The sequence below is a fragment of the Bradyrhizobium sp. UFLA05-89 genome (assembly GCF_059803475.1).
In genome coordinates this window covers 1-46,455 of sequence record NZ_JBANBA010000076.1, presented here as the reverse complement: position 1 = coordinate 46,455, position 46,455 = coordinate 1, and the positions used below count along the sequence as shown (strand labels likewise).

Here is a 46,455-nt window from a genome sequence, read left to right as displayed (position 1 = left end):
AGACCGTCGACGTACGCCGCAAATCGTGTCTCGCTGGTTCCCTTTCCTCGGCGACCCATCTCAGATCCTCGATCTCGAGTTGAACCTCCTTCAATATGCGATTCTCACCCAGCTTGGTCCGTGGATTTCTGACTCAGTAAGATTAAGCCCGCGTCGTTCCGCCTGCGCTGATCGGCCAGACCCAATCCCGTATCTCCGGCATGTCCTCGCCGTGCTCGCGCACGTAACGCGAATGCTTGAGCAGGGCATCGCGGAACTGCTGTTTCACATGCGCCGCTTTCGTCGCGAGCCCGGGCACACGCTCGATCGCCTCGATCGCCAGGTGATAGCGGTCGAGCTCGTTGAGCACGACCATGTCGAACGGCGTGGTCGTGGTGCCTTCCTCTTCAAAGCCGCGCACATGCATGCCGGCATGGTTGGTGCGGCTGTAGGTCAGGCGATGAATGAGATAGGGGTAGCCGTGGTAGGCGAAGATCACCGGCTTGTTGCGCGTGAACAGCGAGTCGAAATCGCGGTCGGAAAGGCCGTGCGGATGCTGTTCCTTCGGTTGCAATGTCATGAGGTCGACGACGTTGACGACGCGGATCTTTAGGTCGGGCAGCGCCTTGCGCAAGTGATCGACGGCAGCGAGCGTTTCCAATGTCGGCACGTCGCCGGCGCAGGCCATCACGACGTCGGGCTCGCGCTCGGCGCTTTCCGTGCCGGCCCAGGTCCAGATGCCGATGCCGGCATCGCAATGTGTGGCCGCATCCTGCATGCTGAGCCATTGCGGCGCGGGTTGCTTGCCTGCGACGATGACGTTGATGCGGTTGTAGGTGCGGAGGCAGTGATCGGCCACCCACAGCAGCGTGTTGGCGTCCGGCGGGAAATAAACGCGGACGATGTCCGCTTTCTTGTTGGTGACGAGATCGACGAAGCCGGGATCCTGATGGCTGAAGCCATTGTGGTCCTGGCGCCAGACATGTGAGGTCAGGAGATAATTGAGGGAGGCGATCGGCCGCCGCCATGTCAGCTCGCGCGACACCTTCAGCCATTTGGCGTGCTGGTTGAACATGGAGTCAACGATGTGGATGAAGGCCTCGTAGCAGGAGAAGAAGCCGTGGCGTCCAGTGAGCAGATAGCCTTCAAGCCAGCCCTGGCAGAGATGCTCGCTCAAAACCTCCATGACGCGGCCATCCTGGGCGAGGTGCACGTCGTAAGGTTCGGTCGGTTCCATCCATACGCGTTCGGTTGCTTCGAACACGGCGTCGAGCCGGTTCGACGCGGTCTCATCCGGACCCATGATACGGAAATTGCGCGCAACCCCGTTCAGTCTGACCACGTCGCGCAGGAACTTGCCGAGCTCGCGCGTCGCCTCCGCGACCGCCTTGCCCGGCTGCTTCACCTCGACGGCGAAGCTGCGAAAATCGGGTAGCTTCAGCTCGTGCTTCAACAGCCCGCCATTGCCGTGCGGATTGGCGCCCATGCGGCGGTCGCCGGTCGGAGCGAGCGCCTGCAACTCGGGAACAAGCGTGCCGTTGTGGTCGAACAGCTCCTCCGGCGCATAGCTCTTCATCCAGCCTTCGAGCACTTTCAGATGCGCGGGATTTTCGCGGCAATTGGCGACTGGCACCTGATGGGCGCGCCAGAAACCCTCGACTTTCAGCCCGTCGACCTCCTTGGGACCGGTCCAGCCCTTCGGTGAGCGCAGCACGATCATCGGCCAGCGCGGCCGCTCGATCGTCGTCTGTGCCTCGCGCGCGTGCTGCTGGATGGAGCGGATGCTGGCGAGAGCCACGTCAAGCGCATCGGCCATGATCCGGTGCATCGTTTTGGGATCGTCGCCCTCGACGAACAGCGGCTCGTGGCCCAGCCCACGGAAGAGATGGCGGATCTCCTCGTCGCGCATCCGTCCGAGCACGGTGGGGTTGGCGATCTTGTAGCCGTTGAGATGCAGGATCGGCAGCACCGCGCCGTCATGCGCGGGATTGACGAACTTGTTGGAATGCCAGGACGCGGCGAGCGGTCCTGTCTCGGCTTCGCCGTCGCCGACGACGCAGGCGACGATCAGGTCGGGATTGTCGAACGCGGCGCCATAGGCATGCACCAGCGCGTAGCCGAGCTCGCCGCCTTCGTGAATCGAACCCGGCGTCTCCGGCGCCGCGTGACTTGGAATGCCACCGGGGAAGGAGAACTGCCTGAACAGCTTGCGCAATCCGTCCGCATCGCGCCCGATGTCCGGATAGATTTCGCTATAGCTGCCTTCGAGATAAGTGTTGGCGACCATGCCCGGGCCGCCATGGCCGGGGCCGCAGATATAGAGCACGCTGAGATCAAGCGTGCGGATCGCTCGGTTGAGATGGGCATAAATGAAGTTCAGCCCGGGCGTCGTACCCCAATGGCCGAGCAGGCGCGGCTTGATGTGCTCGGGGCGGAGCGGCTCACGCAGCAGCGGATTGTCTAAAAGGTAGATTTGCCCGACGGATAAGTAGTTCGCGGCGCGCCAGTAGCGATCGAGCAGGTCGAGATCGCCTGTGCTGGCGCGCGCTTGTTGTTGGCTCGTCATGATGAGCTGACCTTGTTGCGGCGACCGTCACCAACCCGGTTCCAGTGCGATCGATCCCGTTTGTACTGGCGGCATCAAACGGCAATGCGGCCGGCAACCCTTGCGCGAGGTCAAAATTCGGTGCGGGAAGTTTGGGCGGTTACTTTGCATGGGGTTGTTTTACGGTTTTTACGTTTGTGTTCTTGATTTGTTCCGTTTGGATGCTATCTTGCCTGCATGAGTCGAGCATCCTCTCATGCCCTCAGGCACCCGCCGGTCACGGCGCCCTCCGAGCCGGCGGGTGCGCCTTCCGCGTTTCCTGAACTTGCGGTCGCGATCGACCGGGAGCGCAGGCGCGGACGGGGCGCCCAGTCCAACGCCAGCGGCCGCTATGAGGCCGAGGCGCGCGTCGCCTTCGATGACGGTTGGCAGAGCCTGGAGGAGCTGCCGCCGTTCAAGACCACGGTGGCGGTCGACACCTCACGCAAGGTGATCACACGCAACGACTCGCCCGACATCGGCTTTGACCGTTCCATCAATCCCTACCGCGGCTGCGAGCACGGCTGCGTCTACTGCTTCGCGCGGCCGACCCACGCCTATCTCGGCCTCTCGCCAGGGCTCGACTTCGAGTCGAAGCTGTTCGCCAAGCCCGAGGCGCCGGCGCTCCTGGAGAAGGAACTCGCCGCGACCGGCTACGAGCCGCGGATGATCGCGATCGGCACCAACACCGATCCGTATCAGCCGATCGAGCGCGAGCGAAACATCATGCGCGGCATTCTCGAGGTGCTTGAGCGTGCGGGCCATCCCGTCGGCATCGTGACGAAATCGGCGCTGGTGACGCGCGACATCGACATCCTGTCGCGCATGGCCAAGCGGAACCTCGCCAAGGTCGCGATCTCGGTCACCACACTCGATCCGAAGCTGGCGCGCACCATGGAACCGCGCGCCTCGACGCCGCCCAAGCGCCTGGAGGCGCTCAAGCAGCTTGGCGAGGCCGGTATCCCGACCACCGTGATGGTCGCGCCTGTGATCCCCGCGCTGAACGACTCCGAGATCGAGCGCATCCTCGATGCGGCCGCGCATGCCGGCGTCAAGGAGGCTTCCTACGTGCTGCTGCGGCTGCCGCTCGAGGTGCGCGACCTGTTCCGCGAATGGCTGATGGCGAACTATCCCGACCGCTATCGCCACGTCTTCACCCTGATCCGCGACATGCGCGGCGGCCGCGACTACGACTCGAAATGGGGCGAGCGGATGAAGGGCACGGGTCCCATGGCCTGGACCATCGGCCGCCGCTTCGAAATCGCCTGCGAACGCCTCGGCTTGAACAAGCGCCGCTCCAAGCTCAGCACGGATCACTTCGCCAAGCCCAAGCGCGGCGGCGAGCAGCTCAGCTTGTTCTGAGGTAAGGCGGGCCTGAATAGCGGGAATATCCGAGGTTCCCGGTTGCGCTGGCTGGACCTGCGTGCGCACGATCCCGACCATGATTCGGGACAAATCAGCCAGCAAGCCGGCAAAGGACGCCGCGAAGAAAGAGCCCAAAGCGGCCGCGAAGGAGCCCAAGGGAGCGGCCAAGGCCGCGAAGGGCGTCATCGCGATCGCGCCGCCGAGCTTTCGCCGCGAGCGCGCGCTGATCAAGCGCGGCATTTGGCCGGTCGCCGGCTGCGACGAGGCGGGGCGGGGGCCGCTGGCTGGCCCAGTGGTTGCGGCCGCCGTCATTCTCGACCCGAACCGGATCCCGCGCGGCATCGACGATTCCAAGCGCCTGACGGCCGAGGAGCGCGAAAGGCTGTTCGACAAGATCTGCGCAACCGCGCAGGTCTCGGTCGCCGTCGCCTCGCCCGCGCGCATCGACCGCGATAATATATTGCGCGCCTCGCTCTGGGCGCTGAAGCGCGCGGTGGTGGCGCTGCCCGAGGCGGCTCGTCATGTCTTCGTCGACGGCCGCGACAAGCTTGATACGGCCTGCGAATGCGAGGCGGTGATCGGCGGGGACGGCCTGGTGCTCTCGATCGCGGCCGCCTCGATTGTCGCCAAAGTCACGCGCGACCGGCTGATGTGCGCGCTGGCGGGTGATTGTCCGGGCTACGGTTTCGAGCAGCACAAGGGCTACGCGGTGCCAGAGCACCTGGATGCGTTGGATCGCCTCGGTCCATCCATCCACCACCGCAGCTTCTTCGCGCCCGTGGTCGCCGCGCGCGAGAAGCACATGCCCTGGACGGTCGAACCGAAACGCGACCTGTTCACGGCCGTGGATGATGCGGTTGTGCAGGTCGAGGCAGAGGTGCAGGTCGACGTTTCGGCCAATCTCTAGCAGCGGGTTTTCACCTCTATCCGTAAGAACAGGGAGAGGGAGAGGAGTTGGTTGCCACGGCGCGCAGCGCGCTTTATCAAACATGGACGCGCCGGCTTGGACGGGTTGGCTGCATCATTTCGGACCTTGCATGCGGTTTACCTCCCTGGTCATCGAGCTGATCCGCGCACGGCCGCGGCTGGTGGTGTGGATCGTGGTGCTGCTCCAGGCCGCGATGTGGCTGTTCGTGGCGCTGGTCTTATACCGCAGCCCGCCCGGCAATCTCGCCACGCTCCTCGCCTTCGGCCGCGAATATCAGGTCGGCACCGGGCTCGGGCCGCCGCTCGCGTTCTGGCTCGGCGACATCGCCTACCGCGCCGCCGGCAACCACATGATCGGCGTCTATGTGCTGGCCGAGCTCTGCGAGATCGCGACCTTCATTGCGCTCTATCATCTGGCGCGCGCCGTGGTCGGCACCCAGCAGGCGGTGCTCGCCGTGCTCTTAACCATGACCGTGCTGGCGTTCTCCTCGTCCGCGCTCGACTTCGGTCCGATGGTGCTGGCGCGACCGCTCTGGGCGCTGCTCCTCTTGCACTCCTGGCAAGTCGTCGGCCAGCGCCGCGGCAATGCCTGGTTCGCCTGGTCGATCGCTTCCGGGCTGCTGCTGCTGACGACGCCGGCTGCCATCGGCCTGTTGTTGCTGCTCGTCATCTTCGCGGTCGCGACCGAAGGCGGTCGCAAAACGCTGCGCGCACTCGATCCGGTCTATGCGCTCGTCGTCGTTGCCGTGCTGGTGCTGCCTTATGCGATCTGGCTGCTGCGTGCCGAGACGCTGTCCATGCCGGCCTTGCCGCAGGTTGAGGATTTGAAGGCAAGCGCGATCAACACGGCCTGGCTGTTCGGCGGCCTCGTGCTCGGCGCGGTGGCAATCCCGGTGTTGACCTTTCTCAACACGACTTGGTTCGCCGGCAAGAGTGAGGACGCCCCGATCATCTACCGGCCGTCGGTCGAGCCGCTGGGGCGTCACTTCGTCTACTTCTTTGCGCTGGCTCCCGGGCTTGGCACCGTGTTGATCTCCGGTCTGTTCGGGCTCGATAGCGTGGCGGGCGGGGCAGGCCTCGTACTGCTGATGTCGGGCCTTGCCGTAATCGTCGCCGCCGGCGATCTGATCGCGATGCGCCGTGCCCGCGTGCTGCGCACGGTGTGGGCGGCTGCCGTCGCCGCGCCCGCCGCGGGCATCGTGCTGGCGGTTCTCCTGATGCCGTGGATCGGGACCAGCGAGATCACGACCTCGATGCCGGCGCGTGCGATCTCGGACTTCTTCGACGACAGCTTTGCCCGCCGCACCAACCAGCGTCTGCGCGCCGTCGCCGGCGAGACGCAGCTTGCCAGCCTGATCGCGCTGCATTCCGGCCGGCCGCATCTCCTCATCGACGCTGAGCCGCAGCGTACGCCCTGGTTCACGCCGGCCAGGTTCAGCGAGACCGGCGGCGTCGTGGTCTGGCGCGCCTCCGACACCGCCGGCACCCCGCCGCCGGAGATTGCAAAACGCTTCCCCGGCATCGTGCCCGAAGTGCCGCGCGCCTTCGAATGGCTGGTGAACGGCCGCCAGCCGCTGCTGCGCATCGGCTGGGCCATCGTGCGCCCCAAGGGGACTTAGTTCGGACATCGTAGGGTGGGCAAAGCGAAGCGTGTCCACCGCTTTTGTTCATGTGCGGAGAGATGGTGGGCACGGCGCAAGAGCGCCTTTGTCCACCCTACAAGAGCTATCCCGCCAGCACCTTCGCGATCGCGCGCAGATCCTGCCAGGCCAGCCGCTTGTAGGACGGAGAGCGCAGCAGATAGGCCGGATGGAATGTCGGCAGCGCGCGGATGACGCGCGCGCCTGTGTCGTAGTCGAACCAGCGGCCGCGCGTGCGCATGATGCCCTCACGCGTTGAAAGCAGCGTCTGCGTCGAGGGATTGCCGAGCGTCACCAGCACGTCGGGATTCACGAGCTCGATCTGGCGCTGGATGAAGGGCAGGCAGGTCTGCGTCTCCTGCGGCGTCGGCGTGCGGTTGCCCGGCGGCCGCCACGGGATGACGTTGGCGATATAGGCCTTGCTGCGATCGAGTCCGATCGCGCCGATCATACGGTCGAGCAGCTTTCCCGAGCGCCCGACGAAGGGCAGTCCTTCGATGTCCTCATCACGACCCGGCGCCTCGCCGACGAACATGATGCGCGCTTCCGGGTTGCCGTCGGCGAACACCAGCCGCGTCGCAGTGTTCTTCAAAGCGCAGCCGTCGAAATTCTGCATCAGCTCGCGCAGTGCCTCCAGCGTTGGTGCGGTCCGCGCCGCCTCGCGCGCTGAGGCGATCGCAACGTCAGGTGCGGGCGCGGCCTCGCCGCGCGTCACCGCAGGCGCTGCAACGGGGCGTGGCGCCTCGACCGGCTGAACCGCGCGCGCGACCGGGGGCGGCGCTTCCGGTTCGGCGAGCCGATCGATCGGTTCCTCGGCAAGCGCGCAGTCGACGCCCGCCTCCAGATAGAAGGCCAGCAGTTCGCGGACGGTGGGGGCGGGTTCGCTGATCATGGCAACTTATGACATTTAGGTCAGTTTAGGGGGCCTTGCATCCCAGCGAAACGCATTTCCGAGGTTGTCCTGCCCGGAAAAATCGGAAACAAGGGGGCGCAAACGACCAGGGACCGTCTCAAGGGCTGAGATCAGATGAGCACCGAAGAACTTCCTCCGCGCGAATCCATGGAATTCGACGTCGTCATCGTCGGCGCCGGTCCCTCGGGTCTTTCGGCCGCGATCCGGCTGAAGCAGCTCAACGCCGACCTCAACATCGTCGTGGTGGAGAAGGGCTCGGAAGTCGGCGCGCATATTCTCTCGGGTGCGGTGATCGATCCCGCCGGCCTCGACAAGCTTATTCCCGACTGGCGGAATGATCCCGACTGCTCGCTGAAGACAGAGGTCAAGGACGACCGCTTCTACTGGATGACGGCGGGCGGCGCGATCAAGCTGCCGAACTTCCTGATGCCGCCGCTGATGAACAATCATCATTGCTATATTGGCTCACTCGGCAATGTCTGTCGCTGGCTGGCGCGGAAAGCCGAAGCGCTCGGCGTCGAAATCTATCCGGGCTTTGCAGCCGCCGAAGTGCTCTACGACGAGAACAGTACGGTGAAGGGTATCGCCACCGGAGACATGGGCATCGGCAGGGACGGCAAGCCGAAGGATTCCTTTACCCGCGGCATGGAATTGCTCGGCAAGTACACGCTGTTCGCCGAGGGCGCCCGCGGCTCTCTCTCCAAGCAGCTCATTGCCAAGTTCGCGCTGGACGCGAGCAGCGAGCCGGGGAAATTCGGCATCGGCCTGAAGGAAGTCTGGCAGATCGATCCGGCCAAGCACCAGAAGGGGATGATCCAGCATTCCTTCGGCTGGCCGCTCGACATGAAGACCGGCGGCGGCTCGTTCCTCTACCATTACGACGACAATCTCGTGGCCGTCGGCTTCGTCGTGCATCTCAACTACGACGATCCGTATCTGTCGCCGTTCGACGAGTTCCAGCGCTTCAAGACCCATCCCTCGATCCGCGGCACGTTCGAAGGCGGCAAGCGGCTCGCCTATGGCGCGCGCGCCATCACGGAGGGCGGCTACCAATCGGTGCCGAAGCTCAGCTTCCCTGGCGGCGCGCTGATCGGCTGTGCGGCAGGTTTCGTCAACGTGCCGCGCATCAAGGGCGTCCACAACGCGATGGGCTCGGGCATGCTCGCCGCCGAGCATGTCGCCGCCGCGCTCGCGGCCGGCCGTGCCAATGACGAACTCGCCGAATATGAGAACGCGTGGCGCTCATCCTCGGTCGGCAAGGACCTGTTCCTGGTGCGCAACGTCAAGCCGCTATGGTCGAAGTTCGGCACCGTGCTCGGTGTCGCGCTCGGCGGCTTCGACATGTGGTGCAACACACTGTTCGGTGTCTCGCTGTTCGGCACGCAGTCACACGCCAAGCCCGACCGCGCCACGCTCGATCCTGCGAAAAGCCATGCACCGAAAAACTATCCGAAGCCGGACGGCAAGATCTCCTTCGACAAGCTGTCGTCGGTGTTCCTGTCCAACACCAACCATGAAGAGGACCAGCCGGTTCACCTGAAGGTTGCGGACATGGACCTCCAGAAGACCTCGGAGCACGACGTCTTTGCCGGCCCCTCGAACCGTTACTGCCCGGCCGGCGTCTATGAATGGGTGGAGGAGGGCGCGGCTCCGCGCTTCCAGATCAACGCCCAGAATTGCGTTCACTGCAAAACCTGCGACGTGAAGGATCCGAACGGCAACATCACCTGGGTTCCGCCGGAGGGCGGCGGTGGGCCAAACTACGAGGCCATGTAGGATTCGGGCAAACTGCCGCACGATTGCGTGAGGGCAGTGACCGGAGACACGGTCCGTGGCCACGATAAGGCCATAGTAAAAGCGTCTTGGGCAGGATCTTGGGGCGGACAGGACCGGTAGGGGCGAGCGCCGAATCGGCTTCCGAAAACCCCGCCGAATCCTTGCGATTGGACGCCAAAAGCGGCATTGTTCCCCGCCACGACGGTTCCGGGTCCCGATGCCACCGGTCGCGTTTGCAAGCGAGACGACCCCGACTTTCCAAACTTAAGGCGAGCCCTGATGTTTTCAAATCGTTTCAACCGCTGGACTGCTGCTGCCATCGCCCTTGCCGGTTCTGCGATCGTGGCGGTCCCTGGCGCGGTCTTGGCGCAGACGCCGGATCATCCGGCCGACACGGCGGTGCAGTTTCCGACCCGGAATGATTTGAAGTCGCTCACCGGCGCGGGCAGCTATCTCGCCGCGCGCCACGCCAGCGTCGAACGCGACGCCTCGTCCGCGGCCGCCTTCTACCGCTCGGCGCTGCGTACCGATCCCAAGAACAACGAGCTGCTCGACCGCGCCTTCATCTCCTCCGTCGCGGATGGCGACATCGACGAAGCCGTCAAGCTCGCCGAGCGCATCCTGACGATCGACAAGTCGAACCGCGTCGCGCGCCTCGTGGTCGGCGTGCACGATCTGAAGCTGAAGAAATATGCGACCGCGCAGAGCAACATCAACCAGTCGATCCGCGGGCCGATCACCGATCTGGTCGCGACGCTGTTGTCCGGCTGGGCTGCTTATGGCGCGGGCGACTCGAAGGCTGCCGTCGCCAGCATCGACAAGCTGACGGGCCCGGAATGGTATCCGCTGTTCAAGGACCTCCATGCTGGCCTGATCCTCGAGCTCGCCGGCAAGGAGAAGGACGCCGGAACCCGCTTCGAGCGCGCCTACAAGCTCGACGATTCCATGCTGCGCATCACCGAAGCCTATGCGCGCTGGCTGTCGCGCAACAAGGATGCGGCCGCCGCGACCACCGTCTACGAGGCCTTCGACAAGAAGCTCGCCCGTCATCCGCTGATCCAGGAAGGCCTGCGCGAGACCCGCGCCGGCAAGAAGATGCCTCCGCTGATCGATTCCGCGCAAGGCGGTGCGGCCGAAGCGCTTTACGGCATCGGCGCCACGCTGACCCGCCGCGGCGGCGAGGATCTTGCGCTGGTCTATCTCCAGCTTGCGCTCTATCTCCAGCCGAGCCATCCGCTCGCGCTGCTGTCGCTCGCCGATCTCTATGAATCGGTGAAGCGGCCGCAGATGGCGATCAAGGTCTATGAGCGCGTGCCGGCGAACTCGCCGTTGAAGCGCAACGCGCAGATCCAGCTCGCGGTCGATCTCGACTCCGCCGACAAGACCGACGAGGCGATCAAGATCCTCAAATCCGTGGTCCTGGAAGATCCGAAGGATCTCGAAGCCATCATGGCGCTCGGCAATATCGAGCGCGGCCGCAAGAAGTTCGGTGATTGCGGCGCGACCTATTCGCAAGGCGTCGAGGTGCTGCCGGCCGGCGCCGACAAATCCAACAGCGTCTGGTACTACTACCGCGGCATCTGCGAGGAGCGCTCAAAGCAGTGGGGCAAGGCGGAAGCCGACATGAAGAAGGCGCTCGAGCTCCAGCCCGACCAGCCGCATGTCCTCAACTATCTCGGCTATTCCTGGATCGATCAGGGCGTCAATCTCGATGACGGCATGAAGATGATCAAGCGCGCCGTCGAGCAGCGGCCTGACGACGGCTACATCGTCGACTCGCTCGGCTGGGCCTATTACCGCATCGGCAATTACGAGGAGGCGGTGAAGAACCTCGAGCGTGCGATCGACCTGAAGCCCGAGGATCCCACCATCAACGACCATCTCGGCGACGCCTACTGGCGCATCGGCCGCACGCTGGAAGCCAAATTCCAGTGGTCGCATGCGCGGGATCTGAAGCCCGAGCCGGACGACCTGCCGAAGATCGAGGCCAAGATTGCCAATGGTCTGACCGACGACAATTCGAATTCTTCGGCCGCGCAGGCCGAGAAGAAGAAGGACGACGGCAAGGGCGGTTGATCCAAAAAGGGGCAGGGGTTGGTCGCCGATGTCGGCGTTGATTGAAGAAGGACGGGCGAAGGTCAATTTGAGCCTTCGCGTCGTCGGTCGTCGCACCGACGGCTATCATGATCTCGAAAGCGTGGTCGCATTCGCCGATTGCGCCGATCGTCTCACGCTCGAGCCCGGAAGTGAGCTGAAGCTCACCACCACGGGCCCGTTGGCTGCAGCCTGTGGCGACACCGCCGACAATCTCGTGCTCAAGGCGTCAAGGCTTCTCGCCGAAGCCGTGCCGAACCTGAAGCTCGGTGCCTTCGCGCTCGACAAGGTGCTGCCCGTTGCAGCCGGTATCGGTGGCGGCTCTGCGGATGCTGCGGCCGCCTTGCGGCTGCTTGCGCGCCTCAACAATCTGTCGCTCGATGATCCCCGCTTGCAGGAGGTCGCGCTTGCGACCGGCGCCGACGTGCCGGTGTGCCTGCTCTCGCGCGCCTGCGACATGACCGGCGTCGGCGAGCAACTCCTGCCGCTGATGCTGCCGAGCATGCCCAGTGTGATGGTGAATCCCCGCGTGCCGGTGGCGACCAAGGACGTGTTCCAGGCGCTGGGCCTGCGCAACGGCGAGCTTCTGGTCGGCGCCACCGACGTCCTTGAAGCGCCGGCCTGGCCGGAGGGGGGTGCCTCGACCACAGACTGGGTCGACGTCCTCTCGACCGTTGCCAACGATCTCGAAGCCCCCGCAATGCGCATCGAGCCCGTGATCGGCGAGGTGCTGGACGCCTTGCGCGCCTGTGCTGGTGTCAAGCTCGCCCGCATGTCGGGTTCGGGCGCGACCTGCTTTGCGATCTTCGGCGACGCGGCACACGCTCACGCCGCAGCCGAAACGATTCGCCGTGATCACTCCGGCTGGTGGGTGCATGCGGGGACGTTGAGCTAGCTGCTTGCAATGACGTGGATGTAGCCGGGTGCCGAGCACTCGACTACCGTGGGGAAGGCGCGACAGCGCCGTGCCCACCATGCATCGACGTCGCGTAGTAGAAGTGGTGGGCACGCTTCGCTTTGCCCACCCTACAGCAGATGAGCTAGCCTGCGCCTTCCTCTGTCACGCCTAAAAACCGCTTGATCGCACCTAACACCTCTCGCGGCCGGTCGTGATGCAGCCAGTGTCCGGCGCCGCTGATCGTCTCGATGCGCGCTTTCTGGAAATAATTCTCGAGGCCTGCCGCCTTGGAGCCGGCGAGGAAGCTTTCGTCGGCATTGAGGAGCAGCGTTGGACAGGCGATGCGAGCCCACAGCGCGACGTGATCATCTGGCCATAGCCGCTGCGGCGCAGTCACGCGCTGGTAGGGATCGAACTTCCAGCGATAGGTGCCATCGTCGTTTTGGCGCACCCCGTGCGTTGCGAGGTGCAGCGCCAGCTCGCGCGACAGGCGTTTGTTGTAGGTTCTCATCTGCGCCGCAGCGTCCTCGATCGTGCGATAGGAGCGGGGGGCGCGGTCGTGCAATTTGTCGAGCTGACCGACCCATTTGGTGATGCGTTCGGGCGTGGGGGCCCTTTGCGCATCCGGCAAGACCGTCACGCCGTCGAGAACCACCAGCGCGGATACCTGCTCCGGAAACGATCCCGAATAGATCAGGCTCACCATCCCGCCCATCGAATGGCCGATGAGGATCACCTGTTGCGCGGCGATGGCGCGGACGAGCTGGGCCAGATCGTACACATACTCGGTCAGCGCGTAGCTGCCGCCTTTGGTCCAGTCGGAATCGCCGTGCCCGCGAAGGTCGGGCGCGAGCACGTGAAAATGCGGCTGCAACGCGCGGGCGATGACGTCCCAGCTGCGGCAATGGTCGCGCCCGCCATGGACCAGGATGACGACTGGCGCGCCTTCGTTGCCCCAGTCGGCATAATGCAGCCGCAGGCCGTGAGACTCGTAGAAGCGACTTTTTGGGGCGAGCACCATGCCACGGCCCTGCGGTGCGCTAGCTCTGCACGGGCCGCCTCGCCAGCGCGAGCGAGAGGCCGAGACCTGCGATGAAGATGCCGGAGCCCTGGGTGAGGCGCTGCATGAGACGCGGCCGACCGATCAATTGCGCGCGGGTGAGGGAGGCCATCAGCACGACAACGACATCGGCGAGCGTATTTAGCGTCACCGAGATCGCGCCGAGCAGGATGAACTGCAGCGTGGGGCTGGCGGCGGACGGATCGAGAAACTGCGGTATGAAGGCCAGGAAGAACGCCGCAGTCTTCGGATTCAGAGCCTCTACCAGCACGCCGTCGCGGAAGGCGCGCTTGTCGCCGACGGGCTCACGCTCCAGCGATTGAAGCTGGCCCGCGCTGCGAACCGTCCGGATGCCGAGCCAGACGAGGTACATCGCGCCGCCGAACTTCACGGCGGCGAAGAGCTCGGCGCTCGCAAGGATGATGGCGGAGATGCCGAGGCTGCCCGCAACCACGTGGACCATGCCGCCGAGCGCCGTGCCGGCAGTCGAGACAAATCCGCTCGCACGCCCTTCCGACAAGCTCCGTGCCGCGACGTAGAAGATGCCGGGACCGGGAACGAGTGCAATGACGAGGGCGGCAGCGAGGAACAGCCAGAAATTCGTGTCGATCATTTGCGCGGAGACCGGTAGAGCATGATCCGGAAAAGTGTGGAGCGGTTTTCCGAAAAGATCATGCTCGAACAATGACCTAAAGCGCGATGACGATTCATCCCAATTTCATCGCGCTTTAGTGAGACCGTGCGAGGCAGAACGCCACGACCTGCTCCAGCGCGCTCTTCATCGGCGAGGACGGGAACAGCGCCAGCGCATCCACAGCCATGGCGCCGTAATGCTGGGCGCGGCTCAGCGTGTCCTCGAGCGCACGGTGCTTGTTCATCAGCCCGATGGCGTGATCGAGATCGGTGTCCCCAATCTCACCGCGCTCCAGCGCCCTTATCCAGAAGGCGCGCTCGGTGTCATTGCCGCGGCGGAAGGCGAGCACCACCGGCAGTGTGATCTTGCCTTCGCGGAAATCGTCGCCGGTATTCTTGCCGAGCTTGGCGCTCTTGCCGCCATAGTCGAGCACGTCATCCACGAGCTGGAAGGCGATGCCGAGATTCATGCCGACCGAGCGGCAAGCGGTCTGCTCGGCCTTCGGGCGGTTGGCGAGCACCGGCCCAACCTCGCAGGCGGCCGCGAACAATTCTGCGGTCTTGGCGCGGATCACGGCGAGATATTCGTCCTCGGTGGTCGCGGTGTTCTTGGCGGCCGCGAGCTGCATCACCTCGCCCTCGGCGATCGTCGCGGCTGCTGCCGAGAGGATGTCGAGCGCCCGCAACGAGCCGACCTCAACCATCATGCGGAAGGCTTGTCCGAGCAGGAAGTCGCCGACCAGCACGCTGGCCTCGTTGCCCCAGAGCATGCGTGCCGACAGCTTGCCACGGCGCATCTCGCTCTCGTCGACGACGTCGTCGTGCAGCAGGGTTGCGGTATGCATGAACTCGACGGAAGCGGCGAGCTTGATATGGCCGTCGCCCGCGTAGCCGGCGAGGTTGGCCATGGCGAGGGTGAGCATCGGCCGCAGGCGCTTACCGCCGGAGGAAATCAGGTGGTTGGCGACCTCCGGGATCATCGTCACCTCGGAGCCGGTCCGCGACAGGATGGTCGCATTGACCCGTTCCATGTCGGGGGCGACGAGGGCAACCAGCTCTTCGATCGACGCGCCGGGAGTTTCGAAAGGTACGATTACGGCCACGCCGGTCTCCAATATTTGCCCGGGAAGGGCTATTCTGATCCAAAGACAATAGAAACTGCGGACGGACGCGGCAAGTGCCGCGGAACCATTGACATTTCCGCCCACCCCGCGTCAGGCAGGAGGCTCGTTTTGCGCGAACTGGTTCGGACCAACGACATGGTGCTGGTGTCGGCGATAGGCGCGTTGCTTGACGGCGCCAATATCCACCATCTGGTGCTGGACCAGAACATGAGCATCATCGAGGGCTCGCTCGGCATCCTGCCGCGGCGGATCCTGGTCCATGAGGACGACGCCAGCGCGGCGCGGCAGCTCCTCACCGAGGCCGGCCTGAGCCACGAATTGCGCGGCGATGACTGAGCTCGCCCCGAACGTCGATGATGTCACCGAGGACGCGTTCCTGGACGGGCAATTGCGGCTGATGCAGAAGCGGTCCGGTCACCGCGCCGGTCACGATGCGATCCTGCTGGCCGCGGCGACCGCGGCCAAGGCCGGCAACCGCGTCGTCGATTTCGGCGCCGGCATCGGTGCGGCGGGGCTGGCGCTGGCGCGGCGCGTCCCCGGGGTCAGCCTGATGCTGGTCGAGATCGATCCGGAGCTTGGCAGCCTCGCGCGCGCCAACGCGGCCGCGAATGCGATTGAAGCCGAGGCGATCGTCCTCGACGTCACGGCCGGTTCGGAGAGCTTCGCGGCAAACGGCCTTTGGCCTGACAGCGTTGACGTCGTCCTGATGAATCCGCCCTTCAACGATGCCGTGCGCCATCGCGGCTCTCCGGACCAGGCGCGTCACGTTGCCCATGTGGCGACCACGGAGACGCTGCATGCCTGGGTGCATGCAGCGCGGCGCATTCTCAAATCAGGTGGCGCGCTGACCTTGATCTGGCGCGCAGATGGGATAGCAGACGTACTGACAGCGCTGTCACGCGGCTTCGGAAGCCTCTCGGTGTTGCCGGTTCATGGCGACGCGGAGAAGCCTGCGATCCGTGTGCTGGTCCGCGCCATCAAAGGCAGCAGGGCGCCGACGCGCATCCTGCCGGGCCTGATGCTCAACGAAGAGTCAGGCGTGCCTAAAAAAGAGTTACGGGACGTACTTTCGGGGAGGGCGGTGCTGCCGCTGGCGGCGGCTTGAAAATCTACTGGGGAAGCGAGTTCGACTGCTGGTCCTGCGCTGTGGTGAAGCGAATCGCCGTGAACAGCGCACCCATCAGCATCATCAGCAGATAAATCTTCATGTCGTTCTCCGCTGCCTCATTGCAGCCTCCTTACGGAGACTTTGCAAAACACGTTCCAGGCACTTCCAATGACAGTCGCGTGATAAGAAATGGTAAAGACGAGGTAACGGCATGGCCGAACAATTGAACGATCCCAACACGTCCGGCCTGATCGACAAGTTCGTGGAGTATCTTCCGGCGCGCTTTCGCCCTGGCGCTGCGGTCGTGCCGGTGGTGCGGCTCTCCGGGGTGATCGGCGCGGTAACGCCGCTGCGGCCGGGCATGACGCTCGCAGGCATCGCGCGGGTGCTGGAGCGCGCCTTCTCATTCCGCAACGCCAAGGCGGTGGCGCTCGTCATCAACTCGCCGGGCGGTTCGCCGGTGCAGTCGCGCCAGATCTATCTGCGCATCAAGCAGCTTGCGGCCGAGAAGAAGCTTAAGGTCTTGGTGTTCGTCGAGGACGTCGCGGCGTCCGGCGGCTACATGATCGCCTGCGCGGGCGACGAGATCTTCTGCGATCCCTCCTCGATCCTCGGCTCCATTGGCGTGGTCGGCGGCAGCTTCGGCTTCCAGGAGGCGATCAAGCGGCTCGGCATCGAGCGGCGGCTCTATACCGCCGGCGAGCACAAGGCGATGCTCGATCCATTCCTGCCCGAAAACCCTGATGACGTGGCGCGGCTGAAGAAGCTTCAGCGCGAGATCCACGCGATCTTCATTACGCTCGTGAAGGAGAGCCGGGGCGCGCGCCTGAAGGGCGGCGAGGACACCCTGTTCACCGGCGAATATTGGGCGGGCGACACTGCGATCTCGCTGGGCCTTGCCGACGGGATCGGCGACCTCCGCTCAACTCTTCGTGCCCGCTATGGCGAGAAGGTTCTCACCCCCGTGATCGCCCAGCCGACCGGGCTGCTGTCCGGTCTGTTTGGCCGCAAATCACCCGGCGCAGGCCAGCTTTCGGCCCTGGAAGGGATGGCTGGGCTGCCGGAGGAGCTGATTTCGGCGCTGGAAACGCGGGCGATTTGGGCAAAATTCGGGTTCTAGCAGGAGCCGGCCCGCGCCATTTGGTCCGAACCAAGCCAATTGCGGCGCGGGCTCGTCTGCGCGAGAATGCGCGTGGGGGCTGAGCATTGAACAAGGATCGACCGATGCCGCCGTTCGTTGCATTCGCGGGCGTCCTGGGCGGGCTAGCCGTGGTCCGCTGGGCCTACAAGACCGCAGTCCGGATCAACCAGGAACTGGAGGAGATGCGCCTGTCGCGCGTCGCTGAAGCCGCGCGCATGGGGGAAATCCAGACGCTGAAGCGCGACCCGGTCACCGGGGCGTATCGCCCGGGGTAGCTGCGCTGCCGTAGGGTGGGCAAAGCGAAGCCGTGCCCACCACTTCTGATGCGGTTAACGAAAGATGGTGGGCACGGCGCAAGAGCGCCTTAGCCCACCCTACTGCATCGTCGCGGGATGATGGGCTGTTTGCCCCAATCCGCCCTTTGCCTTGATTCCCACCGCCGCCGTCGATACGGTCCCGCGCGATTCAACCCCCCGCGAAAGCCTGACCTGACGATGGACGCTTCCTTGCCCGCCCATATGCGCCCGGACCGCTCGTTCCAGGGCCTGATCCTGGCGCTGCAACGCTATTGGGCGGATTACGGCTGCGTGATCCTCCAGCCCTACGACATGGAGGTCGGCGCCGGCACCTTCCACCCTGCGACCACCCTGCGCGCGCTCGGCCCGAAACCGTGGAATGCCGCCTATGTGCAGCCCTCGCGCCGGCCGAAGGACGGCCGCTACGGTGAGAACCCGAACCGGCTCCAGCACTATTACCAGTTCCAGGTGATCCTCAAGCCGTCGCCGCCGGACCTTCAGGAGCTGTACCTGAAGTCGCTCGCCGCGATCGGCATCGATTCCACCGTGCACGACATCCGCTTCGTCGAGGACGACTGGGAGAGCCCGACGCTGGGCGCGTGGGGGCTGGGGTGGGAATGCTGGTGCGACGGCATGGAAGTGTCGCAGTTCACCTACTTCCAGCAGGTTGCCGGCGTCGAATGCGCGCCGGTCGCGGGCGAACTCACCTACGGGCTCGAGCGGCTTGCCTGCTACCTGCAGGGCGTCGACCGCATCATGGACCTCAACTTCAACGGCCGCGAAGGCGACCAGAAGGTCACCTATAAGGACGTCTTCTTTCAAGCTGAGCAGGAATATTCGCGGCACAATTTCGAATATGCCGACACCGCGATGCTGTTCGAGCAGTTCAAGATGGCCGAGGACGCCTGCAAGAAATATCTCGCGGCCGGCTGGCGCGAAGCCAGCAACCGCAGGGAGCACCTGATGGCGCTGCCGGCCTATGACCAGTGCATCAAGGCGAGCCACGTCTTCAATCTGCTCGATGCACGCGGCGTCATCTCGGTCACGGAGCGGCAGAGTTACATTTTCCGGGTGCGCGAGCTTGCAAAGGCCTGCGGCGAGGCCTGGGTGCACACCGAAGCGGGCGGAGTGGCCTGATGCCCGATTTGCTGCTGGAGCTGTTTTCCGAGGAAATCCCTGCGCGCATGCAGGCCAAGGCGGCCGACGACCTGCGCCGCATGGTCACCGACAAGCTCGTGGCCGAAGGCCTCGTCTACGAAGGCGCCAAGGCGTTTGCGACCCCGCGCCGCCTCGCGCTCACCGTGCACGGCATCCCCACGCGCCAGCCTGATCTGAAGGAAGAGCGCCGTGGTCCGCGCGTCGGCGGACCTGAGCCCGCGATCCAGGGATTCTTGAAAGCCACGGGCCTTGCCTCGCTGAGCGAGGCGAAGATCCAGAGCGACAAGAAGGGCGACTTCTACATCGCGCTGATCGAGAAGCCGGGCCGCGCGGCGATCGATGTGATCGCCGAGATCCTCCCCGTCATCATCCGCACCTTCCCCTGGCCGAAGTCGATGCGCTGGGGCGCGCGCTCGGCCAAGTCGGGTTCGCTGAGCTGGGTGCGTCCGCTGCACGCGATCACCGCGACCTTCGGCCTCGAGACCGAAGAGCCTGACGTGGTGAAGTTCTCCGTCGACGGCATCGAGACGGGCCAGACTACCTATGGTCATCGCTTCCTGGCGCCAGCCGCGATCAACGTGCGCCGCTTCGAGGACTACGAGGCGAAACTGCTCGACGCCAAGGTCGTGCTCGATCCGGAGCGCCGCAAGGACTCGATCCTGACCGACGCCAAGCAGCTTGCCTTTGCGCAGGGCTTTGAGCTGGTCGAAGATCAAAACCTGCTCGACGAGGTCGCGGGCCTCATTGAATGGCCGGTCGTGCTGATGGGATCGTTCGATCAGGAATTCCTGTCGATCCCGGCTGAAGTGATCCGCGCCACCATCCGCAACAACCAGAAGTGTTTCGTTGTGAGCGATCCCAAAACGGGCAAGCTCGCGAGCAAGTTCATCCTGGTTGCGAATATCGAAGCGGCCGACGGCGGCAAGGCGATCGTCTCCGGCAACGAGCGTGTGATCCGCGCGCGGTTGAGCGATGCGAAGTTCTTCTACGACACCGACTTGAAGACGAAGCTCGAGGACCGGCTGCCGAAGTTCGAGCACATCGTGTTCCATGAGAAGCTCGGCACGCAGGCAGAGCGCATCAAGCGCATCGAGCGCCTGGCGGCCGAGATTGCGCCGCTGGTTGGTGCGGATGTTGCGAAAGCAAAGCGCGCCGCGCATCTGGCCAAGGCGGATTTGCTGACGGAAGTCGTCGGCGAATTCCCGGAAGTTCAGGGCCTGATGGGCAGGTACTACGCGCTCGCGCAGGGTGAGGACGCGTCCGTCGCGGCCGCGTGTGAGGAGCACTACAAGCCGCAAGGGCCGGCGGATCGGGTTCCGACAGATCTGGTCAGCGTGGCAGTCGCGCTGGCGGACAAGATCGATACGCTGGTTGGCTTCTGGGCGATCGACGAGAAGCCAACGGGATCGAAAGATCCGTATGCGTTGCGTCGTGCGGCGCTGGGTGTGATCAGGCTGATTGCCGAGAACACGCTGCGCCTGTCGCTCCTGAAGGTGGCGGCGTCGGCGCTTGCCGGTTTGTCGATGAAGCCCGCGGATGCGCAGAAGATCCCGAACGATCTCCTCGCTTTCTTCGCCGACCGTCTCAAGGTCCAGCTCCGTGAGCAGGGCGCGCGTCATGATCTCGTCGACGCCGTGTTCGCGCTCGGCGGCCAGCACGACCTCCTGATGATCGTTCGCCGCGTCGAGGCGCTCGGCAAGTTCCTTGACAGTGACGACGGCAAGAACCTGCTCGCCGGTACGAAGCGCGCCGGCAATATCCTGTCGATCGAGGAGAAGAAGGATAAGCGCACGTTCGACGGCGCGCCTGATGCGGCGCTCTACAGCCTGCCTGAAGAGAAAGCGCTGGCTAAGGCGATCGGCGAGGTGAAGGCGGAGGCAAGCGCTGCCGTCGCCAAGGAAGATTTCGCCGGCGCGATGAGCGCAATGGCAAAGCTCCGTCCGCCGGTCGATGCCTTCTTCGACAAGGTCCGCGTCAACGACGAGGACCCGAAGGTGCGCGAGAACCGGTTGAAGCTGCTGAACGAAATTCGTAGCGCCACGCGCGCGGTGGCGGACTTCTCGAAGATCCAAGATTGATCGAAGATCCAAGATTGACGATCTCGTGCCCCGGCTGCTGCGCAGCGCGCCGCCCTTTGCGGCGTGGTGCGCTGCTGATCCGGGGCCCATGCCGTGTGCACTCGGCTTCTGGGTCCCGGGTCTGCGCTTCGCTTGCCCGGGACACGAGAGCGCGCGTAAGAAAAAGCCCCGCCCGGCGGGGGGATGGACCGGGCGGGGCCTGATGTCCGAAAACTCTATTCGCGCCAAATCGAGTGAGACGCGCCGGACACCTAGTCGAGTACCTCGACGATTCGCCGCGAGCGCGGTTCGATCAGCACGGTCTCGCCGTTCACGACGGTGTAGCGATAGGTCGTCGGACCGAAGCGCTGCGGCACGTCATAGTAGGTGATGCCGGTTTCCGGCAGCACGGTGCCGACCACGACGCGGTCGGGCACGCTGAAGGCCGGCACGCGCTGCTCCACGACGTAATCGCGAAACGCCGGACGTTGTTCGACGGCGATGCCAGGGCTGCGTTCGGTCACGACGGGCGCGCGGCCGATCGTGACGTCGGCTTGCGCCTGCGCCGCGACGGGCGCGCCGAGCGCGACGCCAAGCGCTGCAAGTGCAAGAATCCTGTTCCGCATGGGCAACTCCTCACGAAGATGATTCGCACGCCAGTGGCGCGACCCGGTTGCCAATGCATGCACCCTGTCCAATGTTCCGAAAGATTGAGTGCCGCATCGGCGGCAATTTCAGGCAGTTTTCGCGAAGGGCGGAACTCATATATGGGCTCGCGCGTCTCTACTCGCGGAACCGGGACCGGTATGATCCGGCCGCGATTCGCATCACCCCAAAGGCTCACTCGCCCAAGCCTCGAGAAAGATATTTCATGCACCTCACCATCGCCCACATCTCGCCGATCATGTCGCTGATCGCGGGCGTGCTCATCCTGATCATGCCGCGGCTCCTCAATCTGATCGTCGCGATCTTTCTGATCCTGAACGGCGCGATCGGGCTTGGCCTTTTGAAGTGGCTGCATCTCTAGGGCATGATCCGGACCCGTAGGGCCGCGTTAGCGCAAAGTGCGCAGCGGTTTTCCGAGCAGATCATGCCAAAGCCATAGTGCCGTTCATTTTCCGGAACTGTTCGACTTGCGCGAGCCCGCCCAAAGTGGTGTAAGGCCCGCGATTTCCCATCCCTCTCGCAGGTTGTGTGCAAGCCATGGCCAAAGCCGCCTCGAAGCCTAAAAAAATACCAGCGAAATCAAAGCCCTCTGCAAAGGCGAAAGCCGTGCCGGCGGCTCGCAAGGCGCTGCCCAAGAGCGCTGTGAAGAGCCCGGTCAAGGCTGCTGCGAAACCCGTCGCCAAGCCGGCGGCCAAGGCAGCGAGCAAGCCCTCGAACAAGCCGGCTGCGAAGCCGGCACCCGCCGTCAAGGCGGGCAAGTGGGTCTACACCTTTGGCGACGGCAAGGCCGAGGGCAAATCCGAAATGCGCGACCTGCTCGGCGGCAAGGGCGCCAACCTCGCCGAGATGGCCAATCTCGGCCTGCCCGTGCCTCCAGGCTTCACCATCCCGACCTCTGTCTGCACCTATTTCTACGCCCACGAGAAGACCTATCCGAAGGAATTGAAAGCGCAGGTCGAGAAGGCGCTCGACTATGTCGGCAAGCTGACCGGCAAGGCGTTCGGCGATGCCAAGAACCCGCTGCTCGTCTCGGTGCGCTCCGGCGCGCGCGCATCGATGCCGGGCATGATGGACACCGTGCTCAATCTCGGCCTCAACGATGAGACCGTGGAAGCGCTGTCCGAACTGTCGGGCGACCGCCGCTTTGCCTATGACAGCTATCGCCGTTTCATCACCATGTATTCCGACGTGGTGCTCGGCTTCGAGCATCACCACTTCGAGGAAATCCTCGACACATTCAAGGACAGCCAGGGCTACGCGCTCGACACCGATCTCACTGCCGAGGACTGGGTCGATCTGGTCGGCAAGTACAAGGATGCGGTGGCGCACGAGACCGGCAAGGAGTTTCCGCAGGATCCGCACGACCAGCTCTGGGGCGCGATCGGCGCCGTATTCTCATCCTGGATGAATGCGCGCGCGGTGACCTACCGCAAGCTGCACGACATCCCGGAATCCTGGGGCACCGCGGTCAACGTGCAGGCCATGGTGTTCGGCAACATGGGCGAGACGTCGGCGACCGGCGTCGCCTTCACCCGCAACCCCTCGACCGGCGAGAGCAGGCTCTATGGCGAGTTCCTGATCAACGCGCAGGGCGAGGACGTGGTGGCGGGCATCCGCACGCCGCAGGACATCACCGAGGACGCGCGGCAAGAATCCGGCTCCGACAAGCCGTCGATGGAAACGGCGATGCCGGAGGCGTTCAAGGAGCTGACGCGCATCTACACGCAGCTCGAAAAGCATTACCGCGACATGCAGGACATGGAGTTCACCGTCGAGCGCGGCAAGCTCTGGATGCTGCAGACCCGCGGCGGAAAACGCACCGCGAAGGCGGCGCTGCGTATCGCGGTCGAGCTCGCCAATGAGGGGCTGATCTCGAAGAAGGAAGCGGTGACGCGCATCGATCCTGCTTCGCTCGATCAGCTCCTGCATCCGACCATCGATCCCAACGCCAAGCGCGACGTGATCGCGACCGGCCTGCCGGCCTCGCCTGGTGCTGCCTCCGGCGAGATCGTGTTCTCCTCGGATGAAGCCGCCAAGCTTCAGGCCGACGGACGCAAGGTCATCCTGGTTCGTATCGAGACCAGCCCCGAAGACATCCACGGCATGCACGCGGCCGAGGGCATCCTCACCACCCGCGGCGGCATGACCTCGCACGCGGCGGTGGTCGCACGCGGCATGGGCAAGCCTTGCGTCTCCGGCTGCGGCACGATCCGTGTCGACTATGGCCGCGGCACCATGAGCATCGGCTCGCGCACCTTCAAGACCGGCGACGTCATCACCATCGACGGTTCGCTCGGCCAGGTGCTTGCGGGCCGTATGCCGATGATCGAGCCGGAACTGTCCGGCGAATTCGGCACGCTGATGAACTGGGCCGATCAGGTCCGCAAGATCGGCGTGCGTGTCAACGCTGACACGCCGGAGGATGCGCGCACCGCGCTCAAGTTCGGCGCGGAAGGCATTGGCCTCTGCCGCACCGAGCACATGTTCTTCGAGGAGACGCGCATCCGCACGGTGCGCGAGATGATCCTCTCCGAGGACGAGCAGTCGCGCCGCGCCGCGCTTGCAAAGCTCCTTCCCATGCAGCGCGCCGACTTCGTCGAGCTGTTTGAGATCATGAAGGGCCTGCCCGTCACGATCCGCTTGCTCGATCCGCCGCTGCACGAGTTCCTGCCGCATACCCACGCCGAGGTCGAGGAAGTGGCACGCGCCATGAACACCGACCCGCGCCGCCTGGCCGACCGTGCGCGCGAGCTCTCCGAGTTCAATCCGATGCTCGGCTTCCGCGGCTGCCGCATCGCGATCGCATATCCCGAGATCGCCGAGATGCAGGCGCGCGCGATCTTCGAGGCTGCGGTCGAGGCGCAGCGGCGCACCGGCAAGGCCGTTGGCCTCGAGGTGATGGTGCCGCTGATCGCGACCAAGGCCGAGCTCGATCTCGTCAAGGCGCGCATCGATGCCACCGCCCAGGCGGTGATGCGCGACACCAACACCAAGCTCGCCTATCAGGTCGGCACTATGATCGAGCTGCCGCGCGCCTGCCTGCTCGCGGCTGAGATCGCGCAGTCGGCCGAGTTCTTCTCCTTCGGCACCAACGACCTGACGCAGACCACCTACGGCATCAGCCGCGACGACGCTGCGAGCTTCCTCGGTCCCTACGTGACCAAGGGAATCCTCTCGATCGATCCCTTCATCGCGCTCGATCAGGAAGGCGTCGGCGAGCTCGTCAAGATCGGCGTCGCGCGCGGCCGCAAGACGCGCGCTTCGCTGAAAGTGGGCATCTGCGGCGAGCACGGCGGCGATCCCGCCTCGGTGGCGTTCTGCCATGCGATCGGCCTCGACTACGTCTCCTGTTCGCCCTATCGCGTGCCGATCGCACGCCTTGCGGCGGCCCAGGCCGCGCTCGGCAAGCAGGTCGCAAGCCAGGCGTGAGCAGGCCCGCGTGAGATACGAGTTGGAGGAGGCGGGGCGATTGCCCCGCCTCTTTTTTGTTTATGTCGGTGTCTCCACGCCGTCATTGCGAGCGCAGCGAAGCAATCCAAACTGTCGCCGCGGAAAAACTCGCGATGGCGTCGTCGCTTTGCTCCTCGCAATGACGAGCTTGGGGTAAGCGCGCTCTACGCACTCTCGATGTCATCGCCCGGCTTGACCGGGCGATCCAGTACTCCGAGACGGTCGTGCTAGAATCGATAAGCCCCGGCGTACCGGATTCCCCGCTTTCGCGGGGAATGACAGCGGCTGTGTGGAGGGACCGTTGCGCAATGACGGAGTTTGGTGATGCGTGTCCCGCAATGACACGCGTCATAAAGAGTTCCTTCACCATATGTGTTGACCAGGCATTTACCTCTTCGCGTGAGGTCGCATTTACCAACGTGTCCGGTCGCCTCGTGAAAACACCTGCGGTTGCTTGAGTGTGGTGCACGAGCAACGTCGATTAACTCCCCGGCAACCTAAATTAGATACCAACAAAAAGGATCGAATTGCACGGACGCACTGCGTTCGATCTTCTCTAGCGTAAGCGTTGCGTGAGCGTATCGATGTTTGTGTTGCGTAACCATCCGAAGGGCGCGCGGTTCGCGTCCTTCGGCATCGGTCTCTGCATCTTCGCATTGGTGCCGAGAGAGACCGGATATCAGGACATTGCTTCGCTGCTGGCGCGCCAACCCGGCGTCGCCGAGCGCTGGCAGAGGCAGGTATTTTCCGCGGCGTCCTCGATCCAGCTCGCCACCTACAGCTTCGCCCGTCCGATCGGAACCTCGGCTCCGCAGAGCGCGAGCTATCGCCTCGCGAGCCTAGACGATCGCGACATCACGGGCGGCATCGCGCGCAATCCGGCGCTCCAGACGCCACCGCGCTATCAGGCCGCCGATTTTCCGCGCGTGGATCGCACGCTCAAGGGCGACCGTCTCGCGACCGTCACGCCCGCGCCGGCAGAGTCCGCCGCGCCATCCGCAACGCCCGCCGCGCAGGATCCCGCGACATCGAACAGCTCGGTCTTTGGCGCCAAGACGGCCGCGTTGCCGCAGGCGATGTCGCCGGAGTCCGCGGCCGCGCTTGATCCCGAACTCGAGGAGGCGCTGCGCGCGCCGCCGCTACCGCAATATTCGACCACGCCATCGGCAAGCGACACGGCGCTGTCGCTTGCAGCCCAGCCGCTCAACGATTTGAAGCGGGCCCCGGCTGCGCCGGCGCGCGATCCCTTCAGCGTCAAGACGTCGAACCTGTTCTTCGGCAGCTCGTCGCTCGGCGGCAGTCTCGAGAGCATGGAGAGCTGGCAGCCCGGCGCCGAGCCGCTGATCGTAATGTCGGACCCCGACATGAAGGTGATGGCCTCGCTGTCGCCGCCGTCCGAGGAGGTCGCAAGGGCGACCGAGAGCGGCGAGAGCGTCGCGCCCAAGGGCGAGGTCAACGCCGACGACCAGCGCGTCAGATCGCCGGCCGAACGGCTCGGCCTCGACGATAAGTCGCGCGCCAAATCAGAGAAGTGCCTGGCTGAAGCCGTGTACTTCGAATCGCGTGGCGAGGCCGTGCGTGGCCAGATGGCGGTTGCGCAGGTGGTGATGAACCGCGTGTTCTCCGGCAAATATCCGGACACCGTGTGCGGCGTGGTCTATCAGAACAAATACCGCCACTTCGCCTGCCAGTTCACTTTCGCCTGCGACAACAATCCCGACGTGATCCGTGAGCCCGACATGTGGGAGCGCGCCAAGAAGATTGCGAAAGCAACGCTCGACGGCCAGATCTGGCTGCCCGAGGTCGGCAAGTCGACGCACTACCACGCCTATTGGGTGCGCCCGTCCTGGGTCGCCGAGATGAAGAAGATGTACAAGTTCGGCGTGCACACCTTCTACCGGCCGCGCGCCTGGGGTGACGGCAGCGAGGAGCCGAGTTGGGGCACCCCGGCACAGACCGCCGCGCTCTCAGCCGAACTCGCGCAGGAAGCCAAGAGCTCGGCCGAGCTCGGCACGACCGAGCGGCGGTAGCCGCTCAAGCCTCGATATCCAGCGCGCAGTCGAAGTTCGGGGCTGAATGCGTGAGCGCGCCGGACGAGACGTAGTCGACGCCCGTCGCTGCGATCGCTGGGATCGACTCCAGTGTGACGCCACCGGATGCTTCCAGAGCGACGCGGCCGGCCGCGAGTTTCACGGCTTCTCGCAGCGTTGCGATATCCATGTTGTCGAGCAGCACGGCGTCGGCAAGGCCAGTGCCCAGCACCTCGTGCAGTTGCGCCAGCGTATCGACCTCGATCTCGATCTTCACGAGATGGCCGGCATGGCTGCGGGCGCGCTCCAGCACGGGGCGGATGCCGCCGGCGACCGCGATATGATTGTCCTTGATCAGGATCGCATCATCCAGGCCAAAGCGATGGTTGAAGCCACCGCCGCAGCGCACTGCGTATTTCTCCAGCGCGCGCAGCCCCGGCGTGGTCTTTCGCGTGCAGCAGATCCGCATCTTGCTGCCTTCGGTTTGGCGGACGTAGTCAGCCGTCAGCGTCGCAATTCCCGAGAGCCGTCCGACGAAATTCAGCGCGGTTCGCTCGGCCGTGAGAATGGCGCGGGCGGGGCCGGTGATCGTCAGCACACGCTGTCCGGCCTTCACATCAGCGCCATCGCGGCCGTGCGCCTGCACATTGATTGCATCGGAGAGCTTTTGCAGCGTCGCCAGGGCCAGCGGCAGGCCGGCGATCACGCCAGCCTGGCGGGCGACCAGGATTGCGTGGGCCGTGTTGGCCTCGGGGATCGTCGCGAGCGAGGTGATGTCGCCGGCGCGGCCAAGATCCTCGTCAAGCGCGTGGTGCACCGCCTCGTCGATCGCGAGCGGTGAGAGAAAAGCGTCGGGATGGAGCAGGGAAGCTGGGGTCATGACAAAATCTCCGTCAGGCGAGCATGGCTTGCGCCGCCCGGCGCGTGGGTTGTTCGGTCAGCGTCTCGGCGATCTCGCGCGCAGCGGCGAACGTCGTCATGGTCCGTTTCGCGAAAGCCGGTACCTCTGTCGGATGGTCGGAGCGGAAATGCGCGCCGCGACTCTCGTGCCGTGCGAAGGCGGATGTGGCGACGAGCAGTGCCGTGGTCGCCATGTTGCGCAGCGCGACGCTGCCGGCATCGCGTTCAAGCTCCGCGAAATGTTGCACGGCCTGCACGAGCCCGTCGCGGTCGCGGATTACGCCGACATGCGCGCTCATCATGGCGCGCAGACCGGTTTCGGCTCGTTTGTCGATCGCAGCGTTGCGCGGCGTCACCGGCGCTTCCGGCAGCCGGGCAGGTGGGGGGATCGCGCGGCCGGCGATGTCCTTCGCGATGCGCGCGGCATAGACGACGGCCTCCAGCAGCGAGTTCGAGGCGAGCCGGTTGGCGCCATGTGCGCCGGTCGACGATACCTCGCCGCCGGCCCAGAGCCCGTCTATGGACGTGCGGCCACGCGCATCCACCGCGATGCCGCCCATGTGGTAGTGCGCGGCGGGCGCAATCGGAATCGGCTGCGTCGCCGGATCGAAGCCGGCTGCGATACAGCTTGCATAAACGGTCGGGAATTTCTGGGCGAAGCGCGCACCCAGCGCCTCCCGCGCATCGAGGAACGCGCCGCGGCCCGCCGCTACTTCCGCGAACACGCCGCGTGCGACGATGTCGCGCGGCGCCAGCTCAGCGAGCGGGTGGCGTGCCGCCATGAAGCGTTCGTCCCTGCCGTTGATCAGAACAGCGCCTTCGCCGCGCAGCGCTTCGGTCGCAAGCGGCGCCGGATCGTGGCCGGCCATAATGGCGGTCGGATGGAACTGCACGAATTCGGGATCGGCGATGACGGCTCCGGCCCGTGCCGCGATCGCGAGCCCTGATCCGCTTGCTTCCGCCGGATTGGTCGTGACGGCGTAGAGATGGCCGATGCCGCCGGTTGCCAGAACCACCGCGCGCGAAGCGATGATGACGGGACGCGACCTCACATTGCTGGCGTCGCGGAGCTGCAATCCGGTCACGGCGCCGTCCTCGGTCAGCAGAGCCTCGGCGACGAGGCCTTCGATCAGGCGGATCGACGGAGTACGTCGCACGGCCTCGCTGAGCGCCGCGATGATCGCCGCGCCCGCCATGTCACCGCGCGCGTGTACGATGCGCCGTGCCGAATGCGCGGCTTCGCGCCCCACCGCGAGCCTGCCCTCGAGATCGCGGTCAAAGGGCACGCCGTAGCTGAGAAGATCGTGAATGCGCGGCGATGCCTCGCGCGCGATCCCGAGTGCGACGGCTTCATCGACGAGACCGGCGCCGACCGCGACCGTGTCGGCCGCGTGCGCCTCGGGGCTGTCGCCCTCAGCGACGGCTGCCGCGATGCCGGCTTGTGCCCATGCGGACGATGCGCCTTGTCCGAGCGTTGCGGCCGAGATCAGCGTCACGGCTCGCGGCGCCAGCTTTAGCGCACAGAACAAGCCGGCGAGACCGCCGCCGACGATAACGACGTCGTCGGTGGTGCGGGTGAGGTTGTGGCAGTTGTCTTGCATCGGTCTCTCCAATCTCTCCGCTGTCGTCCTGGCCAAGGCCAGGACCCGGCGCTCCGCTTCGCTGCGCTTGTCCGGGACGACAGTGTTGGTTGTGGCGCTAGTTCTTCAAATTGATCATCCGCTCGACCGAACGCCGCGCGCGTTCAGCGATGGCGGGATCGATCGTCACCTCTTCACTGAGCGTCAGCAGGCTGCCCAGAATGTTCGACAGCGTGATGCGCTTCATGTGCGGGCAGAGGTTGCAGGGGCGCAGCATCTCGACATCGGGCAGCTCGGCGCGCACATTGTCGGCCATCGAGCATTCGGTGATCATCACGAGCCGTTTCGGCCGTCTCTCGCGCACCCAGTTGATCATGTGCGCGGTCGAGCCGGTGAAATCGGCTTCCGCCAGGACATCGGGCGGGCATTCCGGATGCGCGATGATCTGCACGGACGGATCGGCGTTGCGGAAGGCGCGCAGCTCCTCGCCGGTGAAACGCTCATGCACCTCGCAGGCGCCTTTCCAGGCGATGATCTTCACGTCGGTCTTCGAGGCGACGTATTTCGCGAGGTATTGGTCGGGCAGGAAGATCACGCTCGGCGCGCGCAGGCTTTCGACCACTTGCACCGCGTTCGACGAGGTGCAGCAGATGTCGACCTCGGCCTTCACCTCGGCGGAGGTGTTGACATAGGCGACGACCGGCACGCCCGGAAATTTTTCGCGCAACAGGCGCACGTCCGCACCCGTGATGCTGGCGGCGAGCGAGCAACCGGCGCGAGAATCCGGGATCAGCACCGTCTTGTCCGGATTGAGCAGCTTCGACGTCTCGGCCATGAAGTGCACGCCACACTGCACGATGATGTCGGCCTTCACCTTGGTCGCCTCGATCGCGAGCTGCAGCGAGTCGCCGCCGATGTCGGCGACGCAGTGAAAGATCTCCGGCGCCTGATAGTTGTGCGCGAGGATCACCGCGCCCCGCGCCTGTTTCAGCTCGTTGATCGCCTTGATGGTCGGCGCCATCAGCGGCCACTCGATCGACGGGATCACGTGTTTTACGCGCTCGTAGAGATGCGCCGTGGCCTTATCGACCTCCTGTGTCCATTCCAGCGAGGGCCGCGGCAATGCGAGGCCGCGATTGCCGACGGGCTTGCGTGCGGTAGGAGCGGGGTGGCCCTGCGGCCGCTTGGTAAAGTCGTCGGGACCGTAGATTCCAAAGATCGGCATCGAAGCCTCCCGTTCTTATATACTCAATATGAGTATATGTGGGCCGTTAGAAATCCGGCCTTTCGAGGCCGGTTGGGTTTGCGAGCCGCAATCAGCTTTTTGCCAGACAACATCCGCAGCCCAGGAACATGTCAGCAGCTCATCTTGATATACTCAATATGAGCAAATTGAACATAGCACTTGAGACGGCCGGCCGCCAGACCCACCCGGACACATTCCCGTGCGCTCGCCCGTGCGCTCGCTCCGCGCGCGATTTGCAGGGCTGCAATGTTCGGGACCCCTCTTGGGATTTTCATGCAGATGCATTAACTGCTCGCAGCGCGGTGACCTATTCCGGACCCGCCAACGGCAGAAAAGGGAAATTGCATGTCGGCAAGCGTGGGCGACGTTGATCCGGTTTCGCGTTCTTCCACTTCTCCTTCTTCTTGGCGCACGCCTGCGATCATCATTCTTTGCGGCTGCGCCATCGGCATGCTGAGCTTCGGCCCGCGTTCGAGCCTCGGCTTCTTCGTTCAGCCGATGAGCCATGAGTTCGCCTGGGGGCGCGACGTCTTCGGCCTCGCGATCGCGTTGCAGAATCTGTTGTGGGGACTGGCCCAGCCATTCGCCGGCGCGATCGCGGATCGCTTCGGCTTGTTCCGCGTGATGTGCGTCGGCGCCGTGCTCTATGCCGGCGGCTTGTTGTTGATGCGCTATTCGTCGACGCCGCTCTCGCTCAACGTCGGCGCCGGCGTCATGGTCGGCTTCGGACTTGCCGGCTGCTCGTTCAATCTCGTGCTGTCGGCGTTCAGCAAGCTGCTGCCGGCCGAGAAGCGCGGCCTGGCGCTCGGCGCCGGCACCGCGGCCGGCTCGTTCGGGCAATTCCTGTTCGCGCCTGTCGGTGTCGCGCTGATCGACAATTTCGGCTGGCAGCAGGCGCTCACGGTGTTCGCGGGCCTGATGCTTCTGATCATTCCGCTCTCGCTCGCACTGTCCACGCCGCCGGTTGCGGATTCGTCCAGCACGCCGGCCGCCGACGAGCAATCCTTCACCAGGGCGCTCGCCGAGGCCTTCGGCCATCGCTCCTATGTTCTGCTCGTGCTCGGCTTCTTCACTTGCGGCTTCCAGCTTGCCTTCATCACCGTGCATCTGCCGGCGTTTCTCGTCGATCGCGGCATCTCCACGCAAGTCGGCGGCTGGGTGATCGCGGCCATCGGCCTCTTCAACATGGTGGGCTCGCTGAGCGTCGGCTGGCTGCAAAACTATCTGCCCAAGCGCTACATTCTCTCAACGATCTATTTCATCCGTGCCCTCGCAACGCTCGCCTTCATCTCGTTCCCGATCACGCCGTTCTCGGCGATCGCCTTCGGTGCGGTGTCCGGCCTGATGTGGCTCTCGACCGTACCGCCGACCTCGGCGTTGGTGGCGCTGATGTTCGGCACACGCTGGCTCGCAACCCTCTATGGCTTTGCTTTCGTCAGCCATCAGGTCGGCGGCTTCCTAGGCGTCTGGCTCGGCGGCATCGTGTTCGAGCGCTTCGGTTCCTATGCGCCGATCTGGTGGCTCTCGATCCTGTTCGGCGTGCTGTCCGCGCTGATCAATCTTCCGATCGTGGAGAAACCCGTCGCCAGAGCGGTTGCGCAGCCTGCCTGATCGGCTAAACATCCCCAAAACAGTCAGGGAGTTTTGCCGTGGCAACGTTCAAGGCGATCCGCATCGACAAGGCGGACAAAGGCACCACTGCCGCGCTCACGCAGTTCGACGAAGCCGAATTGATGGACGGTGACGTCACCGTGCGCGTCGAGTGGTCGACGCTGAACTACAAGGATGGCCTCGCGCTCACCGGCAAGGCACCGGTGGTGCGCCGCTTCCCGATGATCGCCGGCATCGATTTCGCCGGCACCGTCGAGCAGTCCTCCCATCCGCAATGGAAGGCGGGCGACAAGGTCGTCTGCACCGGCTGGGGCATGGGCGAGACGCATCTCGGCGCCTATGCGGAGAAGGCGCGGGTGAAGGGTGACTGGCTGGTCGCGCTGCCGCAGGGCTTGTCGGCGCGCGATGCCATGGCGATCGGCACCGCCGGCTTCACCGCGATGCTCGCGGTGCTGGCGCTGGAGAAGCAGGGCATCTCGCCGAAAAGCGGCCCCGTGGTGGTGACGGGCGCGGCAGGTGGCGTAGGCTCGGTTGCGACTGCCGTGCTGTCGAAGCTCGGCTACCACGTCATCGCCTCCACCGGTCGCGCGGCGGAAGCCAGCTATCTCAGGGAATTGGGAGCGGCCGAGGTGATCGACCGCAACGAGCTGTCCGCACCCGCAAAACCGCTCGCCAAGGAGCGCTGGGCTGGTGGCATCGACAGCGTCGGCTCGACCACGCTCGCGAACCTGCTCTCGATGACGAAGTACGGCGGAGCGATTGCAGCCTGCGGTCTCGCCGCCGGCATGGATCTGCCGTCCTCGGTCGCGCCGTTTATTTTGCGCGGGGTGTGCCTTCTCGGCATCGATTCGGTGATGTGCCCGCTGGAGCCGCGGAAGGCCGCCTGGCAACGCCTGGCGTCCGATCTGGATCGGACGAAACTAACTGAAATCACTAAGGAAATTCCGCTCGGCCAGATCCTTGAGTGGGGGCCGAGGATTCTCGCAGGCGACGTCCGCGGTCGCATTGTGGTAAAAATTCTCTAACGGCGTTCAGACTTTACCAACCAAGCTGCTTCAATGTCGCCACTGTTGGTATGGTAAGCAGCGGGTAAAGAGATCAGGCTTGCCCGCTACTGGGGTCGTCGGAGTAAGAGCATGCTTGCGCGTATTGTGTTGGGAGCTGTCACCGCGGCGGCAACGGTCGCGCCGGCCGTTGCAGGAAGTATGAACGCGGACGAGGCGCGCCGGTTCGTGGCGGGCAAGGTGTTCGCCTTCACCTGTTTCGACGGGACTCGCGGTGCAGGCCGCATCCTCGATGATCTGGGTGCGGCGGGCGCGGTGCAGTTCTCGGGCGCCGGTCCCGTTCGCCACGTTCGTCTGCCGGGCAACACGCTCCAGATTCGCGGTCAGAACGTCTGCGCCTCGATCAAGGGCATCCCGTTCGAACCCTGCTTCAACCTGGAAAAGACCGACGATCGTAGCTTCCGCGGCTCGGTCTCGGGCATGGGCTTTGCCTATTGTGATTTCCACCACCAAGGTGGCAATCAGATGCTGATGGCGCGCGCGGTGGCGCGGCCGCGATCGCTGCGTGCGCCGCGCACGACCGGCTCCGTCAGCGCATCCGCAACCGAAGTCGCTACGCGTGTCGAGACGCCGCGCGTCGAGAGCGGCCGCATCGAGCCGGTGAAGTCGGAAGCAAAGCCTGAAGTGCCGAAGAATGAAGGCCCGCTCGAGCTGCGCCGCTCGACCGACTGAGCCTTGCCTGCCCCCGGCGCATATGCTTTCCGCGCCGTTATCGTTGAAACCTGACGAGCTGTGGTCGCCGCCGCGCCGTAGTCATACGGGCGGCGGTTTTCATGCCTTGGTAGCTGTTCGCGCCACAGCCTTGCGTGACGGCCGGCAGGGAGCGGCCCGATACGAAGGTTTGACGATGGCGCTGTATTACTTTCGGATCAGCACCGGCCGCTATTCCGGGGCATCCGACCACGCTTATGAATTCGAGGATCGCGCGGCGGCCTGGAGCGAGATGACGGATGTTTGCGCTCGGCAGCATCGCACGGGGCCTGAAGCCCAACGCGCAATGGCACATGGATCTCCTCGATGAGAACAAGCAGCTCGTGTTTCGCATCAGCCTGGCCAGTGAGGCGGTGAAGGAGCGCAGCCCCGCTGCCTAGAACCCGAGCGGCCTACCGCCGCGTGTGGTTAACTTGTTAAGCGCGTGAAACGTGCTGGTTTTCAAGGGTTTTTTGTCAAAACTCGGTAGTTCCACGGAGCGTTCTCTTAACCAAATTGGAATTCCCGGCGCTCAGTTTTTGGGCAAGGGCGATCAACGCCGAGAGCGGCCGACAATGACTTGGCCGCGCCTATCCGGGAAACGTACCCATGTTGAGCTTTGTCCAGAATTTGCGGATCGGTACCAAGCTGGCGGTGACGTCGGTGTTCGGTATTCTCCTGGTGGTCGCCATGATTGCGAGCCAGCTCGTCGGCAACGGCAATGTGCGTCGTTCCAACCAGGCGGCCATCGCGCAGCAGGAGCTGGCGCGGGATGCCGTCGAGGCCAGGCTCTGGGTGCGCAGCACGCAACTCAGCGTCCGGGATATCCGGCTCGCCAACAATGCCGCGGAGCTGCAGAAAGCGAGCGAGTCTCTGGTCGAACGCTCAAGGTCGCTGGACAACGCCGTGGAAGCGATGCTCAAGCTGTCCCGGTCTGCGGAAAACCGCGCGCGGATCGAAAAGCTCAAGAGCCTCTCCGCAGATTATTTGAAGGGCGCGCAGCAGATCGGCTCCATCCGCAGCGAGATGATCGCCGCGACCAGCGCCGATGCCGCACGTGTTGCCAGGCTGACCGAAGAAAGCCTGCGCATCGCGCGCGAAGTCACGTTGCCGATCTCTACCGAAATGGACGGCCTGACGGGCCAGATCGCGGACTTCGCCAGGCACAGGAGCGAGGAGGAGATTGCCAGCTCCGCGCAGGAGATGGCGTCCAGCGAGCATATCGGAACGGTGGTCGGCATCTGTGCCGCCCTTGTCCTGTTCGGCTCCTGGCTGATGTCCTTCCTGACGATTGCGCGGCCGATCCGCGCACTCACGGCGGCAATGGACAAGCTCGCCGGTGGCGATTTCTCCGTGGTGCTGCCGGGGCTCGGCCGCAAGGATGAGGTCGGCGGCGTCGCCGCGGCGGTCGAGAAGTTCAAGATCGTGTCCGAGCAAAAAGCGCGCGACGAGGCCGAGGCCAAGACCAAGCAGGAGCAGATTGCCGCCGCGCAGCGCAAGGCCGAGATGCACAGGCTCGCCAGCAGCTTCGAATCTGCTGTCGGCGAGATCGTCGATACCGTGTCCTCAGCTGCAACCGAGCTCGAAGCGTCAGCTTCGACGCTTACCTCAACGGCCGAGCGCGCGCAGGAGCTGACCACGATGGTCGCCGCGGCCTCTGAAGAGGCCTCCACCAACGTGCAGTCCGTGGCCTCCGCGACGGAGGAACTGTCGTCGTCGATCACCGAGATCAGCCGCCAGGTGCAGCAGTCCGCACGCGTCGCCAACGAGGCGGTTGGCCAGGCACGTACCACGACCGAGCGTGTCAGCGAATTGTCCAAGGCGGCCACCCGCATTGGCGACGTGGTCGAGCTGATCAATACCATTGCCGGGCAGACCAACCTGCTCGCGCTCAACGCCACCATCGAGGCGGCGCGCGCCGGCGAGGCCGGTCGTGGTTTCGCCGTTGTGGCTTCCGAGGTGAAGGCCCTGGCCGAACAGACCGCCAAGGCGACCGGCGAGATCGGCCAGCAGATCTCCGGCATCCAGACGGCGACGCAGGAGTCGGTCAGCGCCATCCGCGATATTAGCGACACCATCGAAAAGCTGTCGGAGATCTCTTCGACCATTGCGGCCGCAGTGGAAGAGCAGGGCGCGGCGACGCAGGAAATCTCCCGCAATGTGCAGCAGGCCGCGCAGGGCACGCATCAGGTGTCATCCAACATCACCGACGTGCAGCGCGGGGCGGGCGAGACCGGATCGGCCTCAACGCAGGTGCTGGCGGCTGCGCAGTCGCTCGCAGGCGACAGCAACCGGCTCAAGCTCGAAGTCGGAAGATTCCTCGACACCGTGCGCGCGGCCTGAGGGGCGGCACGGCTCGACAGGTCTGAGCGGCAGCCTTTGTCCTCATCCCCTTCCGGTCGCCGCAGTCTGCTGCGGCGGACGGGCGTTCATGGTGCAATGCGGCAGTGAATCAATCGCGGGGTTAACGATCCAGAAAACCGAAGCAGGCCTCATCCCGGCAAATTCGACCGTATTACTACGGGGTTCCAAATTAACCGCGGCTTGGAAGTCAGGGTGCATTTTCGGACCCAACGAGAACCAGCCAGCATTCGTCGAACTGACCTCCGTCCGATCGTCCAATTTGTCGATCGCGGCGGTAACGACCGCGTCCGCCTTGCGTAACGTCCATCTGTCGGGATTATTGCGATGTCGAAATTGTCGATCCGATTGAAGATATTGACCGTGTTGAGCGCTCTGGTACTCGCGCTCGCCGGTGTCGGCATCATGGCGATCAGCACCATGCAGGCCATCAACGCGCATACGGTCGAGATTTCCGAGAGCTGGCTGCCCAGCGTCCGCGCGCTTGGATCGCTCCGCGCCGACATCAACGAGCTGCGGGTCGCGCTCCGCCTGCACCTGATGCAGGACAGCGCCGAGGGTAAGGACGCCGCCGAGAAGCGGATGGGGGCGCTGCGCGAGCGCATCGAGACGACGCGCAAGAGTTATGAGCCCCTGATTACCTCGCCCGAAGAGCGCGCCCTCTATGACCAGTGGAGCAAGGCCTGGGGCGAATATCTGAATGGCGTGCAGGAGGTGATGACGCTGTCGCGCAAGGGCGTCGGCCACTTCCCGACTGACGCCAACGACCTATTGCAGACCAAGGTCGCCAAGATGGCGCAGGCCGCCGATCCGCTGCTCCAGCAGGACATCGAGCTCAACAACAAGGGCGCCGAAGCGGAGACGAAGAAGGCCGCCTACAGCTACACCGTGGCCTTCCGTGTTCTGCTCGGCATCATCGTGACGTCGGTGCTGATCGCGATCGCGGCCGCCTATTTCCTGGTGCAGGACGTCTCGCGCGGCATCGCCTCGATCATCCAGCCGATGCAGGCGCTCGGCAATGGCGAGCTCTCGGCCGAAGTCCCGCATCGCGGCGCGCGGACCGAGATCGGATCGATGGCCGATGCGTTGCAGATCTTCAAGGAAGCGCTGATCGCCAAGAAGGCCGCCGACGAGGCGGCGGCGCGTGACGCCGAGGCCAAGATCGAGCGGGCTCGCCGCGTCGACGGTATCACGCGCAATTTCGAGACCATGATCGGCGAGATCGTCGAGACCGTGTCGTCGGCCTCGACCGAGCTCGAGGCGTCCGCGAGCACGCTGAGCGGTACCGCGCAGCGCGGCCAGGAGCTTGCGACCGTGGTTGCAGCCGCCTCGGAAGAGGCGTCCACCAACGTCCAGTCGGTTGCGTCGGCGTCGGAGGAGCTGTCGTCGTCGATCACCGAGATCAGCCGGCAGGTGCAGGAATCTGCGCGGATGGCGGCGGAGGCCGTCGACCAGGCGGCTCGCACCAACGAACGCGTCAACGCGCTATCGCAGGCGGCCGCGCGCATCGGCGACGTCGTCGAGCTCATCAATACGATCGCGGGACAAACCAACCTGCTGGCGCTGAACGCGACGATCGAAGCCGCGCGTGCCGGCGAAGCGGGACGTGGCTTTGCCGTCGTGGCATCCGAGGTCAAGGCGCTCGCCGAACAGACCGCGAAGGCGACCGGCGAGATTGGCCTCCAGGTTTCGGGCATCCAGACGGCCACGCAGGAGTCCGTCGGCGCCATCAAGGAGATCGCCGGCACCATCGAGCGGCTTTCCGAAGTGTCATCGGCGATCGCCGCGGCCGTCGAGGAGCAGGGCGCCGCCACGCAGGAGATTTCGCGCAACGTGCAGCAGGCATCGGTCGGCACACAGGAGGTCTCCTCCAACATCACCGACGTGCAGCGCGGCGCGATCGATACCGGCTCGGCCTCGACCCAGGTGCTGTCAGCCGCGAAATCGCTTGCTTCCGACAGCACGCGCCTCAAGGTCGAGGTCGCGAGCTTCCTGGAGTCGGTGCGCGCGGCCTGACCTCACGCGCCTGCTTGCGTCGCAGGCGGCGGCGCCTGCCGGCGGAACAGTATCCGCTGGTAGAGCCAGCCGATCGCGACCAGCACGATGCCGAGCCCCATGAACGACAGCGCGCGCCAGACGCCTGCCAGCGTCGACATGTCGATGACGAATGCTTTCAGGATCGTCAGCGCGATCACGACGGCGGAGGCGAGCCGCGCGCGCTCCGAGTTGACCAGGAGGCCAACGCCGAGCAGCACCACGCCAAAGCCGAGCCAGCCGATCGAATAGGTGTACTGCTCGGCGCCCGTCGTCGCGCCATAGAGCAGGACCGGCCCGTGATAGAAGCGGCGGATCTCCAACGTCACATATGTAAGAGCGAACACCAGCGCGCCGCCGGCAATAGTGTTGGCATAGGCGGTCGGACGATGTCCCGCCACCGCATAGGACAAGAGCAGCATGAGCACTGCCGGCAGCGCGTAGCCGAGCAGCAGCAGGTTGAACACGAGGCCGCCGACATCGACGCTGCTGAACAGCCACGGATTCTCCAGGATCAGGAGGCCGAACACGCTGATAAGTCCGGCGATCACCGTGAGCACGACCGCGCCGACATTGTGCACGATGCTGTGGCTCCTCAGCCGCAGGCGCTCCAGCCCGATCGCCATGGCGAGCGTCACGCAGGCCTGAAGCGCGAATTCGAGCAGCGAAGGCGGCGATGTCATGTCGCCACCGGTGGCGAAGTGACGGATCTCCATGAAGGCGAGCAGCGCGGTGAACAGGATCGCGGCGGCCTCCACCATGCGCAGCGGCGCGTCGTCGCCGCGGCGGTGCAGGAAACGGCTCGCTGCCCAGAACGACAGCGCCGGCACGCCGTAACCCCAGAGCAGCCAGTTGAAGATCGGTGTGGTGCCGACGGCATCGCCGACGATGCGCGGGTCGTAGACGATGCGCGCGGTGACGATGCCAGCCAGGATCGCGGCAAGCCAGCGCAGGAAGGCGATCGGCCGCTGGATGGAGATCCAGGCGGTGCCGAGCGACATCAGCGCCAGCGCGATCGTGAGCCAGCCCTTCTCCAGCGCGAAGGTCAGCGCCAGCGCCAGCGCGCCAAGCGTGCCGGTTGCGAACAGGGCAATCGAGATCGCAAGGCCGGGCCGGTTCTCGCGCCGGGAGAGTGTCTCGGTCGCGGCCGCGAAGGCCGCGGCGAGCAGCACGGCGAGGATCGCGAATGGAATCGAGCGGTCGAGATGCGCGATGCGGGCGTAGAGCGCAACCAGGAGCGCAATCGGCGTGAAGGTCGCGGCCGCCGACCACACGACGGGGATGATCGCGGAGGACGAGCGTCCCTGAGCGAGGAAGCCCACGCCGCCAAAGCCCGTGGCGAAGATCGCCGCCATCATCAGGTGCAGCCACACCGAGCTGTCGGTCGCGGTCGGTCCGATGCCAGGCAGCGGACCGCCGGGCAGCACCAGCATGTCGGGGTTGGCGCGCACGGCCCATTCGGCGAACACAATGAAGACGAGCGCTGCCGCCGCGCCGAGCGCGCCGGTCGCCGAAGGCGCGCGCCAGGCGACGAACAACGTTCCGGCAACGAGGAGAGTGAACGTGATCAGCGCGAGGTCGGCATGGGCGCTCGACAGCACGATCAGCATCGCGCCGAACAGATAGGCGGCGAGCGAGCCGGAGGATACCGGTTCGATCTGGCCGTCGTCGATGGTCGGGCCGAACATGAAGCCGCAGACCACCAGCAGAGCGGCGAGCACGAAGCCCGCGATCACATGAAAGGCGTGCGGGGCGGCGAGCGTCGCACCGAGGTCGAGGCCAGGGAAGGTCCACAGGAGCGCGAAGACGATCGTGGTCACCGCAAGCCAGCGCCACAGCCGGATGCGCGCGAGACCAAAGCTCGCCGCGGTGACGATGGCCAGATAGATGTAGAGCGCCCAATAATCCGGCTTGTCGGAGGAGACGAGGACCGGCGTTACGAAGGCGCCGACCACGCCGAGACCGGCGAGTGCAGGGCCGTGCAGCAACGCAGCAGCAAGCGTGCCGAGCGCAACGAGGCCGAGCAGCACGAAGGCGGTCGCAGGCGCGAGGAAATCGTAGAGTGCATAGGCGGCATAGACAGTCGCAAACGCCACCGCCGTGCCGGCGGCAGTGAGGATCGCGGGGATGTTGGCGATCGGCAGCGCCTGGATCTCGGCGATGCTCTCCTTGCGCCGCGTCCATTCGCCGGCGCCAAGCAGCGCAAGCGCGAACAGGCCGCCGAGGAAGACGCGGACGCCGGGGCCGAGAAGGCCGGCCTCGATCGAATAGCGCACCATGAAGAAGCCGCCGAGCGCGAGCGCAAGGCCGCCGATCCACACCACCCAGCGGGTGCCGAGCCGCTCTTCGAGACCCGGCCCTGCAGCCGGCGGCGGAGGCGGTGGCGCGACTTGAGCTGCATCCGTTTCGATTGGCGGCGCGGCCTGATCGACGACGAGCGGCGGCGCCACCTCGGCGTCAGGCGAGGGCGGCTCGGTGGCCTGCGGCGCCGCGGTCGCGAGCGTTTGCTCCATCTCCTGCGGCGTCAGTGGCGGTGGCTGGATCGGCCGCAGCGCGTGCAAATTGGCTTCCAGCATGCCCAGCCGACGGCGCAGATCGGTCGCTTGATTGGAAGCCTTCAGTGCAATCAGGAAGGCGGCGATTGCGATCATCACCGCAAAGACGTCGAACGGGGCGTCGAACATAAGGCCTCCAGGCGAGCCGCGAAAAGCGACCCGCGTAACATGCTCTTAGCGCCGGGAGCGGACGCGCAAGCCTGGCGCCGGCCGCTCCTGGAGCACTTCGCGGCGGAAGCGATAGAGTGCTGCCGGCCGCCCGCCGGTCTGTGTCGACATCACGCCAGTCGGTTCGACCAGAGCTTCGCTTTCCACTAGGCGACGGAAATTCTGCTTGTGCAGGTGCCGGCCGGAGATTGCCTCCACCGTGTGCTGCAATTCCGTGAGTGTGAATTCGGCGGGCAAAAGTTCAAAGATGACAGGGCGATACTTGAGCTTTGCGCGCAGCCGGGCAATGCAAGTGGCGAGAATCCGGCGGTGGTCGAACCGCATCGAGAGGCCGAGCGCAGGAAGCGCCTTGCGCGCTAATGCCGCAGGACGGCCGTCGCGGCGCGCCTCCTCGATCAGCCCGGCCTCGTAGAGCAGCTCGTAACGGTCGAGCACGCGCTCCTCGTCCCATGCCGCGCCGTCCAGGCCGAAATTGAGCCGCACGCGATCCCTGCGCGGCAGCGCACGGATCGTCTCGGGCGTCTCCTCCTCGGCCCACCGGGTCAGCGCCGGAATGATGTCGCGGGCGATGATCGCCGGCGGCTGCTCGCGCCAGTCCTCCCAGGGGAAGAAGCGATACCACGGCTCGAACGTCGCACCGGCCGCACGTACTCCGTTGTCGCTGGCGCGAGTCAGCGCGAGATAGCCGATCGAGACCATATGCGCGCCGGTATCGGCCGCCTCCGCATGACGGCCGCGATCGCCAAAAGTGTAGAGCTGCTCGACATAGCCGAGCCTCAAGCCCGCCTGTTCCTCGACCCAGGCGCGCAGGCCGATCTCGAAGGTGCGATGTGTCAGCGCATCGAATGGACCGAAAGGCAGGCCGGCCAGGCCGTCGCTGCCGCGCGCTGTGAGGATCAGCGGCTCATGCGCCTCGATCGCAACGATTGCGGCGGTCAGGCCGATCTCGATCGGCGTCAGCAGCTTGTCGCTCATCCGGGAAACGGGTTTTGCGGGGTCATTCGAGCTCGATCACGAATGGACGGCTCTCCACCATCATCGCGCCCGGACCCATCTCGTCGAGCGCGCGCAACATGCGACCGTCGCGGCGGAGCGCGCGATCGGCGAGCTCGACGATGCGACGGTTGGGCGAGGCGATCGGGGAGGCGGCGCGGATCTTCTTCGCGATCTCGATTTCGTCGCGATGCGGATTGAGCAAGCATGCCGCGGCAAACGCGCTCGCGGTGGAGCGGCTGATACCGGCATAGCAATGCACGACCAGCGGCGCGCTGCGATCCCAGCCGCGGACGAAGTTCAGCACCTGGTTGATATGTCCTTCCGAGGGCGCGACGAAGCCGTCCAGCTCCTCGGTGATGTCATCCATCGAGACTTTCAGATGATTGGCCGGCAGCACCGACACTGGCCGCACCACCTGCTCGACATTGGCCATCACGGTCAGCACATGGCTGGCGCCGGTGAGACGAACCGTTTCGGGCAGGGCGGCAAGCGAGCAGACGTGGATCATGGTGTTCCTTCTTGCGGCCGATTATAGCCGGCACCCGTAGGGTGGGCAAAGGCGCAACGCGCCGTGCCCACCATGCTTCACCTTGCTCTGATCGGTGGGCACGCTTCGCTTTGCCCACCTACGAATAGCCTACGCTATGAAAACACTGCATTGAACCGCTCCAGAAACCGCTTCTCGGCTCTCGCAGCCGTCCACGGCGTCAGATAGTCGCGGAGAACGGTTTCGGGCAGGCTAGGGTCGCGGCCGAACAGCCGCCGCGCCTCGCTCTCGCTGAAGCCGGCGAGTTCGGTGGCCTCGAGATAGGCCGCACCGCGATCGGCGGCCTTGATGGCCTGCGTGATCTCCTCGGGAAGAACCGGCGGCAATCCGAAGCGGATATGGATCGCGCCGAGCAGCCGCTTCTCCACCGCCTTGTAGTGGCCGTCGAGCACGGTCTTGAACGGCGAGATCATGTCGCCAATCACGTATTCCGGCGCATCGTGCAGCAGGGCGGCGAGCCGCAAGCGCTGGTCGACGCGCGGGCTTTCGTGGCGCATCACGGTCTCGACCAGCAGGGTGTGCTGGGCGACCGAGAAGATGTGCGCGCCCGTGGTCTGCCCGTTCCAGCGCGCGACGCGTGCGAGCCCATGCGCGATGTCGGCGATCTCGACGTCGAGCGGCGAGGGGTCGAGCAGATCGAGCCGGCGGCCGGACAACATGCGCTGCCAGGCGCGGGATTGCACGTCGTTTGCGGCGCGCTTCGCGACTTTCATCTTGCTTTGAGGCGCAGCTTGCGCTGCGTCTTGCCGCAGGACGCGTGGCAATGGCAGTCGACGAGATGGTCGTTGACCATGCCGGTCGCCTGCATGAAGGCATAGACGATGGTAGGGCCGACGAATTTGAAGCCGCGCGAGGACAGCTCCTTGGAGATCTGCACCGACAGCGGCGTCGAGGCAGGCACGCTCGCGGTGGTCTTGAACTTGTTGACCAGCGGCCTGCCGTCGACGAAATCCCACAGCAGCTTCGAGAAACCGGGGCCCTTGTCCATGATCTCCAGATAGGATTTTGCGCTCGCAATCGTGCCCTCGACCTTGGCGCGGTTGCGCACGATACCGGCATCGTTCATCAGCGCGTGGACCTTCTTCGCGTTGTAGCGCGCGATCTTCTCCGGCTGGAAGTCATCGAAGGCTTTGCGGAAATTGTCGCGCTTGCGCAAAATCGTGATCCAGGAGAGGCCGGCCTGGAAACCGTCGAGAATCAGCTTCTCGTAGAGCGCGCGGTCATCGTATTCAGGCACGCCCCATTCCGTGTCGTGATAGGCGACATACAGCGGATCTTCGCCGGGCCAGGGGCAGCGCGTCAGGCCGTCGGCATGCAGGCGAGGGGCGCGGCTCATGCGACGGGATGCTTCGCTGGAATGCGGACGACGTCGGGTTCCGCGAGCCTCACATCGAGCCCGCCGGCGGTCAGTGTCTGTCCGGCGTCGAGCGCGTCGACGACGCGATCGATGCGCACCAGCGCAATGCCCTTGCCTTGTGCCGTCGAGCCGATGGTGCCGACCGGCTTGTCGCCGGCGAGGATGGTGGCGCCGGCCTCGGGTGAGGGGCCGTCGAGCAGCACCTTGACGCTGCGCGTGCGCGCGGTGCCGCGATGTTGCATGCGCGAGACCACCTCCTGGCCGACGTAGCAGCCCTTGTCGAAATCGACGCCGAAGAGGCGATCCATGTTGGTCTCGTGCGGGAATGCATCGCCATAGATGAAATCGAGCCCGCCCCGCGGCACGCCCAGCGCGATGCGATGCACCTCATATTCGGACGCCTCGAGGAGTTCGGCACCGATCAGCGCGGCAAGCTTCTCCTTGAGTTCCGCGGGGACCAGGATACGCAACCCGAGCCGCTCGTCGCGCGGGTCGGTGAAAGCGAGGTCGGGCTGGGCGGCAGGCTTGCCATCCCATGCGGCCAGCACGCCGAGATCGGACAGATTTTCCACAGTGACCTTGGCGCGCAGCTTGTAGAACTTCAGCTTGGTCGCGAGGGTTTCCGCGAGCGCCTTCGGGCAGTCGATCAGGTAGCCGCCGCCATGGCCGGCGGGTGCCTCCGTGATCAGGAAATCCACGATGATCTTGCCCTGCGGCGTCAACAGCGCGCCGAATCGGCCGAGCCCGGGCTTGAGCCTGCCGATATCCGTGGTGAACAGGCCATTGAGGAAGCTCTGCGCATCCTCGCCTGCGATTTTGACCACGCCCCGATCGGGGAGAAACGCTGCCTTCATTGCGAAAATCTCTTGCGACATGTCTGCTTCGAACGTAAGCCCGCCCTGCTTAAACGACAAGGCCTCGAGCCCTGCGCCTGAGGGATGAAAGAGACTGACAGCCATGACCCAGCATTTTGACGTGATCCTGAAATCCGGCACGGTGGTCAATCAGGACGGCGAGGGCATCCGCGACATCGGCATTGTGGGTGGCCGTATCGCGGAGATCGGATCGCTTGCGCAAGGCGCGGCGGCGGAGGTCGTTGACTGCAAGGGCCTGCACATCCTGCCCGGCGTGATCGACACGCAGGTGCATTTCCGCGAGCCTGGCCTGACGCACAAAGAGGATCTCGAGACCGGTTCGCGCAGCGCTGTGATGGGCGGCGTCACCGCCGTGTTCGAGATGCCGAACACCTCGCCGCTCACGGTGACGGAAGCTGATTTCACCGACAAGGTGAAGCGAGGCCATCATCGCATGCATTGCGATTTCGCCTTCTTCATCGGCGGCACGCGCGAGAACGTGCAGGATCTGCCGCATCTCGAGCGTGCGCCGGGCTGCGCTGGCGTCAAGGTGTTCATCGGCTCCTCCACCGGCGCGCTGCTTGTCGAGGACGACGACAGCCTGCGCCGCATTTTTCAGGTGATCCGCCGCCGCGCCTCGTTCCACGCGGAGGACGAATATCGCCTCAACGAGCGCAAGTCGCTGCGCATCGAGGGCGATGCGCGCTCGCACCCGGTCTGGCGCGACGAGACTGCGGCGCTGATGGCGACGCAGCGTCTCGTGAAGCTCGCGCGCGAGACAGGCAGGCGCATCCACGTGCTGCACATTTCGACCAAGGAAGAGATCGAGTTCCTGCGCGACCACAAGGATGTCGCATCCTGCGAGGCGACGCCGCATCACCTCACCATGGCCGCTCCCGAATGCTATGAGCGGCTCGGCACGCTTGCGCAGATGAATCCGCCGGTGCGCTCGGCCGATCACCGCGCCGGCATCTGGCGAGGTATCGAGCAGGGCATCATCGACATCCTCGGCTCCGACCATGCGCCGCATACGCTGGAGGAGAAGCAGAAGACCTATCCAGCCTCGCCCTCGGGTATGACCGGCGTGCAGACGCTGGTGCCGTTGATGCTCGACCACGTCAATGCGGGTCGGCTGTCGCTCGCCCGGTTCGTCGATCTCAGCAGTGCCGGGCCTGCACGCCTCTTCAACATTGCCTGCAAGGGCCGCATCGCCGCGGGCTACGATGCCGACTTCACCATCGTCGACCTCAAGCGCAGCGAGACCATCACCAACAAATGGGTCGCCTCCAAAGCCGGCTGGACGCCTTACGACGGCGTGCGCGTTATGGGATGGCCCGTCGGCACCTTCGTCCGTGGCAGGCGCGTGATGTGGCAAGGCGAGCTCGCGGCGCCGTCGCAAGGCGAGCCGGTACGGTTTCTGGAGACGCTGAAGCAGTAGGGCAAGGCCCACCGCCGACATGCCCCGGCTTGACCGGGGCATCCAGTACGCAGCAGGCCTCTCGGTTCAAGAACAAGCGTCTCTGGAATACTTGTATGGGCTTGGTCAAGGATGAGTGGTTGTTAGATCATTTCAGATCATCTCCTTGTTCGAAG

The 46,455-nt window shown here is 64.9% G+C and carries 36 protein-coding genes and 1 pseudogene; 22 read left to right on the top strand and 15 right to left on the bottom strand.

Translation table 11 applies throughout. From position 1 onward, the window contains the following. Nucleotides 1-142 precede the first annotated feature (142 nt). On the bottom strand, nucleotides 143-2,545 hold the full coding sequence (locus SO139_RS31050; protein WP_449384019.1) for a phosphoketolase family protein: 2,403 nt from the start codon (nucleotides 2,543-2,545) through the stop codon (nucleotides 143-145). A 216-nt stretch (nucleotides 2,546-2,761) separates the two neighbouring features. Here SO139_RS31050 and SO139_RS31045 point away from each other — a divergent pair, with 216 nt between their 5' ends. The 3 genes from SO139_RS31045 to SO139_RS31035 all read left to right on the top strand — a co-directional run bounded on the left by SO139_RS31045 (nucleotide 2,762) and on the right by SO139_RS31035 (nucleotide 6,474). Continuing rightward, on the top strand, nucleotides 2,762-3,925 hold the full coding sequence (locus SO139_RS31045; protein WP_449384020.1) for a PA0069 family radical SAM protein: 1,164 nt from the start codon (nucleotides 2,762-2,764) through the stop codon (nucleotides 3,923-3,925). 79 nt (nucleotides 3,926-4,004) lie between these two features. Further along, nucleotides 4,005-4,835, top strand: coding sequence for a ribonuclease HII (gene rnhB / locus SO139_RS31040; protein WP_498541111.1), 831 nt, complete (start codon nucleotides 4,005-4,007; stop codon nucleotides 4,833-4,835). 130 nt (nucleotides 4,836-4,965) lie between these two features. Next, nucleotides 4,966-6,474 carry a glycosyltransferase family 39 protein gene (locus SO139_RS31035; protein WP_449384022.1) on the top strand — a complete coding sequence of 503 codons (1,509 nt, stop codon included), beginning with the start codon at nucleotides 4,966-4,968 and terminating at the stop codon, nucleotides 6,472-6,474. Between the two features lie 106 nt (nucleotides 6,475-6,580). Here the strand turns inward: SO139_RS31035 and SO139_RS31030 are convergent, their stop codons facing one another. Then, nucleotides 6,581-7,387: a uracil-DNA glycosylase gene (locus tag SO139_RS31030; protein ID WP_449384023.1), complete on the bottom strand. Its 807-nt coding sequence runs from the start codon at nucleotides 7,385-7,387 to the stop codon at nucleotides 6,581-6,583. A 135-nt stretch (nucleotides 7,388-7,522) separates the two neighbouring features. Between SO139_RS31030 and SO139_RS31025 the strand changes: the two genes are divergently transcribed. From SO139_RS31025 to SO139_RS31015, 3 genes are all read left to right on the top strand, one after another. Continuing rightward, a complete protein-coding gene (locus SO139_RS31025) occupies nucleotides 7,523-9,184 on the top strand; it encodes an electron transfer flavoprotein-ubiquinone oxidoreductase (RefSeq protein ID WP_498541110.1) in 1,662 nt (553 codons plus the stop codon). 279 nt (nucleotides 9,185-9,463) lie between these two features. Continuing rightward, complete coding sequence (locus SO139_RS31020; protein ID WP_449384025.1) at nucleotides 9,464-11,260, top strand: tetratricopeptide repeat protein; 1,797 nt, start codon at nucleotides 9,464-9,466, stop codon at nucleotides 11,258-11,260. Nucleotides 11,261-11,288: 28 nt separating this feature from the next. Continuing rightward, nucleotides 11,289-12,173, top strand: a complete 885-nt coding sequence (locus tag SO139_RS31015) for a 4-(cytidine 5'-diphospho)-2-C-methyl-D-erythritol kinase (RefSeq protein ID WP_449384026.1) — start codon at nucleotides 11,289-11,291, stop codon at nucleotides 12,171-12,173. 145 nt (nucleotides 12,174-12,318) lie between these two features. Here the strand turns inward: SO139_RS31015 and SO139_RS31010 are convergent, their stop codons facing one another. The 3 genes from SO139_RS31010 to SO139_RS31000 all read right to left on the bottom strand — a co-directional run bounded on the left by SO139_RS31010 (nucleotide 12,319) and on the right by SO139_RS31000 (nucleotide 14,972). After that, nucleotides 12,319-13,197 (bottom strand): alpha/beta fold hydrolase, encoded by an 879-nt coding sequence (locus SO139_RS31010; protein ID WP_498541109.1) that lies wholly within the window; start codon nucleotides 13,195-13,197, stop codon nucleotides 12,319-12,321. Between the two features lie 19 nt (nucleotides 13,198-13,216). Continuing rightward, on the bottom strand, nucleotides 13,217-13,849 hold the full coding sequence (locus SO139_RS31005; RefSeq protein WP_449384028.1) for a LysE family translocator: 633 nt from the start codon (nucleotides 13,847-13,849) through the stop codon (nucleotides 13,217-13,219). Between the two features lie 115 nt (nucleotides 13,850-13,964). After that, nucleotides 13,965-14,972 (bottom strand): polyprenyl synthetase family protein, encoded by a 1,008-nt coding sequence (locus SO139_RS31000; protein WP_498541108.1) that lies wholly within the window; start codon nucleotides 14,970-14,972, stop codon nucleotides 13,965-13,967. A 129-nt stretch (nucleotides 14,973-15,101) separates the two neighbouring features. On the opposite strand from SO139_RS31000, the gene SO139_RS30995 reads away from it, so the two are divergent. The 6 genes from SO139_RS30995 to glyS all read left to right on the top strand — a co-directional run bounded on the left by SO139_RS30995 (nucleotide 15,102) and on the right by glyS (nucleotide 20,774). After that, on the top strand, nucleotides 15,102-15,329 hold the full coding sequence (locus SO139_RS30995) for a putative signal transducing protein (protein WP_449384030.1): 228 nt from the start codon (nucleotides 15,102-15,104) through the stop codon (nucleotides 15,327-15,329). Then, nucleotides 15,322-16,098: a tRNA1(Val) (adenine(37)-N6)-methyltransferase gene (locus SO139_RS30990; RefSeq protein ID WP_498541107.1), complete on the top strand. Its 777-nt coding sequence runs from the start codon at nucleotides 15,322-15,324 to the stop codon at nucleotides 16,096-16,098. The genes SO139_RS30995 and SO139_RS30990 overlap by 8 nt, the downstream gene beginning before the upstream one ends. A 214-nt stretch (nucleotides 16,099-16,312) precedes the next feature. Further along, on the top strand, nucleotides 16,313-17,221 hold the full coding sequence (locus SO139_RS30985; protein WP_449384032.1) for a S49 family peptidase: 909 nt from the start codon (nucleotides 16,313-16,315) through the stop codon (nucleotides 17,219-17,221). 104 nt (nucleotides 17,222-17,325) lie between these two features. Next, nucleotides 17,326-17,517 (top strand): hypothetical protein, encoded by a 192-nt coding sequence (locus tag SO139_RS30980; RefSeq protein WP_027524294.1) that lies wholly within the window; start codon nucleotides 17,326-17,328, stop codon nucleotides 17,515-17,517. Between the two features lie 219 nt (nucleotides 17,518-17,736). Then, the gene (locus SO139_RS30975) at nucleotides 17,737-18,675 is read left to right on the top strand and encodes a glycine--tRNA ligase subunit alpha (protein ID WP_498541106.1); all 939 of its coding nucleotides are present in this window, start codon (nucleotides 17,737-17,739) and stop codon (nucleotides 18,673-18,675) included. Then, a complete protein-coding gene (gene glyS / locus SO139_RS30970; protein ID WP_498541105.1) occupies nucleotides 18,675-20,774 on the top strand; it encodes a glycine--tRNA ligase subunit beta in 2,100 nt (699 codons plus the stop codon). Before SO139_RS30975 ends, glyS begins: the two co-directional genes overlap by 1 nt. A gap of 251 nt (nucleotides 20,775-21,025) precedes the next feature. On the opposite strand, the gene SO139_RS30965 is transcribed toward glyS, so the two are convergent. Beyond that, nucleotides 21,026-21,379 (bottom strand): DUF1236 domain-containing protein, encoded by a 354-nt coding sequence (locus SO139_RS30965; RefSeq protein WP_474802247.1) that lies wholly within the window; start codon nucleotides 21,377-21,379, stop codon nucleotides 21,026-21,028. 245 nt (nucleotides 21,380-21,624) lie between these two features. On the opposite strand from SO139_RS30965, the gene SO139_RS30960 reads away from it, so the two are divergent. From SO139_RS30960 to SO139_RS30950, 3 genes are all read left to right on the top strand, one after another. Next, entirely contained in the window at nucleotides 21,625-21,780 is a 156-nt protein-coding gene (locus tag SO139_RS30960) for a DUF3096 domain-containing protein (protein ID WP_449384629.1), read from the top strand. A 176-nt stretch (nucleotides 21,781-21,956) separates the two neighbouring features. After that, the gene (ppdK, locus tag SO139_RS30955) at nucleotides 21,957-24,848 is read left to right on the top strand and encodes a pyruvate, phosphate dikinase (protein WP_498541104.1); all 2,892 of its coding nucleotides are present in this window, start codon (nucleotides 21,957-21,959) and stop codon (nucleotides 24,846-24,848) included. 605 nt (nucleotides 24,849-25,453) lie between these two features. Beyond that, nucleotides 25,454-26,899 carry a cell wall hydrolase gene (locus tag SO139_RS30950; RefSeq protein WP_449383958.1) on the top strand — a complete coding sequence of 482 codons (1,446 nt, stop codon included), beginning with the start codon at nucleotides 25,454-25,456 and terminating at the stop codon, nucleotides 26,897-26,899. A 4-nt stretch (nucleotides 26,900-26,903) separates the two neighbouring features. On the opposite strand, the gene nadC is transcribed toward SO139_RS30950, so the two are convergent. The 3 genes from nadC to nadA all read right to left on the bottom strand — a co-directional run bounded on the left by nadC (nucleotide 26,904) and on the right by nadA (nucleotide 30,604). Then, nucleotides 26,904-27,779: a carboxylating nicotinate-nucleotide diphosphorylase gene (gene nadC, locus SO139_RS30945; RefSeq protein ID WP_498541103.1), complete on the bottom strand. Its 876-nt coding sequence runs from the start codon at nucleotides 27,777-27,779 to the stop codon at nucleotides 26,904-26,906. Nucleotides 27,780-27,792: 13 nt separating this feature from the next. Further along, nucleotides 27,793-29,400: an L-aspartate oxidase gene (locus SO139_RS30940; RefSeq protein WP_498541102.1), complete on the bottom strand. Its 1,608-nt coding sequence runs from the start codon at nucleotides 29,398-29,400 to the stop codon at nucleotides 27,793-27,795. Between the two features lie 97 nt (nucleotides 29,401-29,497). After that, nucleotides 29,498-30,604: a quinolinate synthase NadA gene (nadA, locus tag SO139_RS30935; protein ID WP_498541101.1), complete on the bottom strand. Its 1,107-nt coding sequence runs from the start codon at nucleotides 30,602-30,604 to the stop codon at nucleotides 29,498-29,500. Nucleotides 30,605-30,970: 366 nt separating this feature from the next. Between nadA and SO139_RS30930 the strand changes: the two genes are divergently transcribed. The 6 genes and pseudogenes from SO139_RS30930 to SO139_RS30905 all read left to right on the top strand — a co-directional run bounded on the left by SO139_RS30930 (nucleotide 30,971) and on the right by SO139_RS30905 (nucleotide 38,367). Next, complete coding sequence (locus SO139_RS30930) at nucleotides 30,971-32,236, top strand: MFS transporter (RefSeq protein WP_498541100.1); 1,266 nt, start codon at nucleotides 30,971-30,973, stop codon at nucleotides 32,234-32,236. A gap of 38 nt (nucleotides 32,237-32,274) precedes the next feature. Further along, nucleotides 32,275-33,261, top strand: coding sequence for an acrylyl-CoA reductase (NADPH) (acuI, locus tag SO139_RS30925; RefSeq protein ID WP_498541099.1), 987 nt, complete (start codon nucleotides 32,275-32,277; stop codon nucleotides 33,259-33,261). A 111-nt stretch (nucleotides 33,262-33,372) separates the two neighbouring features. Next, a complete protein-coding gene (locus SO139_RS30920) occupies nucleotides 33,373-33,972 on the top strand; it encodes a hypothetical protein (protein WP_449383952.1) in 600 nt (199 codons plus the stop codon). A 175-nt stretch (nucleotides 33,973-34,147) separates the two neighbouring features. Beyond that, nucleotides 34,148-34,391 (top strand): annotated as a pseudogene (locus SO139_RS30915) (DUF6894 family protein). A 208-nt stretch (nucleotides 34,392-34,599) separates the two neighbouring features. Further along, complete coding sequence (locus tag SO139_RS30910; protein ID WP_498541098.1) at nucleotides 34,600-36,333, top strand: methyl-accepting chemotaxis protein; 1,734 nt, start codon at nucleotides 34,600-34,602, stop codon at nucleotides 36,331-36,333. A 345-nt stretch (nucleotides 36,334-36,678) separates the two neighbouring features. Beyond that, a complete protein-coding gene (locus SO139_RS30905; RefSeq protein ID WP_498541097.1) occupies nucleotides 36,679-38,367 on the top strand; it encodes a methyl-accepting chemotaxis protein in 1,689 nt (562 codons plus the stop codon). A gap of 2 nt (nucleotides 38,368-38,369) precedes the next feature. Here the strand turns inward: SO139_RS30905 and SO139_RS30900 are convergent, their stop codons facing one another. The 6 genes from SO139_RS30900 to ygfZ all read right to left on the bottom strand — a co-directional run bounded on the left by SO139_RS30900 (nucleotide 38,370) and on the right by ygfZ (nucleotide 44,862). Continuing rightward, entirely contained in the window at nucleotides 38,370-41,069 is a 2,700-nt protein-coding gene (locus SO139_RS30900; protein WP_498541096.1) for a DUF2339 domain-containing protein, read from the bottom strand. A gap of 45 nt (nucleotides 41,070-41,114) precedes the next feature. Next, nucleotides 41,115-42,083: an NUDIX hydrolase gene (locus SO139_RS30895; RefSeq protein WP_449383948.1), complete on the bottom strand. Its 969-nt coding sequence runs from the start codon at nucleotides 42,081-42,083 to the stop codon at nucleotides 41,115-41,117. A gap of 22 nt (nucleotides 42,084-42,105) precedes the next feature. Then, nucleotides 42,106-42,612, bottom strand: a complete 507-nt coding sequence (locus SO139_RS30890) for a tyrosine phosphatase family protein (protein WP_027524310.1) — start codon at nucleotides 42,610-42,612, stop codon at nucleotides 42,106-42,108. 134 nt (nucleotides 42,613-42,746) lie between these two features. Then, a complete protein-coding gene (locus SO139_RS30885) occupies nucleotides 42,747-43,364 on the bottom strand; it encodes a YfbR-like 5'-deoxynucleotidase (RefSeq protein WP_498541095.1) in 618 nt (205 codons plus the stop codon). After that, nucleotides 43,361-43,987: a DNA-3-methyladenine glycosylase I gene (locus SO139_RS30880; RefSeq protein WP_498541094.1), complete on the bottom strand. Its 627-nt coding sequence runs from the start codon at nucleotides 43,985-43,987 to the stop codon at nucleotides 43,361-43,363. The genes SO139_RS30885 and SO139_RS30880 overlap by 4 nt, the downstream gene beginning before the upstream one ends. Next, nucleotides 43,984-44,862: a CAF17-like 4Fe-4S cluster assembly/insertion protein YgfZ gene (ygfZ, locus tag SO139_RS30875; RefSeq protein WP_498541093.1), complete on the bottom strand. Its 879-nt coding sequence runs from the start codon at nucleotides 44,860-44,862 to the stop codon at nucleotides 43,984-43,986. The genes SO139_RS30880 and ygfZ overlap by 4 nt, the downstream gene beginning before the upstream one ends. 103 nt (nucleotides 44,863-44,965) lie before the next feature. On the opposite strand from ygfZ, the gene SO139_RS30870 reads away from it, so the two are divergent. Next, nucleotides 44,966-46,300, top strand: a complete 1,335-nt coding sequence (locus SO139_RS30870; protein ID WP_449383944.1) for a dihydroorotase — start codon at nucleotides 44,966-44,968, stop codon at nucleotides 46,298-46,300. The last annotated feature ends 155 nt before the right edge of the window (nucleotides 46,301-46,455 follow it).

Excerpts from the sequence above, each read along its gene's own strand:
- SO139_RS30975 (WP_498541106.1), top strand. The coding sequence starts at position 17,737 with ATGGACGCTTCCTTGCCCGCCCATATGCGCCCGGACCGCTCGTTCCAG.
- ygfZ (WP_498541093.1), bottom strand. The coding sequence starts at position 44,862 with ATGAAGGCAGCGTTTCTCCCCGATCGGGGCGTGGTCAAAATCGCAGGC.
- SO139_RS30980 (WP_027524294.1), top strand. The coding sequence starts at position 17,326 with ATGCCGCCGTTCGTTGCATTCGCGGGCGTCCTGGGCGGGCTAGCCGTG.
- SO139_RS30870 (WP_449383944.1), top strand. The coding sequence starts at position 44,966 with ATGACCCAGCATTTTGACGTGATCCTGAAATCCGGCACGGTGGTCAAT.
- SO139_RS30890 (WP_027524310.1), bottom strand. The coding sequence starts at position 42,612 with ATGATCCACGTCTGCTCGCTTGCCGCCCTGCCCGAAACGGTTCGTCTC.
- nadC (WP_498541103.1), bottom strand. The coding sequence starts at position 27,779 with ATGACCCCAGCTTCCCTGCTCCATCCCGACGCTTTTCTCTCACCGCTC.
- SO139_RS30940 (WP_498541102.1), bottom strand. The coding sequence starts at position 29,400 with ATGCAAGACAACTGCCACAACCTCACCCGCACCACCGACGACGTCGTT.
- SO139_RS31050 (WP_449384019.1), bottom strand. The coding sequence starts at position 2,545 with ATGACGAGCCAACAACAAGCGCGCGCCAGCACAGGCGATCTCGACCTG.
- SO139_RS30905 (WP_498541097.1), top strand. The coding sequence starts at position 36,679 with ATGTCGAAATTGTCGATCCGATTGAAGATATTGACCGTGTTGAGCGCT.
- SO139_RS30910 (WP_498541098.1), top strand. The coding sequence starts at position 34,600 with ATGTTGAGCTTTGTCCAGAATTTGCGGATCGGTACCAAGCTGGCGGTG.
- SO139_RS31025 (WP_498541110.1), top strand. The coding sequence starts at position 7,523 with ATGAGCACCGAAGAACTTCCTCCGCGCGAATCCATGGAATTCGACGTC.
- nadA (WP_498541101.1), bottom strand. The coding sequence starts at position 30,604 with ATGCCGATCTTTGGAATCTACGGTCCCGACGACTTTACCAAGCGGCCG.
- SO139_RS30950 (WP_449383958.1), top strand. The coding sequence starts at position 25,454 with ATGTTTGTGTTGCGTAACCATCCGAAGGGCGCGCGGTTCGCGTCCTTC.
- SO139_RS30885 (WP_498541095.1), bottom strand. The coding sequence starts at position 43,364 with ATGAAAGTCGCGAAGCGCGCCGCAAACGACGTGCAATCCCGCGCCTGG.
- SO139_RS30990 (WP_498541107.1), top strand. The coding sequence starts at position 15,322 with ATGACTGAGCTCGCCCCGAACGTCGATGATGTCACCGAGGACGCGTTC.
- SO139_RS30965 (WP_474802247.1), bottom strand. The coding sequence starts at position 21,379 with ATGCGGAACAGGATTCTTGCACTTGCAGCGCTTGGCGTCGCGCTCGGC.
- SO139_RS30920 (WP_449383952.1), top strand. The coding sequence starts at position 33,373 with ATGCTTGCGCGTATTGTGTTGGGAGCTGTCACCGCGGCGGCAACGGTC.
- SO139_RS31030 (WP_449384023.1), bottom strand. The coding sequence starts at position 7,387 with ATGATCAGCGAACCCGCCCCCACCGTCCGCGAACTGCTGGCCTTCTAT.
- rnhB (WP_498541111.1), top strand. The coding sequence starts at position 4,005 with ATGATTCGGGACAAATCAGCCAGCAAGCCGGCAAAGGACGCCGCGAAG.
- SO139_RS31020 (WP_449384025.1), top strand. The coding sequence starts at position 9,464 with ATGTTTTCAAATCGTTTCAACCGCTGGACTGCTGCTGCCATCGCCCTT.
- SO139_RS30900 (WP_498541096.1), bottom strand. The coding sequence starts at position 41,069 with ATGTTCGACGCCCCGTTCGACGTCTTTGCGGTGATGATCGCAATCGCC.
- glyS (WP_498541105.1), top strand. The coding sequence starts at position 18,675 with ATGCCCGATTTGCTGCTGGAGCTGTTTTCCGAGGAAATCCCTGCGCGC.
- SO139_RS30880 (WP_498541094.1), bottom strand. The coding sequence starts at position 43,987 with ATGAGCCGCGCCCCTCGCCTGCATGCCGACGGCCTGACGCGCTGCCCC.
- SO139_RS31035 (WP_449384022.1), top strand. The coding sequence starts at position 4,966 with ATGCGGTTTACCTCCCTGGTCATCGAGCTGATCCGCGCACGGCCGCGG.
- SO139_RS30960 (WP_449384629.1), top strand. The coding sequence starts at position 21,625 with ATGCACCTCACCATCGCCCACATCTCGCCGATCATGTCGCTGATCGCG.
- SO139_RS31010 (WP_498541109.1), bottom strand. The coding sequence starts at position 13,197 with ATGGTGCTCGCCCCAAAAAGTCGCTTCTACGAGTCTCACGGCCTGCGG.
- SO139_RS30930 (WP_498541100.1), top strand. The coding sequence starts at position 30,971 with ATGTCGGCAAGCGTGGGCGACGTTGATCCGGTTTCGCGTTCTTCCACT.
- SO139_RS30895 (WP_449383948.1), bottom strand. The coding sequence starts at position 42,083 with ATGAGCGACAAGCTGCTGACGCCGATCGAGATCGGCCTGACCGCCGCA.
- SO139_RS31015 (WP_449384026.1), top strand. The coding sequence starts at position 11,289 with ATGTCGGCGTTGATTGAAGAAGGACGGGCGAAGGTCAATTTGAGCCTT.
- ppdK (WP_498541104.1), top strand. The coding sequence starts at position 21,957 with ATGGCCAAAGCCGCCTCGAAGCCTAAAAAAATACCAGCGAAATCAAAG.
- SO139_RS31005 (WP_449384028.1), bottom strand. The coding sequence starts at position 13,849 with ATGATCGACACGAATTTCTGGCTGTTCCTCGCTGCCGCCCTCGTCATT.
- SO139_RS30985 (WP_449384032.1), top strand. The coding sequence starts at position 16,313 with ATGGCCGAACAATTGAACGATCCCAACACGTCCGGCCTGATCGACAAG.
- SO139_RS31045 (WP_449384020.1), top strand. The coding sequence starts at position 2,762 with ATGAGTCGAGCATCCTCTCATGCCCTCAGGCACCCGCCGGTCACGGCG.